General features: G+C 63.0%; 52 protein-coding genes and 1 riboswitch (1 of these 53 running past the window's edge). Of the genes, 25 read left to right on the top strand and 27 right to left on the bottom strand.

Annotation, left to right across the window (positions count from 1 at the left end):
- Positions 1–155: 155 nt before the first annotated feature.
- The 6 genes from QCL51_RS14265 to QCL51_RS14240 all read left to right on the top strand — a co-directional run bounded on the left by QCL51_RS14265 (position 156) and on the right by QCL51_RS14240 (position 8043).
- Positions 156–1562 carry an ATP-binding protein gene (locus tag QCL51_RS14265; RefSeq protein ID WP_101196269.1) on the top strand — a complete coding sequence of 469 codons (1407 nt, stop codon included), beginning with the start codon at positions 156–158 and terminating at the stop codon, positions 1560–1562.
- Positions 1563–1571: 9 nt separating this feature from the next.
- Positions 1572–2204: a response regulator gene (locus QCL51_RS14260; RefSeq protein ID WP_021781652.1), complete on the top strand. Its 633-nt coding sequence runs from the start codon at positions 1572–1574 to the stop codon at positions 2202–2204.
- A gap of 180 nt (positions 2205–2384) precedes the next feature.
- Positions 2385–2858 carry a MarR family transcriptional regulator gene (locus QCL51_RS14255; RefSeq protein WP_010954405.1) on the top strand — a complete coding sequence of 158 codons (474 nt, stop codon included), beginning with the start codon at positions 2385–2387 and terminating at the stop codon, positions 2856–2858.
- 30 nt (positions 2859–2888) lie between these two features.
- Positions 2889–4082 (top strand): HlyD family secretion protein, encoded by a 1194-nt coding sequence (locus QCL51_RS14250; protein WP_021781651.1) that lies wholly within the window; start codon positions 2889–2891, stop codon positions 4080–4082.
- The gene (locus tag QCL51_RS14245) at positions 4079–5614 is read left to right on the top strand and encodes a DHA2 family efflux MFS transporter permease subunit (protein ID WP_101196268.1); all 1536 of its coding nucleotides are present in this window, start codon (positions 4079–4081) and stop codon (positions 5612–5614) included. The genes QCL51_RS14250 and QCL51_RS14245 overlap by 4 nt, the downstream gene beginning before the upstream one ends.
- Before the next feature lie 1682 nt (positions 5615–7296).
- Positions 7297–8043 carry an SDR family oxidoreductase gene (locus tag QCL51_RS14240; protein ID WP_101196019.1) on the top strand — a complete coding sequence of 249 codons (747 nt, stop codon included), beginning with the start codon at positions 7297–7299 and terminating at the stop codon, positions 8041–8043.
- Between the two features lie 9 nt (positions 8044–8052).
- Here QCL51_RS14240 and QCL51_RS14235 read toward each other — a convergent pair whose 3' ends face one another.
- From QCL51_RS14235 to QCL51_RS14215, 5 genes are all read right to left on the bottom strand, one after another.
- Complete coding sequence (locus QCL51_RS14235) at positions 8053–10119, bottom strand: PAS domain-containing protein (RefSeq protein WP_021785650.1); 2067 nt, start codon at positions 10117–10119, stop codon at positions 8053–8055.
- A 62-nt stretch (positions 10120–10181) separates the two neighbouring features.
- Positions 10182–11837, bottom strand: a complete 1656-nt coding sequence (locus tag QCL51_RS14230; RefSeq protein WP_021785649.1) for a PAS domain-containing sensor histidine kinase — start codon at positions 11835–11837, stop codon at positions 10182–10184.
- A 57-nt stretch (positions 11838–11894) separates the two neighbouring features.
- Positions 11895–13304: a GntR family transcriptional regulator MpaR gene (gene mapR, locus QCL51_RS14225; RefSeq protein ID WP_028697280.1), complete on the bottom strand. Its 1410-nt coding sequence runs from the start codon at positions 13302–13304 to the stop codon at positions 11895–11897.
- A gap of 50 nt (positions 13305–13354) precedes the next feature.
- The gene (gene ccoG / locus QCL51_RS14220; RefSeq protein WP_021785647.1) at positions 13355–14758 is read right to left on the bottom strand and encodes a cytochrome c oxidase accessory protein CcoG; all 1404 of its coding nucleotides are present in this window, start codon (positions 14756–14758) and stop codon (positions 13355–13357) included.
- 121 nt (positions 14759–14879) lie between these two features.
- The gene (locus tag QCL51_RS14215; RefSeq protein WP_021785646.1) at positions 14880–15119 is read right to left on the bottom strand and encodes a DUF3203 family protein; all 240 of its coding nucleotides are present in this window, start codon (positions 15117–15119) and stop codon (positions 14880–14882) included.
- Between the two features lie 136 nt (positions 15120–15255).
- On the opposite strand from QCL51_RS14215, the gene QCL51_RS14210 reads away from it, so the two are divergent.
- Positions 15256–15774 carry an MgtC/SapB family protein gene (locus QCL51_RS14210; RefSeq protein WP_021785645.1) on the top strand — a complete coding sequence of 173 codons (519 nt, stop codon included), beginning with the start codon at positions 15256–15258 and terminating at the stop codon, positions 15772–15774.
- A 532-nt stretch (positions 15775–16306) separates the two neighbouring features.
- On the opposite strand, the gene QCL51_RS14205 is transcribed toward QCL51_RS14210, so the two are convergent.
- The 3 genes from QCL51_RS14205 to QCL51_RS14195 form a co-directional block, all read right to left on the bottom strand.
- Complete coding sequence (locus QCL51_RS14205) at positions 16307–17206, bottom strand: hydroxymethylglutaryl-CoA lyase (RefSeq protein WP_021785644.1); 900 nt, start codon at positions 17204–17206, stop codon at positions 16307–16309.
- Between the two features lie 19 nt (positions 17207–17225).
- Positions 17226–17624 (bottom strand): MerR family DNA-binding transcriptional regulator, encoded by a 399-nt coding sequence (locus tag QCL51_RS14200; protein WP_003247847.1) that lies wholly within the window; start codon positions 17622–17624, stop codon positions 17226–17228.
- 75 nt (positions 17625–17699) lie between these two features.
- On the bottom strand, positions 17700–18578 hold the full coding sequence (locus QCL51_RS14195; protein WP_021785643.1) for a helix-turn-helix domain-containing protein: 879 nt from the start codon (positions 18576–18578) through the stop codon (positions 17700–17702).
- 172 nt (positions 18579–18750) lie between these two features.
- On the opposite strand from QCL51_RS14195, the gene pobA reads away from it, so the two are divergent.
- From pobA to QCL51_RS14180, 3 genes are all read left to right on the top strand, one after another.
- On the top strand, positions 18751–19938 hold the full coding sequence (gene pobA / locus QCL51_RS14190) for a 4-hydroxybenzoate 3-monooxygenase (RefSeq protein ID WP_021785642.1): 1188 nt from the start codon (positions 18751–18753) through the stop codon (positions 19936–19938).
- A 150-nt stretch (positions 19939–20088) separates the two neighbouring features.
- Positions 20089–21879 carry a gamma-glutamyltransferase gene (gene ggt / locus QCL51_RS14185; RefSeq protein ID WP_338443527.1) on the top strand — a complete coding sequence of 597 codons (1791 nt, stop codon included), beginning with the start codon at positions 20089–20091 and terminating at the stop codon, positions 21877–21879.
- Between the two features lie 44 nt (positions 21880–21923).
- Positions 21924–22805, top strand: coding sequence for a LysR substrate-binding domain-containing protein (locus QCL51_RS14180; RefSeq protein WP_021785640.1), 882 nt, complete (start codon positions 21924–21926; stop codon positions 22803–22805).
- 273 nt (positions 22806–23078) lie between these two features.
- Here QCL51_RS14180 and QCL51_RS14175 read toward each other — a convergent pair whose 3' ends face one another.
- From QCL51_RS14175 to QCL51_RS14160, 4 genes are all read right to left on the bottom strand, one after another.
- Complete coding sequence (locus tag QCL51_RS14175) at positions 23079–23678, bottom strand: START domain-containing protein (RefSeq protein ID WP_021785639.1); 600 nt, start codon at positions 23676–23678, stop codon at positions 23079–23081.
- Between the two features lie 88 nt (positions 23679–23766).
- Positions 23767–24603, bottom strand: coding sequence for a bifunctional allantoicase/(S)-ureidoglycine aminohydrolase (locus QCL51_RS14170; RefSeq protein ID WP_003247865.1), 837 nt, complete (start codon positions 24601–24603; stop codon positions 23767–23769).
- Between the two features lie 106 nt (positions 24604–24709).
- Positions 24710–26101, bottom strand: coding sequence for an LLM class flavin-dependent oxidoreductase (locus tag QCL51_RS14165; RefSeq protein ID WP_021785638.1), 1392 nt, complete (start codon positions 26099–26101; stop codon positions 24710–24712).
- Positions 26102–26117: 16 nt separating this feature from the next.
- Positions 26118–27098: an aliphatic sulfonate ABC transporter substrate-binding protein gene (locus QCL51_RS14160; RefSeq protein WP_021785637.1), complete on the bottom strand. Its 981-nt coding sequence runs from the start codon at positions 27096–27098 to the stop codon at positions 26118–26120.
- Positions 27099–27357: 259 nt separating this feature from the next.
- Here QCL51_RS14160 and QCL51_RS14155 point away from each other — a divergent pair, with 259 nt between their 5' ends.
- Together QCL51_RS14155 and QCL51_RS14150 are read left to right on the top strand one after the other, a co-directional pair.
- Positions 27358–28242 carry a hypothetical protein gene (locus tag QCL51_RS14155; RefSeq protein ID WP_021785636.1) on the top strand — a complete coding sequence of 295 codons (885 nt, stop codon included), beginning with the start codon at positions 27358–27360 and terminating at the stop codon, positions 28240–28242.
- A gap of 148 nt (positions 28243–28390) precedes the next feature.
- Complete coding sequence (locus QCL51_RS14150; RefSeq protein ID WP_003247872.1) at positions 28391–29074, top strand: TetR/AcrR family transcriptional regulator; 684 nt, start codon at positions 28391–28393, stop codon at positions 29072–29074.
- A gap of 38 nt (positions 29075–29112) precedes the next feature.
- Here QCL51_RS14150 and QCL51_RS14145 read toward each other — a convergent pair whose 3' ends face one another.
- Positions 29113–30120 (bottom strand): GlxA family transcriptional regulator, encoded by a 1008-nt coding sequence (locus QCL51_RS14145; RefSeq protein WP_021785635.1) that lies wholly within the window; start codon positions 30118–30120, stop codon positions 29113–29115.
- 161 nt (positions 30121–30281) lie between these two features.
- Here QCL51_RS14145 and QCL51_RS14140 point away from each other — a divergent pair, with 161 nt between their 5' ends.
- Positions 30282–30752 (top strand): hypothetical protein, encoded by a 471-nt coding sequence (locus tag QCL51_RS14140; RefSeq protein ID WP_021785634.1) that lies wholly within the window; start codon positions 30282–30284, stop codon positions 30750–30752.
- 103 nt (positions 30753–30855) lie between these two features.
- Complete coding sequence (locus QCL51_RS14135; RefSeq protein WP_003247877.1) at positions 30856–31068, top strand: PLDc N-terminal domain-containing protein; 213 nt, start codon at positions 30856–30858, stop codon at positions 31066–31068.
- 43 nt (positions 31069–31111) lie between these two features.
- Here QCL51_RS14135 and QCL51_RS14130 read toward each other — a convergent pair whose 3' ends face one another.
- A complete protein-coding gene (locus QCL51_RS14130; RefSeq protein ID WP_021785633.1) occupies positions 31112–31438 on the bottom strand; it encodes a hypothetical protein in 327 nt (108 codons plus the stop codon).
- A gap of 345 nt (positions 31439–31783) precedes the next feature.
- On the opposite strand from QCL51_RS14130, the gene QCL51_RS14125 reads away from it, so the two are divergent.
- Positions 31784–32194, top strand: a complete 411-nt coding sequence (locus tag QCL51_RS14125; RefSeq protein ID WP_021785632.1) for a RidA family protein — start codon at positions 31784–31786, stop codon at positions 32192–32194.
- Between the two features lie 107 nt (positions 32195–32301).
- A complete protein-coding gene (locus tag QCL51_RS14120; RefSeq protein ID WP_101196026.1) occupies positions 32302–33174 on the top strand; it encodes a DMT family transporter in 873 nt (290 codons plus the stop codon).
- Here QCL51_RS14120 and QCL51_RS14115 read toward each other — a convergent pair.
- From QCL51_RS14115 to QCL51_RS14105, 3 genes are all read right to left on the bottom strand, one after another.
- Complete coding sequence (locus tag QCL51_RS14115; protein WP_275967224.1) at positions 33171–33890, bottom strand: TorF family putative porin; 720 nt, start codon at positions 33888–33890, stop codon at positions 33171–33173. The genes QCL51_RS14120 and QCL51_RS14115 overlap by 4 nt on opposite strands.
- 81 nt (positions 33891–33971) lie before the next feature.
- Positions 33972–34223 carry a hypothetical protein gene (locus QCL51_RS14110; protein WP_101196028.1) on the bottom strand — a complete coding sequence of 84 codons (252 nt, stop codon included), beginning with the start codon at positions 34221–34223 and terminating at the stop codon, positions 33972–33974.
- A 286-nt stretch (positions 34224–34509) separates the two neighbouring features.
- The gene (locus QCL51_RS14105; RefSeq protein ID WP_101196029.1) at positions 34510–35364 is read right to left on the bottom strand and encodes a LysR family transcriptional regulator; all 855 of its coding nucleotides are present in this window, start codon (positions 35362–35364) and stop codon (positions 34510–34512) included.
- A gap of 92 nt (positions 35365–35456) precedes the next feature.
- Here QCL51_RS14105 and QCL51_RS14100 point away from each other — a divergent pair, with 92 nt between their 5' ends.
- Positions 35457–35885: a multidrug/biocide efflux PACE transporter gene (locus QCL51_RS14100; RefSeq protein WP_021785627.1), complete on the top strand. Its 429-nt coding sequence runs from the start codon at positions 35457–35459 to the stop codon at positions 35883–35885.
- Positions 35886–36063: 178 nt separating this feature from the next.
- Here QCL51_RS14100 and QCL51_RS14095 read toward each other — a convergent pair whose 3' ends face one another.
- The 4 genes from QCL51_RS14095 to QCL51_RS14080 all read right to left on the bottom strand — a co-directional run bounded on the left by QCL51_RS14095 (position 36064) and on the right by QCL51_RS14080 (position 39480).
- On the bottom strand, positions 36064–37083 hold the full coding sequence (locus QCL51_RS14095; RefSeq protein ID WP_003247906.1) for a branched-chain amino acid aminotransferase: 1020 nt from the start codon (positions 37081–37083) through the stop codon (positions 36064–36066).
- A 136-nt stretch (positions 37084–37219) separates the two neighbouring features.
- Complete coding sequence (locus QCL51_RS14090; RefSeq protein WP_338443521.1) at positions 37220–38797, bottom strand: ATP-binding cassette domain-containing protein; 1578 nt, start codon at positions 38795–38797, stop codon at positions 37220–37222.
- A gap of 171 nt (positions 38798–38968) precedes the next feature.
- Positions 38969–39331, bottom strand: a complete 363-nt coding sequence (locus QCL51_RS14085) for a hypothetical protein (protein WP_274118893.1) — start codon at positions 39329–39331, stop codon at positions 38969–38971.
- Positions 39328–39480, bottom strand: coding sequence for a hypothetical protein (locus QCL51_RS14080; RefSeq protein ID WP_021785624.1), 153 nt, complete (start codon positions 39478–39480; stop codon positions 39328–39330). Before QCL51_RS14080 ends, QCL51_RS14085 begins: the two co-directional genes overlap by 4 nt.
- A gap of 100 nt (positions 39481–39580) precedes the next feature.
- Positions 39581–39798, top strand: a riboswitch (cobalamin riboswitch).
- A 99-nt stretch (positions 39799–39897) separates the two neighbouring features.
- Between QCL51_RS14080 and cobW the strand changes: the two genes are divergently transcribed.
- The 4 genes from cobW (at position 39898) to QCL51_RS14060 (ending at position 46422) form a co-directional block, all read left to right on the top strand.
- Positions 39898–40965, top strand: coding sequence for a cobalamin biosynthesis protein CobW (gene cobW, locus QCL51_RS14075; RefSeq protein ID WP_021785623.1), 1068 nt, complete (start codon positions 39898–39900; stop codon positions 40963–40965).
- Positions 40966–40968: 3 nt separating this feature from the next.
- A complete protein-coding gene (gene cobN / locus QCL51_RS14070; RefSeq protein WP_103444301.1) occupies positions 40969–44730 on the top strand; it encodes a cobaltochelatase subunit CobN in 3762 nt (1253 codons plus the stop codon).
- A gap of 1 nt (position 44731) precedes the next feature.
- Positions 44732–45754: an AAA family ATPase gene (locus QCL51_RS14065; RefSeq protein WP_325950804.1), complete on the top strand. Its 1023-nt coding sequence runs from the start codon at positions 44732–44734 to the stop codon at positions 45752–45754.
- A gap of 77 nt (positions 45755–45831) precedes the next feature.
- Positions 45832–46422, top strand: a complete 591-nt coding sequence (locus QCL51_RS14060) for a VWA domain-containing protein (RefSeq protein ID WP_103444303.1) — start codon at positions 45832–45834, stop codon at positions 46420–46422.
- A gap of 106 nt (positions 46423–46528) precedes the next feature.
- Here QCL51_RS14060 and QCL51_RS14055 read toward each other — a convergent pair whose 3' ends face one another.
- On the bottom strand, positions 46529–46795 hold the full coding sequence (locus QCL51_RS14055) for a hypothetical protein (protein WP_003247923.1): 267 nt from the start codon (positions 46793–46795) through the stop codon (positions 46529–46531).
- 340 nt (positions 46796–47135) lie between these two features.
- Here QCL51_RS14055 and QCL51_RS14050 point away from each other — a divergent pair, with 340 nt between their 5' ends.
- Positions 47136–48461 carry a sigma-54 dependent transcriptional regulator gene (locus QCL51_RS14050; protein WP_021785619.1) on the top strand — a complete coding sequence of 442 codons (1326 nt, stop codon included), beginning with the start codon at positions 47136–47138 and terminating at the stop codon, positions 48459–48461.
- Positions 48462–48797: 336 nt separating this feature from the next.
- Here the strand turns inward: QCL51_RS14050 and QCL51_RS14045 are convergent, their stop codons facing one another.
- Complete coding sequence (locus QCL51_RS14045; protein WP_021785618.1) at positions 48798–50798, bottom strand: U32 family peptidase; 2001 nt, start codon at positions 50796–50798, stop codon at positions 48798–48800.
- A gap of 212 nt (positions 50799–51010) precedes the next feature.
- Positions 51011–51391 (bottom strand): RidA family protein, encoded by a 381-nt coding sequence (locus QCL51_RS14040; protein ID WP_003247927.1) that lies wholly within the window; start codon positions 51389–51391, stop codon positions 51011–51013.
- Between the two features lie 136 nt (positions 51392–51527).
- On the opposite strand from QCL51_RS14040, the gene QCL51_RS14035 reads away from it, so the two are divergent.
- Entirely contained in the window at positions 51528–52220 is a 693-nt protein-coding gene (locus tag QCL51_RS14035; protein ID WP_021785617.1) for a tRNA (adenine(22)-N(1))-methyltransferase TrmK, read from the top strand.
- Position 52221: 1 nt separating this feature from the next.
- On the opposite strand, the gene QCL51_RS14030 is transcribed toward QCL51_RS14035, so the two are convergent.
- Positions 52222–52482 carry a DUF2790 domain-containing protein gene (locus QCL51_RS14030; RefSeq protein WP_021785616.1) on the bottom strand — a complete coding sequence of 87 codons (261 nt, stop codon included), beginning with the start codon at positions 52480–52482 and terminating at the stop codon, positions 52222–52224.
- A 114-nt stretch (positions 52483–52596) separates the two neighbouring features.
- Here QCL51_RS14030 and QCL51_RS14025 point away from each other — a divergent pair, with 114 nt between their 5' ends.
- A complete protein-coding gene (locus tag QCL51_RS14025; RefSeq protein WP_014590770.1) occupies positions 52597–53529 on the top strand; it encodes a LysR family transcriptional regulator in 933 nt (310 codons plus the stop codon).
- A gap of 116 nt (positions 53530–53645) precedes the next feature.
- On the opposite strand, the gene QCL51_RS14020 is transcribed toward QCL51_RS14025, so the two are convergent.
- Positions 53646–54797 (bottom strand): acyl-CoA dehydrogenase family protein, encoded by a 1152-nt coding sequence (locus QCL51_RS14020; protein WP_014590771.1) that lies wholly within the window; start codon positions 54795–54797, stop codon positions 53646–53648.
- Between the two features lie 16 nt (positions 54798–54813).
- A complete protein-coding gene (locus QCL51_RS14015; RefSeq protein WP_338443508.1) occupies positions 54814–55887 on the bottom strand; it encodes an enoyl-CoA hydratase/isomerase family protein in 1074 nt (357 codons plus the stop codon).
- Positions 55888–56215: 328 nt separating this feature from the next.
- Between QCL51_RS14015 and mnxG the strand changes: the two genes are divergently transcribed.
- On the top strand, positions 56216–56395 hold the beginning of the coding sequence (gene mnxG, locus QCL51_RS14010; RefSeq protein ID WP_338443507.1) for a manganese-oxidizing multicopper oxidase MnxG. Its footprint extends 5658 nt past the window's final position; only the first 180 of its 5838 coding nucleotides appear in the window; its start codon is at positions 56216–56218; the stop codon falls past the right edge of the window.

Genomic DNA, 56395 nt, shown 5'->3' with positions numbered 1-56395 from the left:
CCTGGCCCCCGATGGCTGATTGTTAGCTCTGTTCAGGGTGCAGGGGGCGGACGGTGGGCCGCCCCCTCTGTCGCAGTTTTACGCGAGTCGCTATGGTATTAGGAATATCGACTATAGCAATATAGTAAAACTACTATAACAACAGGCCGCCTACCGTGGATGACACTGCTTACCCCTTGCTTGCCAAAGACCCCCAACCCAGTCTGTTGCTGGCCAGTGATGCAAGCCCGCTGGCACTCAACCCGGCACTGCAGGCCTGGGTCGCCGAAGGGCCTGAGCTGGCTTGCTGGCTGCCGGCCAATTGCGCTGCCCTGGTGCGTGCCTGTCTGCGCCAGCACCGGGCGATCAGCGATGTCGAAGTGCAGGTCGGCGAACGTATCGTGCTGTGGACGTTCATGCCGGACAACCACGGCCAGCAGGTGCTGGGCCGCTGCCGTGATGCCAGCGAAGAGCGCCATGGCGCACGCGAAGCCAGCCGCGCCCGGCGCCTGTATCGGTTGATTATCGAAAACACCACCGACCTGATTTCCCGACACAGCCCCGATGGCCGCTTTCTCGATGCCTCACCGGCAGCCTACCGCCTGCTCGGCCTGTGGCCCGAACAACTGCGTGGCATGCCTGTACATACCCTGCTGCATCCGCGCGAACGGCGTCAGGTACTGCGCCAGGCCGCTGCCGCGCTGGACCAGGATGGCTACCACACCATGACCTGCCGGGTACGCCAGGCGACAGGCGACTACCGCTGGTTCGAAATCGCCAGCCGGGCGATCCGCGAGACCTACACGGGCGCGGTGGTGGAGGTGGTCAGCGTGTCCCGCGACATCACCTTGCGCATCGAAGCGCAGGAAAGCCTGGCACACAGTGCCCGCCTCGCGACCCTGGGCGAGCTGGCCTCGGGCATCGCCCATGAAATCAATCAGCCACTGGCCGCCGTGGTCAACTATGCCAACGCCAGTCAGCGTTACCTGCAGGGCCTGGAACGTGACCCCCAGGCTCGCGATCGGGTAGGCCAGGGCCTGCAGCGTATCAGCGAACAGGCCACCCATGCCGCCGAAGTGATCCGCCGCCTGCGTGCCTTCCTGCGCAAGGGGCCGCGCCGCCTGGAGGCGCTGGATGTGGCCGAGCTGGCTGGCGAAGCCATGCGCCTGTGCGCCTGGGAAGCCGCGCGGGACCAAGTGCAGGTGGAACTTCGCATGAGCGCTCAACTGCCCTTGGTGTATGCCGACCGAGTGCTGCTGGAGCAGGTGCTGCTCAACCTGCTGCGCAATGCCATCGATGCCAATCGCGAGCAGCAGGGGGAGCGGCCGTCACGTATCCTGCTCTGCGCTGCGCGCGATGGCGATGGGGTGCTGGTCGAGGTAGCCGACCAGGGCCCGGGCGTGGCACCGGAGCGGCTGGATGAAATCTTTACGCCGTTCACCACCAGCAAGGCCGACGGCCTGGGCTTGGGCTTGAGCATGAGCCGCAGCCTGATCGAAGGCTTCGGTGGCAGCCTGTGGGCGCGGGCGGGTGACAGCGGCGGTCTGGTACTGTGCTGCCGGCTGGCGGTCAGCAGGGAATAAGGGGAGGCAGTGTTGCAAGCAAAAGTGTATGTGGTCGATGACGACCAGGGGATGCGCGACTCTACGGTCTGGCTGCTGCAGTCGGTGGGCCTGCAAGCCTTGCCGTTCGCCAGCGGGCAGGCGTTTCTCGACGCCTGCGTCGATGATGGGCCCGCCTGTGTGCTGCTGGATGTGCGCATGCCGGGGTTGGGCGGGTTGGCTGTGCAGCAGGCGATGCGTGAGCGTGGCCTGATGGTGCCGGTGATCTTCGTCAGCGGTCATGCCGATGTACCGATCGTGGTGCGGGCATTCAAGGCCGGTGCCTGCGACTTCATCGAAAAACCCTACAACGACCAGTTGCTGCTCGACAGCGTTCAGGCTGCGCTGGAGCACGCCGGGCTGGCGCGACAAGGCGATCAGGCGCTGGCCTTGGTGCAGGCGCGTATCGATGGCCTGACGCCGCGTGAGCGGGACGTGTTCGTACCCTTGGCCCAAGGGTTGAGCAACCGCGAAATTGCCGAGCAGTTGGGCATCAGCGTCAAGACCGTGGACCTGTACCGGGGGCGGGTGATGAAGCGGTTGCAGGCGGGCAGCCTCGCAGAACTGGTGGGAATGGCGATTGCTTGCGGGGCGGTGGAGGCGTTGGGCCTGCGAGCGCGTTAGCCGCCTTTACGCACACCCTTGCAGGCGCGGCCTTGTGTGCAGCAATGGGCCGCAATACGCGCCTGCTGAGAGCGGTGAGACAGGCAGAAGTCATGAAATATTTCATAGCTTGCTAATGAAGGCTTTGACATTCACTGCCTAGGCAGTAATATTTCTACACACTTAACTGAGCAGTCAACGATGGCCCATTTTTCCCCCGAAAACTTCCAGACCTGCGCCATCGGCATGTTGCTTGGCCGTGCTGCGATTCTCAAAGACCGCATTCTTGACTGGCACCTGGAGTCAGAGGGCGTCACCGCCGCGCAGTTCAAAGTGCTGATCATCGTCACCCAGTACCAGGTGGATACCCCGGCCGAACTGTGCCGGTACCTGGGCCTGGACAGCGGTTCGATGACCCGCATGCTCGACCGCCTCGAGCAGAAGGAACTGATCGTGCGCAACCGCTGCGCCGACGACCGGCGCCAAGTGCGCCTGGCACTCACTGCGGACGGCCAGCGCCTGGCCAACCGCCTGCCGGAAATTGGCGCCGCCGCCATGAACGAGTTGTGCGGCGTGCTGGCACCAGAGGAGCTCAAGACCCTGGAAGGCCTGCTGGCCAAGGTGCTGCTCAGTGCTGGCGACCCGTTGACGATCCGCCGCTTCGGCGACCGTTGAACCCTGTAACGAATTATCCAAGGTATTGTCATGGCCACTCCCACAGACACCCCGACTCCCTCCGCCGCGCCCGAGTCGTCACGCAAGCGCAAGGCCTGGCTGCTTGGCCTGCTGTTGCTGCTGATCCTTGCCGGGGTCGGCACCTGGGCCTGGTACAGCATTGTCGGGCGTTGGCACGAAAGCACCGACGATGCCTACGTCAACGGCAACGTGGTGGAGATCACCCCGCTGGTCGCTGGCACCGTTACCAGCATCGGGGCCGATGACGGCGACCTGGTCCACGCCGGCCAGGTGTTGCTGCAATTCGACCCGGCCGACAGCGAAGTGGCCTTGCAGTCCGCCGAAGCCAAGCTGGCACGCACCGTGCGGCAGGTGCGCGGGCTGTACAGCAACGTCGACTCGCTGAAGGCTCAACTGGAAACGCGCCAAGCTGAACTGCGCAAGGCGCAGCAGGACTTCAACCGGCGCAAGGTGCTGGCTGACAGCGGTGCGATTGCCGCAGAAGAACTGTCCCATGCCCGCGACGACCTGACCGTTGCCCAGGCCGCCGTCAACAGTGCGCGCCAACAGCTCAGCACCAGCAGCGCGCTGGTCGACGACACCGTGGTGTCCTCGCACCCCGACGTCATGGCTGCTGCTGCCGACCTGCGCCAGGCCTACCTCGACCACGCCCGCACCACGTTGGTCGCGCCGGTCACCGGCTACGTTGCCAAGCGTACCGTCCAGTTGGGCCAGCGCCTGCAGCCGGGCACCGCGACCATGGCGGTAATCCCGCTGGATCAGGTGTGGATCGATGCCAACTTCAAGGAAACCCAGCTGCGTGAGATGCGCATTGGCCAGCCGGTGGAAGTCACCGCTGATTTGTACGGTAGCGAGGTCAAGTACAGTGGCACTGTAGACAGCCTTGGCGCGGGCACCGGCAGCGCCTTTGCCTTGCTGCCGGCGCAGAACGCAACTGGTAACTGGATCAAGATTGTCCAGCGCGTACCCGTGCGCATCCACCTCAGCCCCGACCAGCTCAAGGACCACCCCCTCCGTATCGGCCTGTCCACCGTGGTTGAAGTCGACCTGCATGACCAGAGCGGCCCGGCTTTGGCCCAGCAGCCACCGCAGAAGGCCAGCTACACCACCCAGGTGTATGACCACCAGCTGGTCGAAGCCGATAACCTGATCGCCCGGCTGATTCACGAGAACAGTGCAACCGGCAAGACGGCGCAACGATGAGCAACAACGCCGCTGCCCAGTTCACGCCGCCGAGTCTGCTGCTGACCACCATCGGCCTGTCGCTCGCGACGTTCATGCAGGTGCTGGACACCACCATCGCCAACGTGGCCTTGCCGACCATTTCCGGCAACCTGGGGGTGAGTTACGAGCAAGGTACCTGGGTCATCACCTCGTTCGCGGTGAGCAACGCTATCGCCTTGCCGCTGACCGGCTGGCTGAGCCGGCGCTTTGGTGAAGTGAAGCTGTTCATTTGGGCCACGCTGCTGTTCGTGCTGGCGTCGTTCCTGTGTGGTATTGCCCAGTCGATGCCCGAGCTGGTGGGGTTTCGTGTCTTGCAGGGCGTGGTCGCCGGGCCGCTTTACCCGATGACCCAAACCCTGCTGATTGCTGTCTACCCCCCGGCAAAACGGGGGATGGCACTGGCGCTGCTGGCGATGGTCACGGTGGTGGCGCCGATTGCCGGGCCGATTCTTGGGGGCTGGATTACCGATAGCTACAGCTGGCCATGGATCTTCTTCATCAATGTGCCCATCGGCCTGTTCGCTGCTGCCGTGGTGCGCCAGCAGATGCGCACGCGCCCGGTGGTCACCAGCCGCCAGCCGATGGATTACATTGGCCTGCTGACCCTGATTATCGGCGTCGGTGCCTTGCAGGTAGTGCTGGACAAAGGCAACGATCTGGACTGGTTCGAATCGTCGTTCATCATTGTCGGCAGCCTGATCTCGGTGGTGTTCCTGGCGGTGTTCGTGATCTGGGAGCTGACCGACCGGCACCCGGTGGTCAACTTGCGTCTGTTCGTGCACCGCAACTTCCGCATTGGCACCATTGTGCTGGTCGGGGGGTATGCCGGGTTCTTCGGTATCAACCTGATCCTGCCGCAGTGGTTGCAGACGCAGATGGGCTATACCGCGACTTGGGCAGGCCTGGCGGTTGCGCCGATCGGCTTGCTGCCGGTGATCATGTCGCCGTTCGTGGGCAAATATGCGCACCGGTTCGACTTGCGGGTGCTGGCTGGGTTGGCGTTCCTGGCGATCGGTACCAGTTGCTACATGCGTGCTGGTTTCACCAGCGAGGTGGACTTCCAGCACGTGGCTTTGGTGCAGTTGTTCATGGGGATTGGCGTGGCGTTGTTCTTCATGCCGACGTTGAGCATTCTTCTGTCTGATCTGCCGCCGCACCAGATTGCCGACGGTTCGGGGCTGGCGACTTTTCTGCGAACCTTGGGCGGGAGTTTTGCGGCTTCGTTGACCACCTGGATCTGGATTCGTCGGGCGGACCAGCACCATGCCTATCTGAGCGAGCACATCAGCCAGTTCGACCCGGCGACGCGGTATACCCTTGAGCAGTTGGGCGGCGCCAGCCCGCAGAGTTATGCGCAGTTGGAGCAGATACTCAACGGGCAGGCTTACATGATGTCGACGGTGGATTACTTCACGTTGATGAGCTGGGTGTTTGCCGGGTTGATTCTGCTGGTGTGGTTCGCCAAGCCGCCCTTTACCGCCAAGGCGGGCCCGGCATCGGCGGGGCATTGAGCTAAACAAGGCAAGATCCCGATGCTCTCGGTCTCGGTCTCGGTCTCGGTCTCGGTCTCGGTCTTGCTTCGGCTTTTGATCTTGCTTCTAAGCGCGCGATAGTCCAGGCGCCGCGGATTGCGACTTCAGGAGGCCGAGCGCAGGGCTTGCGAAGGGAGGTGACGGGCATGGATGCCCGTCAAGCGCTGGGCCCCAGGATGGGGCCTGCAGCGCGGTCCTCCCGGGAGCAAGGCCGGAGCGAGGGGACCCCGGAGCGTAGCGCAGGGGCCGGATGATGGGAGCACAGCGTTTTTTGGTTACTTTTTGTCGCGTTTGACAAAAAGTGACCCGCCGTAAGGGCGGAAAGGTGACTATGCGCCACCTTCGTGAATGAATACCTACTCGATGTGAATGCCCACATCCAAGAAGCAAGAAGCAAGAAGCAAGAAGCAAATTCGTCTGTTTTGACTCAGCGAACAGTCCATTCGCGATGGCGACGCTGACTCACCTTTTCGCCCTTACGGCGAGTCACTTTTTGTCAAACGCGACAAAAAGTAACCAAAAAACGCTGCGCTCCCATCATCCGGCCCCTGCGCTGCGCTCCGGGGTCCCCTCACTCCGGCCTTGCTCCCGGCAGGACCGCGCCGAAGGCCCCATCCTGGGGCCTCAGCGCTTGACGGGCATCCATGCCCGTCACCTGCCTCCGCAAGGCCTGCGTTCGGCCTCCTGAAGTCGCGAAGATCAAGATCAAGATCAAGATCAAGATCAAGATCAAGATCAAGATCAAGATCAAGATCAAGATCAACAGCAGAGTTGATCTAAACACAAGGCAAGATCTCGATGCTCTCGCTCTCGCTCTCGCTCTCGCTCTCGCTCTCGCTCTCGCTTCGGCTTTTGATTTTGCTTCTAAGCGCGCGATAGCCCAGGCGCCGCGGATTGCGACTTCAGGAGGCCGAGCGCAGGGCTTGCGAAGGGAGGTGACGGGCATGGATGCCCGTCAAGCGCTGGGCCCCAGGATGGGGCCTGCAGCGCGGTCCTCCCGGGAGCAAGGCCGGAGCGAGGGAACCCCGGAGCGTAGCGCAGGGGCCGGATGATAGGAGCGCAGCGTTTTTTGGTTACTTTTTGTCGCGTTTGACAAAAAGTGACCCGCCGTAAGGGCGGAAAGGTGATGATGCGCCACCTGCGCGAATGAATACCTACTCGATGTGGATGCCCACATCCAAGAAGCAAGAAGCAAGAAGCAAGAAGCAAGAAGCAAGAAGCAAGAAGCAAGAAGCAAGAAGCAAGAAGCAAATTCGTCTGTTTCGACTCAGCGAACAGTCCATTCGCGATGGCGACACGGACTCACCTTTTCGCCCTTACGGCGAGTCACTTTTTGTCAAACGCGACAAAAAGTAACCAAAAAACGCTGCGCTCCCATCATCCGGCCCCTGCGCTGCGCGCCGGGGTTCCCTCACTCCGGCCTTGCTCCCGGCAGGACCGCGCCGAAGGCCCCATCCTGGGGCCTCAGCGCTTGACGGGCATCCATGCCCGTCACCTGCCTCCGCAAGGCCTGCGTTCGGCCTCCTGAAGTCGCGAAGATCAAAAGCCAGATCAACAGCCACATCAACAGCAGAGGGTTGGCTGTGCTGATCTTCGTCATTCCAACGCAGCGCCATTTCGCCTATTGTCGATGCTCCCTTCCCCAAACCATTGGCAAACCCATGGAGAACGTCATCGTCATCACCGGCGGCAGCCGCGGCATCGGCGCCGCCACTGCGCTGTTGGCCGCCCACCAGGGCTACCGCATCTGCATCAACTATCACGCCGATGACCAAGCCGCCGAAGCCATCCTCAGCCAGGTCCGCGCCCTGGGCGCCGAGGCCATCGCGGTGCGCGCCGACGTCAGCGTCGAAGATGAAATCATCCAGCTGTTCCTGCGCGTCGACGACGAGCTCGGCCCGGTCACCGCACTGGTCAACAACGCCGGCACCATCGGCCAGCAAAGCAGGGTCGAGGACATGTCCGAGTTCCGGCTGCTGAACGTCATGAAAACCAACGTCGTCGGCCCCATGCTCTGCGCCAAGCACGCCCTGCTGCGCATGGCGCGCCGACATGGCGGGCAAGGCGGGGCCATCGTCAACGTATCATCGGTAGCCGCACGCCTGGGTTCGCCCAACGAATATGTCGACTATGCCGCCTCCAAGGGCGCGCTCGACACCTTCACCATCGGCCTGGCCAAAGAAGTGGCAGGCGAGGGCGTGCGCGTCAATGGCGTCCGGCCGGGCTATATCCATACCGGTTTCCATGCGCTTTCGGGTGACCCGGACCGCGTCAGCAAGCTCGAACCTGGCTTGCCCATGGGCCGAGGGGGGCGTCCCGAGGAAGTGGCCGAGGCCATCCTCTGGTTGCTTTCGGACAAAGCCTCCTATGCCACCGGCAGCTTCATCGACCTGGGCGGCGGGCGCTGAACGCGCCCGTCAAGTTTCCAGTAGCTCGCGAACCCGCTCCGCCAGTGCGTCCAGTTCGAACGGCTTGGTCAACACCAGCGTACCTTGCAGCGGTTGGCCGTCGCTGAACGCCGCGCTCTCATCGTACCCAGTCATCAACAGTACCTTGAGGTCCGGGTAACGCTCACGGCAGCGCTCGGCTACCTGGCGGCCATTCAGGCCGCCAGGCAGGCCGACATCGCTCAGCAGCAAGTCCGGCCGTTCGCCACTTTGCAGGTGGGTGAGGGCAGACGGACCGTTCTCGAAGGCGTCCACCCGATAGCCCAGCTCTTCCAGCACTTCACCTATCACCAGGCGCAAGGCGGTCTGGTCTTCAACCAACAGAATGCGTTTTGCAGTCTCGCTGCTTCTTCGCAAAGGCGCGCGCTGCGGTTTGCTGATTGGCGCCTGGGCTTGCGCGTGGTGGCGGGGTAACAGCAGCTCGATGCGGGTACCCTCGCCAGGCACCGACAGCACCCGTAATTGCCCACCCGACTGGCGCACGAAGCCATAGGTCATGGACAGACCCAGGCCGGTGCCCTGGCCCATCGGCTTGGTGGTGAAGAACGGCTCGACTGCGCGCTCAACGACTTCAGCCGACATGCCGCTACCGTTGTCGACGATGCTCAGCCGCACGTACTCGCTGGCCGGCAGTGCCAGTGCCAGGGCCTGCTTGTCGTCAAGCCGCAGGTTGTCGCCAATGATCTCGATCACACCACCGGCCGGCATGGCATCGCGCGCGTTGATGCACAAGTTGAGCAAGGCGCTTTCCAGTTGGGGAGGGTCGATGAAGGTTGGCCACAGCTGGTTGGCGAAGCGGCTGCTCAGGGTAATCGCCGGGCCGATGGTGCGGCGAAGCAGGTCTTCCATGCCAGCCACCAAAGTGGCCACCTGCGTGGAGCAGGGTTGCAGGGTCTGCTGGCGGGAGAACGCCAGCAGCCGGTGCACCAGCGACGAGGCCCGCTGCGCCGCGCTGCTGGACAGCTCCAGCAAGGGTGCCAGGGCGTCGAAGCGTGACTGGTCCAGGCGTTGACGCATCAGCTCCTGAGCACCAAGGATGCCGCCCAGCAAATTGTTGAAGTCATGGGCAATGCCGCCACTGAGCTGGCCTACGGCCTCCATTTTCTGTGCCTGGCGCAGCGCCGCTTCGGCCTTGGCCAAGCGTTCCTGCTCCTGCACCCGTTCACTGATGTCATAGGCGAACAGAAACGCGCCCTGTACCTCGCCTTTGGGGTCGCGCAAGGCGTTGAACCGCAACTCGTAATGGCGCAGCGCGGGGGGCTTGCCGAAGGTACCGATCTCGATGAACTGCTCGCCTGCCAGGGCGCGCTGCCACATCGGCAGAATAGGCGTCTGGCCGGCGGTGCCATCGTCGAACAACCCGGGCAGGTAGTCGCCGATTTCGGGTGTCCTCCCGTACAGCAGGTGGAAGTCATGCCTGGCCTGGCGATTGACAGCCAGCCAGCGCAGGTCCTTGTCGACCACATGCACATTGACCACACTGTGATCGACCAGCTCGGCAAACAAACGGCGCTCTGCCAATGCGGCACTCACCCGTTGTTCGAGCTCTTCGTTCAGACGCTGCAGGGCCTGCTCTGCACGCCGGCGTTCGGTCACATCCTTGAACAATACCGCTACCTGGCGTTTCTCGGCAGGCTCTATGCGAAAAGTGGTCACTGACAGCACACGGCCGGTAGCAACCAGTTCCTGCTCGAAGTGCAGCGGTTCACCGGTGCGAAGCACCGCGCCATAGCGGGCCACCCAGTCATCTGCCTCATCAGGCACCATCTCGCGCAGTTTTTGCCCGACCACGTTGGGGATGCCGGCGTGTTTGGTATAGGCTGCGTTGGCCAGCACATGCACGTAGTCACTCAGCGGGCCATGGGGGCCATCGAAGAATTCGATAATGCAGAAGCCTTCGTCCATGGTGTCGAACAGTGAGCGATAGAAGTCCTGGTCGTGCGCCTGGAGGCTTGCAAGCCGTTGCTCCAGCAGTGTGTTCTGTCGCTGGAGGTCTTCGACTTGTTGGCGCAGTGAGTTCAGATCACGAGAAGGCATGCCTGCGTCCGGCCAATGAAAAGTCCTGACTTTAACGTGTTCACCTGTAGGCGAATAGCCGCTCAGTGCGACTGGGCGGTGCTCCCCAGCAGCCGTTCAAGCGCCTGGGCAAGTGCCTGAAGATCGAATGGCTTGGGCAGCAGTTCGGTGCGCCGGTCGGGCCGCGCATTTGCCGTACTGTGCACAGGGTCATGCCCTGTGATCAGCAGCACCGCTGCATGTGGTGCAATACTTCGACAGGCGTCCGCAAGTTGGTGGCCATCGATACCCCCTGGCAGGCAGGCATCGGTAATCAGCAAGTCCGGCGCAGGGGCTTCCTGCAAGGCCTTGTATGCCTGGCGGCCATCTTCGAATGCCTGAACTTCATAGCCCTGGTCCAGCAATACCTCCAGCATGACCAGGCGCAGGGCCGGCTCGTCTTCCACCAGCATCACCTTGCATACGCGCTGCTGAAGCGAGGCCGCAGGCGCAGGCTCCTCGACGTGGGGGCTGGGTGAAGCGGCGGCGACGCTTTCATCGCGGGGCAGATACAGGTTGATGGCCGTACCCTGGCCAGGGGTGCTATCGATGACCAGCTGGCCCCCGGATTGCCGCACAAAGCCGTAGACCATGGACAGCCCAAGGCCAGTGCCCTGGCCGAGCGGCTTGGTGGTGAAGAAGGGCTCAGGGGCGCGCTGCATCACTGCTTTGGACATGCCCATGCCAGTGTCTTCAACGCGTATACGCAGAAACTGGCCAGCGGCCAGGCCCAGCTGTCTGGCTTCGGCGCCTTGCACTTCGACATTGGCGCAACCGATGCTCAAGGTGCCGCCAAGCGGCATGGCGTCACGGGCGTTGATGCACAGGTTGAGCAGCGCATTTTCCAGTTGCTGTGCGTCTATTCGGATGGGCCATAGTCCGGCATGTGTCTGGTCGTGGTAGTCGACATAGGGGCCGGTGGAGCTGCTGATCAGGTCGTGCATACCAGCCACCAGTTGCTGCACATCGACCCGTTGCGGGACCAGCGTCTGCTGCCGTGAGAATGCCAGCAAGCGCTGCACCAAGGCTGCGGCGCGTTGGGCATTGTGCCGGCTGAGTTCAAGCAGCTGCGCGGTGTCCGCCACGCGTTGCTGCACCAGACGCTGCCCAGCCAGTTCCAGGGCGCCAAGGATGCTGGCCAGCAGGTTGTTGAAATCATGGGCTATCCCGCCGGTCAACTGACCGACTGCCTCCATTTTCTGCGCCTGGCGCAGTGCTTCTTCGGCCTGCTGCAGGCGTTCCTGTTCGGTCACGCGCTGCGTGATGTCATAGGCGAACAGGTAGCCGCCCTGAATTCGCTGTTGAGTATCGAGTAACGGGTGGTAGCGAATTTCGTAATGGCGTGGTGCGTCGTCCGGCCCGAAGGTGACGGTGTCGATGAACGCTTCCCCTGCCAGTATGCGCGGCCATATCGGGGCCAGGCGGCCCATGATGTCGGGTTGACCGGTCAGGAACTGGGGTACGTAGTCACCAATCTGCGGCACGAAGCCTCGGTAACGCTCGAAGGTTTCGCGCGCCGTGCGGTTGATGGCCAACAGGCGCATCCTGCGGTCGGCAGCAAACACGTTGGCCGGGCTGTTGTCGAGCAGTTCTCCAAGCAGCCTGTCATGCGCCTGAGCGCTGTCTTCGCGTTCTGCCAGGCGTGCTTCCAGTTCTGCGACACGCGCTTGCAATCGGGCAAAGGACGTATCTGGCTGCATGACGAGGGCCTGATGGTCGGACCGAGCAACTATAGTCGTCCCTCTGGCCCCTCGCTATCAGAACGAGCGAATGATCCGCCCGAGGGTCTCCATGGCCTGTTCGGCGCCATCATGCCAGGGGCTGCCGTAGTTCAGGCGGATGCAATTGCCAAAGCGTCGGGTGGGCGAAAAGATCGGCCCAGGGGCGATGCTGATGCCTTGGGCCAGAGCCATGTGGAACAGCTTGAGGGCATCCATCTGCTCGGGCAGTTCCAGCCACAGGAAGTAACCGCCGGAGGGCTGGCTGACCCGTGTCTGCGCCGGGAAGTGGCGGGCGATGGCTGCCAGCATGTTGGCCTGCTGGCCCTCCAGCGCGTAGCGCAGCTTGCGCAGGTGGCGGTCGTAGCCGCCGTGTTGCAGGTAGTCGGCGATGGCCGCCTGGGCCGGCATGGAGGCACACAGGGAGGTCATCAGTTTCAACCGCTCGATCTTCTGCGCAAAGCGCCCGGCGGCCACCCAGCCAATGCGATAGCCCGGTGCCAGGCTTTTGGCGAACGAACCGCAGTGCATGACCAGGCCCTGGGTGTCGAAAGCCTTGGCGGGTTTGGGCGCCTGTTGCGAGTAGTACAGCTCGGCGTACACATCGTCTTCGATCAACGGCACCTGATGGTGCGCCAGCAGCTCCACCAGCGCCTGTTTCTTGGCCTCCGGCATGCTTGCACCTACCGGGTTCTGGAAGTTGGTCATGCACCACACAGCCTTTACCGGGTGCTTTTCCAGGGTCTGCGCCAGCACCCCCAGGTCCATGCCCTCGCGCGGGTGCACGGGGATTTCCACCGCCTTGAGCTTGAGCCGCTCCAGCACCTGCAGGCAGGCATAGAAGGCGGGGGCCTCGATGGCGACCAGGTCGCCCGGCTGGGTCACTGCCTGCAGGCACAGGTTCAGGGCCTCCAGTGCGCCGTTGGTGATCAGCAGCTCTTCCATCGGCAGCATCAGCCCACCGACCATGTAGCGCAAGGCTATCTGCCGGCGCAGTTGCGGGTTGCCGGGGGACAGATCGGTCACCACCATGCGCGGGTCCATGCTGCGGCTGGCGCTGGCCAGTGAGCGCGACAGGCGTTGCAGCGGGAACAGCTCAGGGCTGGGGAAGGCTGAGCCGAAGGCAATGGTGTTGGGGTCCTTGATCGAGTCGAGGATCGAAAATACCAAGGCGCTAACGTCGACATCGGTAGACTCGCTTACCGGCTGCAGCGCCTGCGGCTCGCTGAACTGGCGCGGAACGTGGGCGTTGACGAAATACCCGGAGCGCGGCCGGGCCCGGATCAGCCCACGCCGCTCAAGCAGGTAGTAGGCCTGGAACACGGTGGACGGGCTGACCCCGTGGGTCTGGCTGGCGTAGCGCACGGACGGCACGCGCTGGCCGGGGCCCAGCACCCCGGAGCGGATCAGTTCGGCAATGTCGTCGGCGAAGCGTTCGTAGCGTTTCATTCTGGCCTTCTGTCGAAGCCTGGCAGGCAAGGTGGCGTGAGTGTAAGGGATCAGCGGTTCATGGGGGCGACGAAGCGACTGTGCGCTACGCTGCGGATAGTGGGGTCGTCACGCTCGCGGATTTCAAAGCTCAGCGTCTGCGAACTGCTGGCCGGGCGCTCGGCCAGCATCGCCACCGACACCGGCAGTTCGCTCATTTCACCAGCAGGGATGACCAGTGCGCTATTGCCCTGCAGGGTGAAACCGTCAGCGTCCAGCAGGCGCAATTGATAGTGCTGGGTACGTTCGGTCTTGTTGATGACCTTGAGCAGGTAAATGTTCTCGATCTGGCCTTGGGCGTTTTCGCGGAACAGGCCGCGGTCCTTGATCACATCCAGCGATACCATCGGGCGCATCTGCAGGGCTACCACCAGTGCCCCGATCATGACCAGCAGTGCGGCAGCGTAGCCCAGCAGGCGCGGGCGCAGCCAGTGAGTGGTACCGCCTTGCAGGCTGTGCTCGGACTTGTAGCCAATCAGGCCGCGGGCGTAACCCATCTTGTCCATTACCCCGTCACAGGCATCGATGCACGCGGCACAGCCGATGCAAGCCATCTGCAAACCATCACGAATGTCGATGCCGGTGGGGCACACCTGCACGCACAGCGTGCAGTCGATGCAGTCGCCCAGTCCCTGGGCGCCGACATCACTGCCTTTCTTGCGCGGCCCACGGGCCTCGCCACGACGCGGGTCGTAAGCGACCGCCAGGGTGTCCTTGTCGAACATCACGCTCTGGAAGCGCGCATACGGGCACATGTGCAGGCACACCGCTTCACGCAGCAAGCCGGCATTGATGTAGGTAGCGGCCGTGAAGAACAGTACCCAGAACAGTGCCACACCGCCCAGTTGCAAGGTGAGCAATTCTGCGGCCAGTGGCCGGATCGGGGTGAAGTAGCCGACAAAGGTCAGCCCCGTGAGCACGCCAATGGCCAACCACAGGCTGTGCTTGAGCGTGCGACGGGCCAGTTTGTTCATGCTCCAGGGCGCCGCGGCCAGCTTGATGCGCTGGTTGCGGTCGCCCTCGGTAACCTTTTCGCACCACATGAACAGCCAGGTCCAGGTACTTTGCGGGCAACTGTAACCGCACCAGACACGCCCGGCGTAGACGGTGATGGCGAAGAGGCCAAAGGCACAGATGATCAGCAGCGCCGACAGCAGGATGAAGTCCTGTGGCCAGAAGGTGGCGCCGAAGATGTGGAACTTGCTGTTCCCCAGGTCCCACAGTACGGCCTGGCGGCCGTTCCAGTTCAGCCAGGCCGTGCCGAAGAACAGCACGAACAGGGCGCCGGCAAAGCCGATGCGCAGGTTACGGTAAAGACCGGTAAAGCTGCGGGTATGGATGCCGCTGTCGGTGCGTCGCGCTTGGATGCTGGCTGGGGCGGTGGCGATCTCTGTAAAAGGGATTCTATCGTTCATGGTTCGCTGCTCATCAGGCCTCGATCAGGCATGAGCACTATGGCGCTGAAGCTGTTATCAGCACAGGTTCAGATTTTACGATAAAAACCATATCAGATTTGCCGCATAGCCCCGCCAGGCCTCATATCACCGAGCCTGGCGCGCTGGCCTTCAGATGCCTGCGGCTATCCACCGCACCCGCCACGGTCAGTGTATCGGCTTCGGTTTCCGTGATCGGCACGCGTTGGCCGGCCAGAATGGCCACCGACATGCGCAACTGCTCGTCGGTGATGATCTCGATGTCCGGGCCTTCGCCCTCGATGCGCAAGCCTTCGCCAATCAGCGTGCAGCGGCGGGTGGTTTCGTCGATTTCAATGGGCATGGTGGGATCCTCCTGGGGTGGTTACAGGGTGGACCGCGGTCAGGGGCCAGTTGCTGCATCGGTAGGCTGAGCGGCACTTTGCACTGCGTGAAGAGGTCAACCCTGAAACCATATGCTCAGGCAGGGGAGCACCGCGATGGATGTCATCTGGCAAGCAATCCAGGCCGAATTCGCCGATGTCACCGATGAGCGCGAGGTCACGCAAATCCTTGTGCGCTTGCTGATGGCTGCTGTGCTTGGCGCAATACTGGGCTTCGAGCGTGAACACAGGGGCAAGTCTGCCGGGGTGCGTACCCACATGCTGGTCTCGCTGGGCGCTGCCCTGTTCATGCTGTCACCCAGCATGGCGGGGGCCGATGACCAGGCGCTAAGCCGGGTGATCCAAGGCATCGTTGCCGGTATCGGGTTTCTCGGTGCGGGTACCATTCTGAAGGGTAACGGCCAGAACACCAGCCATGTGAAGGGGCTGACGACCGCTGCCGGGCTATGGATGACGGCTGCCATCGGTATGGCGGCTGGCATGGGACGCGAAGCCACGGCGCTGATCAGCACGGTACTGGCCCTGCTGGTACTGGGCACGATGCCGTTGCTGGTGGAGAAGGTCGAAGGAAAGGATGAGGAGAAGCAGAAGGAGGAAGAGGGCAGGAAGCACTGAGGGGAGCCGAAGCTCCCCTCAAAGCGTTGTTGCCTGCTCTTTTTTTATTATTGGGACCGGCCTATTGTTGTTTTTGTCGGCTTGTCCTGGTGCTGCGGGCGACCCCCATGCGGGGTCAAGAGCAAACGTATTTTTTTGAGCGCTGACCTGCTGTCATCATCGCTGATCCGAACCTGGCTGCCGCTACCTTGAGGTAGTTTTATTGTTCTGTGCCAGACCGCGGGGCGAACCCCTGAAAAGCGTGTCGACTCCAAAAAAATCTGCTTGCTACGCCTCTGCCGTGTTGTTCTTGTTATGTCAGAGCCGTTACCTGTTGTTTTTATTGGGTATCGCGTTTTTTTTGTTGTTGTACCAGAGATATAGCAGGGTGCGTGCCAACTTTTGAAAACCCTTTAAAATCAATGAGTTAAGAATTTTTGTCGACACCGCCCAGCCTGAAATTCTGCCGATTTGTTTCCCTGTTACCCGATTTTTTGCTGTGAAATGTGCGGGAGGTAACACTTCACCCACACCAATGTGACACCCGTGTGACCTATTGAGCGCTGCAGGCCCGTGCTACCCGCGACCCGTTTTCGCGGCCCAGCACGCTGCTGATGCGCTGGCCGGCGGCTATCAGCCGGCCCAGGTCGATGCCGGTTTCAATGCCAAGCCCTTGCAGCAGGTACACGACGTCTTCACTGGCGATATTGCCGGTAGCACCCTTGGCGTAAGGGCAGCCGCCCAGCCCGGCTACCGAGCTGTCGAACACGCTGATGCCTTCAAGCAGGCTGGCATAGACGTTGGCCAGGGCCTGGCCGTAAGTGTCATGGAAGTGTCCGGCCAGCTGCTCGCGCGGTACCTGGGCCGACACCACCTCGAACAGGCGCCGGGTGTCGCCTGCGGTTCCGGTGCCGATGGTGTCACCCAGCGAGACCTCATAGCAGCCCATGTCGTGCAGGGCGCGGGCCACCGGGGCCACCTGCTCGGCGCTGACCTTGCCCTCATAAGGGCAGCCCAGCACGCAAGACACATACCCGCGCACGCGCACGCCGTGGCTGCGCGCAGCGTCCATGATGGGTTCGAAACGCTTGAGGCTTTCGCTGATCGAGCAATTGATGTTGCGCTGCGAAAACGCTTCGGAGGCGGCAGCGAAGACCGCCACTTCCTTCACCCCGGCAGCCAGGGCGTCCTCGAAACCACGCAGGTTCGGCGCCAGTGCGGCATACGTCACACCGGGGCGCTGCTGGATGCCGGCGAAAACCTCGGCAGAGCCGGCCATTTGTGGCACCCACTTGGGGGACACGAAACTGCCCACTTCTATATAGGCCAGGCCCGCTTCGGTGAGGTCGTTGACCAGGCGTACCTTGTCGGCGACGCTGATGGGCTGGGCTTCGTTCTGCAGGCCGTCGCGGGGGCCGACTTCGACCAGGCGGACGTGTTTGGGCAAGGACATGGCGGGTTTCCTGTGGCGTTCAGCGGTTGTCTTTGTTGTTCAGGGTGGCGGCCAGGGCTTGTTCGCAGCGCTCCTGGGCGGTGTCCAGTTCCAGTTGCATCTGGTGAATGTCCAGCATCTGCTGCTCCAGCTGGGCACGGCGCTCGGCGATTTTCGCCAGCATGCTGTTGAGCTGCTTGAGGTTGCCGCTGGTGGGGTCGTACAGTTCGATCAGCTCACGGCACTCGGCCAGGGAAAAGCCGATGCGCTTGCCGCGCAGGATGAGCTTCAGGCTGACCTTGTCGCGCGGTGAGTAGATACGTTCCAGGCCACGACGCTCAGGGCTGAGCAGTCCCTGTTCTTCATAGAAGCGTATTGCGCGGGTGGTGATGTCCAGCTCGCGGGACAGGTCGGAGATGCTGTAGGTCTGAGTGCTCATGCTCGGGCTCGACGTAGGGTATGCGGATATCCTGAGGGCAGGTTGACGTATACGTCAAGATGAGGCCGGCATGGATTATTCAGACAGCCCCGATCTGCGATACCCATTGGGTGTCTGCCCACTCAAGCGCTTGAACCACCGGGCGAAGTAGGTCGGGTCGGTAAACCCCAGGCTGTCCGACAACTGCCCGATGCTCATCCGCGTGTAGATCAGGTTGCGTCGCGCCTCCAGCAACAACCGCTGGTGCACCACCTGCAACGCAGTCTGGCCACTCAGCGTCCGGCACAGCTGGTTCAGCTGCAAGCTCGGAACATTCAGCCGCGCGGCATAATCTTCAACCGATAGATGCTCGCGGTAATGCGCTTCGACCAGGCGCAAGTACTGCCCCAGCAACAGCCGGTCACGTTCATCGCGGTTGCGCGGCGCCAGCCCTTGCTGCTGGCGGCGGCTGATCCACACCATCAGCGCGGTCACCAACGCTTCGAGCATCGCTGCGCGAGCCGGGGCATTGCCCTGGTACTCCTGCTGCAAGGTGTCGACCAGGCTGCGCAGGTGCACGCGGTCATGGCCCAGCGGGTAACACGCAGGTTGTGCCAGCACCGTCAGTGGCGCGCCCAGGCGCTGTTCCAGGTTCGCTACAAGGGCAGTACCAAAGGTCAGGACATAGCCCTGGATATCGGCGCTGAAGCGAAAACCATGCACGGTCATCGGCGGCACTACCTGGATCGCCGCTTCGCCGATGGCACTGCGCACCCCCTCGATCTCCACCTGAGCCTGGCCACGCTGTACATACAGCAGCTGGAACAGCTCGGCATGCTGGTGCGGCTTGATCTCCCAGTGATGCAGGCGGCTGCGCGCCGGGATTGATTCGCAGTGCAGCAGGTCGGTGCCGGGCCAGGCCTGATTTTCGCCGTACAGCTTGAACAACGGGACGCCGGGGAGGGTGGATTTCATCTGGGCTGACCTGTCCGTTAATCGAACGCTTTTCGTAAAAGTGCAGTTTTTTTATGGAATAGCACACTTAAGCGGCATTTTTTGCCATTAAAAATGCAATGGCAAACCCTAACAGCAGATGCCGCCCCGCTGCCAGTTCCGGGCCGGTATCGTCCGAACAGAGACAACAACAATGAAAACTCAGGTTGCAATTATTGGTGCAGGTCCGTCTGGCCTGCTGCTGGGCCAGCTGCTGCACAAGGCCGGTATCGATAACGTCATCGTCGAACGCCAGACCCCAGAATATGTACTGGGCCGCATTCGTGCCGGGGTGCTGGAGCAAGGTACGGTCGACCTGCTGCGTGAGGCCGGCGTGGCCGAGCGCATGGACCGTGAAGGCCTGGTGCACGAGGGTGTCGAACTGCTGGTTGGCGGGCGCCGTCAACGTCTGGATCTCAAGGCCCTGACCGGGGGCAAGACGGTGATGGTGTACGGCCAGACCGAAGTCACCCGTGACCTGATGCAGGCCCGTGAAGCCAGTGGTGCGCCGATCATTTATTCCGCCAGCAATGTCCAGCCGCATGAACTGAAAGGCCAGAAGCCCTACCTGACGTTCGAAAAGGATGGCCGGGTGCAGCGGGTTGACTGCGACTATATCGCCGGCTGCGACGGCTTCCACGGCATCTCGCGGCAGAGCATCCCGGAGGGCGTGCTGAAACAGTATGAGCGGGTTTACCCGTTTGGCTGGTTGGGCCTGCTGTCGGACACGCCACCGGTCAATCACGAGCTGATCTACGCCCACCATGAGCGCGGTTTTGCGTTGTGTAGCCAACGCTCGCAAACGCGCAGCCGCTACTACCTGCAGGTACCTTTGCAGGACCGGGTTGAGGAATGGTCTGACGAGCGTTTCTGGGACGAACTTAAAGCCCGTTTGCCCGCCGACGTGGCGGCTGACCTGGTTACCGGCCCAGCCCTGGAAAAAAGTATTGCGCCGCTGCGCAGCCTGGTGGTCGAACCCATGCAGTATGGTCACCTGTTCCTGGTGGGTGACGCTGCGCACATCGTCCCCCCTACCGGTGCCAAAGGCCTTAACCTGGCGGCCTCGGACGTCAACTACCTGTACCGTATTCTGGTCAAGGTGTACCACGAAGGGCGCGTCGACCTGCTGGCGCAATACTCGCCGCTGGCACTGCGCCGCGTGTGGAAGGGCGAGCGCTTCAGCTGGTTCATGACCCAACTGCTGCATGACTTCGGTAGCCACAAGGACGCCTGGGACCAGAAGATGCAGGAAGCTGACCGCGAGTACTTCCTGAGCTCGCCGGCGGGGCTGGTGAACATTGCCGAGAACTATGTGGGGCTGCCGTTCGAAGAAGTGACCTGATCTGTCATTGCGCAAACCTGGCACTCACGCAGAGAGCAAAGGCTGTATTGGTCAGCGAATGGCTTGCCGGTAATTGCACCAAGGCTTGAAGTCGAGACTGCCTATGACCGACAGTACTTCGCTGAATAGGTGAAGGCAGGACGCTTGACGATGAAATATCCCACCCCGCTGATCTGCGTTCTGTGCCTGCTGGCTGCCAGTGACTGGGCCGGGGCCGACCAGGTATTGCCCGCACCACCGGAACTGGCCTCTGGCTACCGTAGCGGTTTGCAGCCGGTGCACGCCAGCCGGCACATGGTCGCCGCAGCCAACCCGCTGGCCAGTGAAGCGGGGCGGGCGATGCTGCGTGCCGGCGGCAGTGCGATTGACGCCGCCATCGCCATGCAAATGGTGCTGACACTGGTCGAGCCGCAGTCCAGTGGGATCGGTGGCGGGGCGTTCATCCTGTACTGGGATGGCAAGCGCGTGCAGGCATTCGACGGGCGGGAGGCAGCACCTGCGGCGGTGACGGAAAACCTGTTCCTGCAAGCCGATGGCACACCCATGCCGTTCCGGGTGGCGCAGATCGGAGGGCGTTCGGTGGGCGTGCCCGGGGTGCTGCGTGCCCTGAAACAGGTCCACGAGCAGCATGGCAAGTTGCCCTGGCACGCCCTGTTCACCCCGGCCATCGCCCTGGCACGCAACGGCTTCGCGGTTTCCGAGCGCCTGCACACGCTACTGGCCGGGGACCCCTACATTGCCCGCTCGCCCGCCATGGCCCGTTACTTCCTCGATGAACAGGGCAAGCCGCTGGCGGTGGGAACGATCCTGCGCAACCCTGAGTTGGCTCATACCTTCGAGCAGATCGCCGCACAGGGGCCCGAGGTGTTCTACAGCGGTGAAATTGCCGAAGCCATCGTCGCCAAGGTGCGTAGCCACGCCAATGCCGGTTATCTGTCGTTGCAGGACTTGCAGCGGTACCAGGCCAAGGAGCGCGAGCCGTTGTGCGGTCCCTACAAGGCCTGGCAGATCTGCGGCATGCCGCCACCTTCATCGGGTGGGGTGACCGTCCTGCAAACCTTGGGCCTGCTCGAAGCCGTGCAGCGCACCGCGCCGCAACGCGACCTGGCAGCGCTGCGACCGCTGGCCACTTCGTCCCCGGCCCGCCTGGAAGCCCCGCCCTTGGCCGTGCACCTGATCGCCGAGGCCGAGCGCCTGGCCTACGCCGACCGCGCTCAGTACCTGGCCGACAGCGACTACGTGCCCGTCCCGGTCAAGGCCCTGACCGACTCTGCTTATCTGGCCAGCCGCGCGGCGCTGATCGGCGAGCACAGCATGAAGCGCGCCCGTCCGGGCCACCCGCAAGGAGCGGACCTGGCACTTGCGCCCGACCGCTCGCCACTGCGTATCTCCACCTCTCACCTCAGTGCGGTGGATGACAGCGGCCAGGCCCTGGCCATGACCACCTCGGTGGAGGCCGCATTTGGCTCGCACCTGATGGTCAAGGGCTTCCTGCTCAACAATCAGCTGACCGACTTCTCGTTCATCCCCCACGAGCACGGCAAGCCTGTGGCCAATCGGGTGCAGCCGGGCAAACGGCCGCTGTCGGCCATGGCGCCGACATTGGTGTTCTCGCGTGCCACGGGCGAGTTTGTCGCGAGCCTAGGTTCGCCGGGTGGTTCGCAGATCATCGGTTACGTGAACAAGGCACTGGTCGGCCTGCTGGATTGGCAGCTCGACCCGCAACAGGCCGCTGGCCTGCCCAACTTCGGCAGTCGCAATGCCGGCACCGAAGTGGAAGCAGGGCTGAGCAGCCCGGCGCTGATCCGCCAGTTGGCAGCCTGGGGCCATGAGGTGACGCCGATGACCATGACCAGCGGCATGCAGATCATCCAGCGCAGCGGCGAGGGTTGGTCAGGCGGTGCCGATCCTCGGCGGGAAGGAGTGGCCCTCGGTGACTAGCCGTGATAGAACGCAGACTTGCCATTCATTAGTTGAATATCCAGATGTCCATCAGCGTGAAATCGAATAGAGCCTTGTTCGACCTCGATCTGCTGCGCGCTATTGTCGTAGTAGCCGACTGCGGCAGCTTCACTACCGCTGCTGCGCGTTTGCATTCGACCCAGTCGACGATCAGCCAGAAGGTACGCCGCCTGGAAGACATGGTCGGCCACCGCCTGTTGGTGCGGGGCAACCGTGATGTGCTGCCGACCGACGCCGGGCAGACCTTGCTCGGCTATGCCCGACACATGCTTGCCCTGAACGATCAGATGCTTGAAGCCCTGGCCGGGGCGATGGTAGGCACCACGGTACGGCTTGGCGTGCCCGAGGACTTCGTTGGCGGGCGTACCACCAATGCGCTGTCGGCATTCAGCCGGCTGCACCCACAGGTGAAGCTCGAAGTGACCAGCGGCTTGTGCCGCGACCTGAGCCAGGCCTACGACAATGGCGAGCTTGACCTGGTGCTGCTCAAGCAACGACGCAACAGCCGTGAGGGCGTGGCCTGTTGGCCAGAGCGTCTGCAGTGGATCGACAGCGCGCGCACGCCTGCCTTCGAGTTGGACCCGATCCCGTTGGTCACCTTTCCGCCACGTGGCCTGTATCGCGAGGACATGATCAACGCCATCGAAGGCATGGGCCGGCGCTGGCGCATCAGCTTTACCAGTTCCAGCCTCAGTGGCATCCAGGCCGCGGTCGCCGATGGCATGGGTATCAGCCTGCTGCCGCCAAGGGCGGCCACCGGCGAGCACAGGGTGTTGGGGGCCGGGCAAGGGCTGCCGGAGGTCGACAGTTATGAGATCGTCATCGTGCACCGGCCGACCGCGGATGTGATGGTCAAGGCGTTGGCTGAGGTGATGGCGCAGTTGTTGGCGGGCGGTGGGATCTGATGATCTGTGGAAGATGCTCTTGCACAGCACTCAAAGCCAGCACGATCATTGTGAGGTTGTCCGGCGAATACAGGTGAAGCCCTTTGCCTTCCATCGCGCAGCCTGCATCGCGGGCAAGCCCGCTCCCACACCCGTCACGCTCCCTGTTCGCCGGACCTGATTCAAGGTCACGATCCTTGCGCACATCCCGCGTTTTTTATTTTCTGTAGTACGTACCGTGGTACGGCGTGATCTTCCAGAGCGAAGCCCGGCGGATGGCGGCGACCAGCATACTCAAGGTTGGCGCTCAGCCACCGCTCGCAAGGTACGCAGCGTCACCACCGCTATATCCACCATTAGCCGGTTGGCCAGCCAGCTCGGCACATCCCCGGCAGGGGCGGCCTGCAACTGGTAGGTCACCTCGGTCACCCGCTCACCCAGCGGCTTCATCCGCCACTTGCCACTCAGGTGCCGTACCCGGATCAGTCCGTCAACCTTGGGGATTCTGTCGGGCTCGGCGCTCAGGTGGCGCACCAGGGTACCGTCGGCCAGGCGTTCGCTGGTCACTTTCAGCACCATGTCTCGCGGCCTCGTCGGCCATGGTGGGTTGGTGGTCAGGTATACCCAGGTGCTATCACCTTCCACATCCAGCAGCCGCAGCTGGTCACAGGCGTACAGCCACTTGCAGGCTACGCGCAGGTTATCCTGCAGGTCAGTAAGCGTGCGCACGCTGGCTTTCATGGTGCTGACACCACGAAACTGCGGGTAGGGCGAGGCGCTTGGGTCTTTCAGGTACACGCGAATGCCTTCGCGGTCGTAGGCGAGTTTCCAGCCATCGGTGGCCAGGGCAGAGGTGCACAGCAGCAAGGTCACGATCAGCAGGTAGCGGTTCATGGCCGTACCCTGCAGGGGTGGGTGTTTCAGTATGCGCGGCAAACAGAAAGCCCGCCAGGTTGGCGGGCTTGCGGGCATCAGCCTGGGCTTAGCGTTTAGGGTTCAGCGTCAGGTGTACGTGACGGTTCACGTCCTTGTACAGCAGGTAGCTGAAGTTGCCTGGGCCGCCAGCGTAGCAGGCTTGCGGGCAGAAGGCGCGCAGCCACATGAAGTCGCCGGCTTCCACTTCGACCCAGTCCTGGTTCAGACGGTACACTGCCTTGCCTTCCAGCACGTACAGGCCGTGTTCCATCACGTGGGTTTCTGCGAACGGAATCACACCGCCTGGCTGGAAGGTGACGATGTTCACGTGCATGTCGTGGCGCATGTCGGCCATGTCGACAAAGCGGGTGGTTTTCCAGCGGCCTTCGGTGCCCGGCATTTCGATGACGGTGGCGTTGTCGCGGTGGGTGACGAAGGATTCCGGTACATCCAGGCCTTCAACCTTCTGGTAGTGCTTGCGCAGCCAGTGGAAGGTGACGTTGGACTTGCTGTTGTTACGCAGGCTCCACTCGGCGCCCGGGGCCAGGAAGGCGTAGCCGCCAGGTACCAGGGTGTGGTGCTTGCCTTCGACGGTGATGTCCAGTTCGCCTTCGACGATGAACACCACGGCTTCCGCATCAGCGTCCAGCTCAGGGCGCTCGCTGCCGCCTTCCGGGGCCAGTTCGACGATGTACTGGGAGAAGGTTTCGGCAAAACCGGTCAGCGGGCGGGCGATGACCCACATGCGCATCTTGTCCCAAAAGGGCAGGTGGCTGGTGACGATGTCACGCATCACGCCTTTAGGGATGACGGCATAGGCTTCGGTGAACATGGCACGGTCAGTCAGCAGCTCGGTTTGAGCCGGGTGCCCACCGTGTGGGGCGAAGTACGAATGGTTCGACATGGACGATCTCGACTTGTTGTTCTCTCCCCATGCCTTGAACCGCACCGGCCGGTGCGGCGCAGGGGATGTGGCCACAGAATAGGGTCGAGTGCGTGCCATCCACAAATTAAATGTTGGAATACCCGGTATTTGATCGCTGAATACTGACCTGACGCCCAACGTGCCGTTCGGGCAGCTGGCTACCGCGGCCGAACAGCTTGTGGCGCAGGGGACCCTCGATGTAGCTCAGCGGGTAGCGGCCACGCCGTTGCAGCTCGGGCACCAGCAGGTCGACTACATTGGCCAGGTCGTCCGGTTGCACGGCGTAGGTCAGGTTGAAACCGTCGATGCCGGTATGGTCCAGCCAGGTTTCCAGCTGGTCGGCCACTTCGCTGACAGTGCCGATCAGCACGGGGCCGCGGCCGCCCAGGCCAACGAATTCGGCGGCTTCGCGTACGGTCCAGCGGCGAGTTGGGTCGGCGGCGGTAAAGGCTGCGAGGGCGGCACGGCCAGCATCGTTCTCGACGTACTCGATCGGTGCATCGGGGTCGAGGCCGGCGAAGTCGATACCGGTCCAGCCTGACAGCAGCGCCAGGGCAGCGTCCAGGTCAACATAGCGGCGATAGTCGTTAAAGCGGGCCTCGGCCTCTTCCCGCGTGGGGGCGACGATCAACAGCGCCTGGGCGTAGATCAGCACTTCGTCACGGCCACGCCCGGCCGCTTCGCAGGCCTGGCGGATGCCGTCGGCGTAGCGGCGCAGCACCGGCGGCGTTGGCCCGCTGATGAACACGCATTCGGCATGCCGTGCGGCAAACTGCTGACCGCGTGCCGACGCACCGGCCTGGAACAACACCGGGGTGCGTTGCGGCGACGGCTGGCACAGGTGCATGCCGGGCACCTGGAAGTGCTCGCCCACATGGTTGATCGGGTGTACCCGCGAGGGTTCGATATAGCGCCCGCTTTCACGCTCCAGCAGCACGGCGTCGTCGTCCCAGCTTTTCTCCCACAGTTTGTACAGCACCTGCAGGTATTCCTCGGCCAGGTCGTAGCGTTGGTCGTGGCCCAGTTGATGCGCCAGGCCGAGGTTGCGCGCAGCGCTGTCCAGATACCCGGTGACGATGTTCCAGCCGACCCGGCCATTGCTCAGGTGGTCGAGCGTGGACATGCGCCGGGCGAAGGGGTAGGGGTGTTCGTAGGTCAGCGAAAAGGTGACACCAAAACCCAAGTGCTCGGTCACCCCGGCCATTGCCGGCACCAGCAGCAGCGGGTCATTGACCGGCACCTGCACGCCACCGCGCAGAGCGGCTTGCGGGCTGCCTTGATAGACGTCGTAGATACCCAGCACATCGGCGATGAACAGGGCGTCGAACAGGCCGCGTTCGAGCAGGCGGGCCAGGTCGGTCCAGTAGCTCAGGCGGTTGAACGCCATACTGGTGTTGCGCGGATGGCGCCACAGTCCAGGGGACTGGTGGCTGGCAGCGTTCATGCTGAAGGCGTTGAAGCGGATCGGGCGGGGCATGGTCAGCGCGCTCCGTTCAAGGCAACACGGAAGCCGGGTACACCGCTTCGGCCACCTGTAGCTTGCGTGGAATCAGGCCCAGGCCCTGGAAGGTGTCCGCCAGCTTCTGTTGTTCGGCAACGATCTGCGGGGTGATAGCGACGGCGTTGTAGTTGCGCCGTTCGCTGGCCACTTCCAGCACCTGGGTGCTGATCCCCAGCTGCGGTGCCAGCAGCGCGGCAACTTCGGCAGGCTTGGCGTTGGCCCACTGGCTGACCTTGCCTAGCTCGGCAAAGAAGGTTTTCAGCAGTGCACGGTGCTCGTCGGCATAGCGGGCTGTGGACAGGTAGAAGGTGCGGTTGTTGGACAGGCCGCTGCCGTCGCGCAGGTTTCTCAACCCTGGCTGGCTTTCTGCTGCGGCGAGGAACGGGTCCCAAAGGGTCACGGCCTGCACACTGCCCGATTGCAGGGCGGCCACGGCATCGGCGGCATTGTTGACGTAGGCGGGGGTAATGTCCTTGTAACTGAGGCCAGCCTGCTGCAGGGCTACGGCCAGCAGGTATTGGGCATTCCAGCCGCGGCCGGTGGCCACGCGCTTGCCTTTCAGGTCCTGCACACTGGCCAGGTGGTCTTGCTCGCGCACGACCAGGCCAATGCCGCGTGGGTAGGGTTGTTCGGCGGCCAGGTAGACCACAGGCTTGCCGGCGGCCTGGGCGAACACCGAGGGGGCATCGGCTGCGTGGCCGAGGTCGATGGCGCCGGTGCTCAGTGCCTCCAGTAGCTGGGGGCCGGCGGCGAACTCATGCCAGCTGACCTTCACACCTTGCGGTGCCAGGGCCTTCTCCAGGGCGCCGCTGCCTTTGAGGATGTTGATGCTGTTGAATTTCTGGTAGCCGATGCGCAGTGTCCTGGCGTCGTCGGCAATGGCTTCGGACCAGGGCAGCAGGGCGCTGGCGACGCTGGCCAGTAAACCGCCGATCAGCAGACGGCGTAGTGGGGAGAAGGCATGTTTGGGCATGGGCATTGCTCCTTGAATCGGGTGAGAGGCGATCTGCCCAGGCTAAGGAGGTGGCGTTTGGCTTTCAATTTATATATTCCAGTTTGTTAGATTTTTTAGTTATTTTTATATCCTTTTGTTTTTAGTAGCGGGGTGCCTATCGTTGTTGGAGGCGCCATCGGCTGAGATCGGCGGGTCCTGCAGCACCCGTTTGTGCAGCTTTCGACATTTTTTTCACATTCGCTTGCTAGGATCCGCAACGATTCCGAGGAGCCCCTTCATGCCGCACATCCTGCGCAAGCGCAGCGCCCGCATCGCCATGACTGCCACCTCCGGGCTGCTCGCGGCCACCTTGGGCTTCTTCGCGTGGCAGAGTTTCTACCCGGTCCAGGCCGCTACCGGCTGGGATGTTGAGGTGTTGCATCGCGGCGTAACCAAAGCCGCCTCGCTGTTACCGCAAGCGGATGGCAGCCTGCTGGTCAGCCGTGAACTGGATGACGGCCGGGGCAGCATCCTCAAGATCACGGCTACGGGCGAGCGCGTCGTGCTGATCGATAACCTGTCCAAGCCCGATGGTATGGTCGCGGCACAGGGCGGCTGGGTGTTCAGCCAGGAAGGTGGCCTGGCACCTGTCAGCCTGTCCCTCGATGGCCAGGTCACCCGGCTGTTCGACGGCGAGAGCGTGCAAGGCCTCTGGAACGAAGGCAACTATCTTTATGCCATCGAAGACCGCAAGGGCAATGGTCGCCTGATGCGCTATGACTGGAGCAGCGGTCAGCTGGATGTACTGCGGTCCGGCCTGACCGAAACCGAAGGCCTGACCCGCTGCAGCGACGGCCGCCTGCTGTACACCGAAAAGGCCAATGGCAGGGTCCGCTCCCTGTCCGACGATGGCAGCGACCCGGTGGTGATCGACGGTCTGCGTAACCCTACGTTCTTGTATTGTGATCAACGTGGCCTATGGATCAGCGAGGACAACACACACCGTGCGCGCCTGCTGCGCATCGATGCCGATGGTAGCCAGCAAACGGTGCTGACTTTCCTCAAGGCTCCCCAGGCGATCATCGCCGATGGTATCGGGGGTTATCTGCTCGCTGAAGGTGGGCGTAACCGCGTGCTGCGCCTGACGCCCGCGCCGGCGCCCGCGACTGCCCAGCGTAACTGACTGTGCGCCTGGCTGATGATCAGTGCCCGCAGGCTGACCGCGCTGCTCGAGCCCAAGGCATCATGGCTACCCGACCAACAGCGTGCTTCCCTGCATGGTCGCGCTAACGGATAATCCCGGCATTCCAATAAACAGCCTGTGAGTGGGTATGAGTGATTCCGTAGTCGGCCTCGGCCAGCCTGAAACCGAAGGGGTGCGCAAAACGCGCAAGAACAACCCTGAGAAAACACGCGAGGACATCCTCCAGGCCGCCATCAACGAGTTCGTTCAGCAAGGGCTGGCCGGCGCCCGCGTCGACGCCATTGCCGAACGCACCGCCACTTCCAAGCGCATGATCTACTACTACTTCGGCAGCAAAGAGCAGCTGTATTGCGAGTGCCTGGTGAAGTTGTACGGGGATATCCGCAAGACCGAGCAGAGCCTGGACCTGGAGTCGTTGCCGGCTGAGCAGGCGATTCGTCGGCTGGTGGAGTTCACCTTCGATCACCACGACCGCAACGTCGATTTCGTGCGCATCATCTGCACCGAAAACATCCACTATGGCGAGTACGTCAAGCAGTCACCGGCCATTCGCGAAATGAGCAGCCTGGTGTTGGAGGCCTTGGGCAACACCCTGCGTCGCGGCGTGCAGGAAGGCGTGTTCCGCGCCGGCATCGAGGTCATCGACCTGCACATGCTGATGAGCTCGTTCTGCTTCTACCGGGTGTCGAACCGCCATACCTTTGGCGAGATCTTCCAGATCGACCTGTCTGATGAGCAGGTAAAGCTGCGCCACAAAGCCATGATCTGTGATGCGGTGTTGCGGTATATCCAGCTCGAACCTCGTACGTGAGACTGCTCGAGCGCCTAGGCTGACTCAAAGAGCCTCGGTCACTCGCCCAGCCGTTGCTCGCGCGACGGCGGGTAGCCGAAATACGCCGCATAGCACTTGCTGAAGTGCGACACCGAGACAAACCCGCAGGCCACTGCCACTTCCATCACCGACAGGTCGGAATACTGCAGCAGCCGGCGGCTCTTGGTGATGCGCAGCTCCATGTAATAGCGCCGTGGCGACGTGCCCAGCTGGGCCTGGAACAGGCGGTCGATCTGCCGGCGCGAGCGCCCGCTGTAGGCGGCCAACTGGTCGAGGCTGAGGGTTTCCTCCAGGTTGTTTTCCATCAGCTCGACAATGGTGCGCAGGTGCAGGCTCATGGACTTCTTCGCCCCAGGACCCACCTGGCGGTAGCGCGCACCGGAAAATGACAGGATTTCCTCGACCCCTTCGGCCAGGCCATCACCATACAGCCGGCGCACCAGGCCCAGCATCAGCTCCATGGCGCCATTGGGGCTGGCGGCGCTGAGGCGGTCACGGTCGAGGGTAAAGCTGGCCGGGGTGATGCGGGTTTGCGGGCTGCGCTCGGACAGGCTGGCGCGTTGCTCGGGGTGGATGCTGCAACCGTAGTCGTCCAGTACCCCGGCGCGGCCAAGGAACCAGGCGCCGTTCCACAAGCCGCCCAAGGCCATGCCGTGGGCCGCGCAATCGTCCAGCAGGCGATCGAGTTCCGGGTACTTCAGTGGTGTGCGCAAGCCGCCACAGACCACCAACAGGTCCAGCTCCTTCAGCGCCGCGGCGGACAGCTCGGTGGCTACCAGTTCCAGCCCCAGGTCGCTGAGCACCCGGTCGCCGTCCAGCGACAGCGGAGTGAACTGGAAGCTGTCGGCACGCAGCAGGTTTGCCGTGACCAGCACGTCCATGGCCACGGTGAAACTGGCCATCGAGAAGTGTTCGAGCAGGATAAAGTCGACCCGATAGGGCGCCTGGATATTGGCGCTGCTTGTTTTCAGCCGTAGCATGTTGCTGGTGCTGGTTTTTTTGCTGAACTGGCGTGGCGTGGGCACTCTGGACTCCGCTTCCTGGCTGGCCCGCAGAGTGTGGACGGTGCCCGGGGGAAAGACAATCTCCCTGGTGGCGGTGTCGTATTACAGGTCGTGTTCAGGCAACCTGCCTGTCCTGGTGCTTTGTCGCTATGCTGACATTCCCGTCATTGAGGATGCCCCTGATGAAATATGCCGCTGTAGTGTTGCTCAGCCTGTTGCCGTTGCTGGCCAACGCCCTGGAGCAGGGCGACAAGCTCGCCCCGTTCACGCTGCTCGACCAGTACGACCAGGCCTACAGCCTGGATGCCGACACGCAGATTCTGCTGGTGGCACGCGATATGGACGGTGCCAAGCTGGTCAAGGCGGCACTGGCCGAGGAGCCCAAGGGCTACCTGGAAGCACGTAGCGCCGTATTTGTGGCCGACATCCAGCGCATGCCTGCACTGATCAGCAAACTGTTTGCTGTCCCGGCCATGCGCGAATACAGCTACCGGGTGCTGCTCGACCGAGAAGGGCGAGTGGCCAGCCGTTACCCCGGACAGGATGGCCAGGTGCAGTGGTTGCAACTGCAGCAGGGCGTGCTGGTCAGCCAGCGGGCGTTTACCGATGCAGCGGCGTTGAAGGCTGCACTGGAGAACGCACCACGGCAATGAGGCCCTATCGCCGCGCCTGCAAAGAGGTGTGGCGAGTTAAATCAATCTGAACCCTCAGCGCTTGCAGCAACCCAACCCATTACATGCCATTGGGAGAGCGCTCATGGAAATCGGTACAATCTGGATCATCATTGCGGCCCTGGTCATTCTGCTGGAGATCTGGGCCATCTGGCACATCATCGGCAGTGAACGGCGCGCCGAGCGCAAGATGCTGTGGATCGTCTTCGTGGTCTACGCACCATTCCCCGGTTTGCTGTTCTGGGCCTGGCGCGGGCCGCGGGCGGTGAAGGGCAGGGCGGTGCTGCAGGAGAAATGAGGTTTGCGGCCTCAGGCGCGGGGGCGCCTGAGGCCTTCGAGGTTTATTTAGGCAGGATGTCGAAACGTATGGCAGGGCCCAGCCCGTCCACCATCAGGCACCCGTAGAATTTCACGGTAGACAGTACGCGCAATTCCTTGAGCGCGTCATGGATGTAGTCGCGGACCAGCTTTTCAGCTTCACGCTTGCGGTCAGCGAGGCTGGTGCCATTGAGCGTGATCATGCCAAGCAACGTGGTTTCAATGTGCTCGACGGTGTCCAGGCCGAGCTTTTCCCGCAGGTGCAGACGTGCCTGTGCCGCATCGGTTTCATCGCGTGGAGCGTTGTGCGGCTTGATGGTATAGGCCAGCTGAAAATCAAATTTGCTCATCGGTTTTTCCTTGTTGGTTAAAGGCCTCCATGCCGGGCTTTGCACTCTAGGCTCTGTACGGAAAGCCTTGATACTTGTTGATGCTGCGTTGAAAACAGCCTCGGAATGCTCATGTACTCCAGTACAGTCGGGCGCGACCCCGGCCGTTCCTCGGCTGTATTCGCCTTGCCTGACCTGCGTCTCAAGACTTTTCGTACAGAGCCTACGGCCTTACAGCCACCGCGCAAACACACGCGTGGTTCTGACATGACGGTGTTTTGTACGAAATGTCCTACTTGGTGCTTGACCTCGAGTTAGCTTAAGGTCCGATACTCCGGCGCTCTTCCAACCGAGCGAGGGCTTGTCGTGACCCCATCAAACGCATTCCAGCTAAGCAACCCCGAAGGCCTCTACGACCCCAGTGGCAACGCCTACTCCCATGTCGCCGAAGTGCGCGCTGACAGCCGTCTACTGTTCATCGCCGGCCAGGGTGGGGAGGAGAGCAATGGCCGGTTGTCACCTGTGTTCGCCGAACAGGCTCGCCAGGCACTGGCTAACCTGGAACTGGCCCTGGCGTCGAAAGGTGCCAGCCTGGCCCAGGTGTTCAAGCTGACCCTGCTGATTGTCGAGCACTCCGAAGCGCGCCTGGGCCAATGGGTGGCCGAGGCCGACAGGGCCTGGGGAACGCGCATGAAACCGACCTGCACGTTGATACCGGTGCCACGGCTGGCGCTGGACGGCATGCTGGTGGAAATCGAGGCAGTCGCTGCGGTGTAGTGCAGTCAAATCAGTGGTGGCGCCAGGGAATTACTCTGTTGTATATCGATGCAGGCACCATCGGCACTGCTGCTATAACAACAATCCCACTCAGAGGTGACCACACCATGAGCACTGGCACGAGCACGCTTACTGACCGCAAGACCAGAGCCTGGCTTTGGCCTGCGCTGTTCAGCCTGGTGGCATTTGCTGCCAACTCGGTGTTCTGCCGGCTGGCGCTGAAAGACGGGGCCATCGACCCGGTATCCTTCACCATGGTACGCCTGGCCAGTGGTGCGCTCTTTCTGCTGTTGCTGATTCGCCTGCGTAAGCCGGTGCACACCATGGGCGGCAATTGGTGGGGCGGCCTGGCGCTGTTTCTGTACGCGTTCCTGTTTTCTGCGGCGTACCTGCAACTGGGGGCTGGGGTGGGGGCGTTGTTGCTGTTCGGTGCTGTACAAATCACCATGTTCGGCTTTGCCTGGTACCGGGGCGAACACATCACGGTACGCATGCTTCTGGGCATGCTGATCGCCTTTGCCGGCCTGCTGGTGCTGCTGTTGCCCGGTGCTTCGGCACCTTCGTTGGCCAGTGCCTTGCTGATGGCTCTGTCCGGGGTGGCCTGGGGGGTGTATACGCTACTGGGCAAAGGCTCGCCCAGGCCGCTGGCCGACACTGCCGGCAATTTTGCCCGCAGCCTGCCTTGCCTGGTGCTGCTGCTACCGATGCTGTTGCTGGGCGCCGGCCCGCACCTCACGCCGCTTGGCTTGGCGTATGCATTGGCTTCGGGTGTGCTGGCCTCAGGCGCCGGCTACGCCGTGTGGTATGGCGTGGTCAGGCAGGTCAGTGCGCAACAGGCGGCGACCCTGCAGCTCAGCGTGCCGGTGATTGCCGCACTGGGCGGGGTTGTCCTGATCGGCGAGCCGGTGTCGTTGCGCTTGTTGATCGCCTGTGTGGTGGTGTTGGGCGGCATTGCCCTGGCGCTGGCGTCGCGCCGTTAAAAAAAGTTGCGCTGGGCCTTGAGGGTGACCACGCTGTCGCAATAGGTGTTGATACCTGAGTACGCATCGCAGCCGTCGCCACTCAGGCTGGAGTTGCTGTAGATCAGGTTCAGGTCGATGCCCAGCCAAGGCCGCGACAATTCCAGTGACCAATCGGAAAAGGCATTCACCTGGCTACCATCACCAATGGTGAACGGTGTGCCCAGGCGGTGGTGGGCGAGCTTGACGGTGAAGTCGACGTCGAACACCGGCAGATGGCCGAAGTCGGCGAACAGCGTGCCGGTGCGGTTGTCGGGGTTGTCGCGCAGCGCCCCGCCGAAGCGGCTGCCCAGCACCGAAACACCCCCATACAGGGCGTAGCTGTCGGGGCCTGCGATATTTGGCTGACTGTAATGGATCAACCCTACCTCGTAGCCCAGGCTGCTGTCGAAATGGTGCTTGTAGCCCAGGTAACTGTCCAGGCGCAGGGTCGAGTTGTGGGCGACGCCCATGCTGGGGGCGTACTGGCCCAGATACCAGCCATTGGGGTGGCTAAGATCGAGCCCACCATGGAATGCGCCGACGGCGCTGGGTGAGATAAGCCCTTGCGCCATGCTGCGCGAGGGAGTGGTACCGAGTGTAAAGTCGAAATCGCCCAGTTGGCGTTTCATCTGCTGGGCTAGCGATACGGAGCTGAAAAGCAGCGCAGCACTCAGCAACAGAAGGGGCCTGATCATGGTCTCCGTCCTGGAAGGCTTGCGGTTGAGCGGTAGAGGATACCTGCGCAAGTGGAGGGAGGGAACCGCCGGCTAGCCCGTTCAGCCTTTGGTCGAAGGTTCATTGTCGGTGGTTTCGGTCACCACAGGCAGCTTGCCAGCACGCAGGATTACCCGCCGTTGCTGCTCGTAATTGTCCAGCGACAGGCCGCGGCGCTGCAAGGCTTCCAGTTGCAACTGGCGAGTTTCTTCAGCGGTGTACGGGCGCAGCTCAGGGTGGCTGGCACAGCCGCTGATCACGGCGATGGCGAAAACGACAAGGGTGGCGGAAAGCTGGCGGGCCAGGGCATTCATCGGTTAGCTCCAGGGCAGGCTAGTAGGCAGCGAGGGGATGGAGCTAGGTTATGCGGCCACAGCGTTCGGTAGAAATTGCCCTGCTCGATAGTGACTATCGACGGTTCCGAGGAAGCAGATCGGGGTCACCTAGGTACAGGTCTAACTGCTCGACGACGATGCGCCCCAGGCCCTGACGGGCATCGAAGCAATGCGGCGTGCTCGGTACGGGGCGGAAGGAAGGCTTGTCGCTGGGTGTACCGGTTGTTGTGTCTGGGCGCACTTCAAGTTCGGGCGGGCAACACAACTATTGCCCCAACATCTGTCGCACCAGCCATTGCCCGGCCGGCCCCAAGGCACGTCGGCTCGACCAGGCCACATCCATATCCACCCGCCGGGGGTAACCCGCTATCTGCAACTCCACCAGCTCGTGGCCAAACCGTCTTACCAGCGCCCTGGGCAGTTCGGCCCAGCCAAACCCGCGTACGGCGAACTCCAGCAGGGTAAGGTAATCCGGTGCCGACCACGCTTGGCCACGGCCGTGGTGCAGGCTGGGGGCATAGGTCTTGATATACAGCTGTCGTGCGTTCTCCAGATGCTGTGCCTTTACTTGCGGCAGGCTTGCCAGCGGATGCTCGCTGGCGACATATACGCCGAACTCTGCCTGCTCCGGCAAGCGCGCCACGGCCACGTCGGCGGGGTAGCCGGGCTGTGTGGCAAGGATGCCGACATGGGCCAGGCCCTGCTGGATCATCTCGATCACATCAGCGTCTTCCGCCGGGCCGCAGCGTAGCTCGGTATGGGGGTAGTGCTGGGCGAAACGAGTCATCACCGCCCCCTGGAACGTTACGCTGTAGCTGTCCGACATCACCACAGATACCAGCGCCTCGACATTTTGCGCCAGTCGCACTGCCAGCGCATCGAGCTGGGCGCTGGCATCGAGAATTGCTTCGACATGGCTCAGCACTTGCCTGCCCGCTTCATTGAGCGTGGGGTGGCGGCCATTGCGGTCAAACAGCGAGCAGCCGATATCGGCCTCGAAATTGGCGATGGCGATGCTGACGGTAGACTGGCTTTTGCGCAGCTTGCGCGCCGCCGCAGAAAACGAACCTAGTGATGCGGCTTCGGTAAAGGCGACCAGAGCTTCGGGAGAGTAACGCATGGTATTGATAAAACCGATGGTAGCTATGTCGCGAGTATCAGTTCTATCAAAGAGAATGGGAAGCACGACTCACGCAATGGATGGAATTTGCAATGAAAAACGTGTCTTTCACCGAACGCCTGGTCCACGCGGTTGGCTATGAAGTTTTCGCGGTACTGCTGTGTGCGCCGCTGCTGTCCTGGATCATGGGCAGGTCATTGGCAACGGCGGGCGCGCTGGCGGTGACCCTGTCGGTAATCGCCATGTTGTGGAACATGGCCTACAACGCACTGGTCGATCGCTGGGTGCAAACCGAACGCATCAACTGGAAGGCCAGTATGCGTTTCGTGCACGGTCTTGGCTTCGAAGCCGGTCTGGTGGTGTGGTGCCTGCCGGTGGCGGCTTGGATGCTGGAGATTTCGCTGCTGCAGGCGTTCATGGTGGAGCTGGGCTTCTTCGTGATCATCCTGCCCTACACCGTGGTGTACAACTGGGCGTTCGACAAAGCCCGGCACCTGCTGGTGCAGCGGCACCTGGCATGATTCTGCAACCCTGCGCGGTTCACTGATCGGGGGCACAGGTCGGTGGTTGGGCGCAGCCGGTGCCATGCCCCGCGCCGTCTGCTTTGCGGGTAAAAACCGCTCGAGGTGACCGTATAAACCCAAGAAAAACGGGGCATGCCATTACTGGCATGCCCCGTTTTCATACAGCTGATGCGCCTCAGGCGACCTTGACGATCCAGCCTGCCGGTGCCTCTACATCGCCGCTCTGGATACCGGTCAGCTCGTTGTAGAGCTTCTGGGTAACCGGGCCGACCTTTTCCAGGTCGTGGAACACGTGCAGCTTGCCGTTGTACTCGATGCCGCCGATTGGGGTGATCACGGCTGCGGTACCGCAGGCACCGGCTTCGACGAAGCGGTCCAGCTTGCTGATCTCGACATCGCCTTCGATCACGGTCAGGCCCAGGCGCGATTGCGCCAGTTCCATCAGCGAGAGGCGAGTGATGCCTGGCAGTACCGAGGCCGATTTCGGGGTAACGAACTCGTTGTTGGCGGTGATGCCGAAGAAGTTGGCCGAGCCGACTTCCTCGATCTTGGTGTGGGTCAGCGGGTCAAGGTAGATGGCATCGGCGAAGTTGGCCTTCTTCGCTTCAGCGCCCGGCTGCAGGCTGGCAGCGTAGTTGCCACCGACCTTGGCTGCGCCGGTGCCCTGCGGGGCAGCACGGTCGAAGCTGGAAATCTGGAAGTTGTGCGGCTTCATGCCGCCCTTGAAGTACGAACCAACCGGGATGGCGAACACCGAGAAGATGAACTCGGGGGCGGTGCGCACGCCAATGTTGTCGCCGGTGCCGATCACGAACGGGCGCAGGTACAGGGCGCCTTTGCCGTGCGGTGGCACGAACTTTTCGTTGGCCTTGACCACTTGCTTGCACGCTTCGATGAACACATCGGTCGGTACGTGCGGCATCAGCAGGCGTGCGCAGCTGCGCTGCATGCGGGCGGCGTTCTGGTCCGGGCGGAACAGGTTGATCGAGCCGTCCTTGCAACGGTAGGCCTTCAGGCCTTCGAAGCACTGCTGGCCGTAGTGCAGGGCCGTGGAGCCTTCACTGATGTGCAGTACGTTGTCTTCGGTCAGGGTGCCCTTGTCCCACTCGCCATTGCGCCATACGGACAGGTAGCGTTTGTCGGTCTTGATGTAGTCGAAACCCAGCTTGTCCCAATTAATGCTTTCGTTGCTCATGACACCCTCATTGTCTTGCAAGTGCCCGATCGCTCGGGCTGCTGTTATATGCGCACCATGCCACCTTAAACCATCCTTGGCGGATCGGGAACGGCCAGTCACGAATTGATAGGCTGCGATGCTTTTTTTTCGGTTTCTACAACCGCAAGTACTCATCCAGCGCCAGGTTTTCCAGCAATACCGCATCATGGGACGCCACTATCAGCGCCCCGCGAAACTGCCCAAGCATGTGTTCCAGGGCTGTCAGCGATGGCAGGTCCAGGTGGTTGCCGGGTTCGTCCAACAGCAACAGGTCGAGCGGCCGTTCGCGGTACAGCACGGCGGCCAGCGCCGCCTTCATACGCTCGCCGCCGCTAAGCAGGCCACTGGGCAGTTCGATACGGGGCGCATCCAGGCCCAGTTGCGCCAGGCGGCTGCGCAATTTTCCCTGGGCCAGCGTCGGGTTGGCTTGGCGTAGGTGTTCGAGCACGCTACGGTTGCCTGGCAGGGTGCTGCAGTGCTGGTCGAGCAGGGCGGTCTCACCACTTAGGCGCACGTTGTCGGGCGATGCCGGCAATTCCCCATTCAGCAGCCTGAGCAGGGTGGACTTGCCACTGCCATTGGCGCCGATCAGCCCTACGCGCTGGCCCAGGCACAAGCGCAGGTCAAGCGCTTCACGGGTGCCATGGGGCAAGCAAAGTGCCTGCACGGCCAACACTTCACGGCCCGGATGACGCTGAGGGGTGGGCGTGTGCAAGGTAATAGCGCTGTCTCGCTCCACCTCGCGGGCGGCGTCACGCACTTTGCCCAATAGCGTTTGCCGAGCATCGCGATGGTCGCGGCGCTGCTTGCCGGCAGTGGCCTGGCTGCGCTCCTGCTTGCGGTCGACCAGGATCTTGGCCTGGTTGGCGTGCTTGGCTTGGCGCCCGGCCCGGGCCTGATGGCGCTCCAGGTCTTCGCGTTGGCGCTGCAGTTCACGGGCCTGTCGTTGCTGCGCCTGCTTCAGCCGGGCAAGTTGCTGCTGTGCCTGCGCCGTCTGGTTGGTTTTTTGCGCACTATAGAGGCTGTAGTTGCCACCATAGGCCTGCAAGCCCAGGCTGGATAGTTCGACAATGCGTGCCATGTGCGCCAGCAGGCTGCGGTCATGGCTGATCACCAGCAAGCCACGGTCCCAGGCTTCGATCATGCTCAGCAACTGGGCGCGGGCGTTGCTGTCCAGGTGATTGCTTGGCTCGTCGAGGATCAGGTAATCAGCATCGCTGAGCCACGCGCCAATCAGTGCCACGCGCATGGCTTGGCCACCGCTCAGGGTCCGAGCGGGCTGGCGCCAGTCAAGTTGACCCAGGCCGTGGCCCTGAAGCTGCAGCTGCAATTGCTCGCGCATATCCCAGCGCTCGCCAACGGTGTCGAAATCCTGGGGCTCGATGCTGCCTTGCTCGATGCGCTCCAGCGCCGCAATCACCGGCCCCACTTGAGCCAGGTCGGCCAGCGTGGCGCTGCGCTCGATGACTTGCTGATCCAGCAAGTGGACAGGCCCGAGGCGCCGACAATGGCCGCTGCTCGGTTCACGCTGGCCGGCAAGAATCTGCCCTAGCAGGCTTTTGCCCACGCCATTGCGCCCGACCAGGCCGGTGCGGCGTTGGTCGAAGGTTTCGTTGAGGTTGCTAAACAGCGGCCTGCCATCAGGCAAGGCCAAGGAAACGCTGTCCAGCGTCAGAATCGACGTGTTCGTCATGTACAACTCCACAAATGCCGCGACATCTCCGGAACGAACCGGAGGCTGAAGACTGGCCGTCGAACGGACGGCGGCATCAATGGCGCATTGGACGAACACCTCGTAATTTAGGGAAAGCGTAGCCTAACGGACCGTTTGGGGCCGGGTAAAGCACCGGCTGCCGGTTGGGGCTCAGCGCTGCGTCTGCAAGCGCTTGGCCCAGTCTCCGCCGTGGCCGTGCGCGCAGGCTTCTTCACTGTCGAATCGCACATGCCAGGCCGGATGGTCCAGCTCAATGCCGGCTTGCTCCAGCGCCAGAGCGGTAAGTGCCAGCATGCGCGCCTTCGCATCACCGACCACGGCCGCTGCCTTGTCGGCCTCTTGCTCGAATACCCAGGTGATACGCAGGCTGCTCGGAAAATCCTCGGGGTCGAGGCGATGGGTAAGCCAACTGAAGCCGACAATCTCCGCCTTGGCGGCTTCGCAGGCATCGGTCAGGCACGCGACCAACTCCCGCTCCAGGCGACTTATCTCGCGTTTGCCCAATGCCTTCATGGGTTGGCCTCGTCATCGATCTGCTGGCAAAAGCGCAGGCGGTTGCCGAACGGGTCTTGCCCCTGCATCTGCAGAAAATCCAGGTAAAAAGCCTTGGCCTTGTCGGCGGAGAACATGCGCAATACCGGTAGGGCGGGGGCGAGGGGCATGGGGCGTCCTTGTCCGTTGAAAAAGTGCCACTGTAGCGCAGTTGCTGCCCTTATGGTCGACCAGCCGGCAGCAATGGTTGACCACCCGCCAGCCACTGCGTAGCCTTGCCCACTTCGAGGTTCTTCGGCATGGCCGGAGCTAAGACGGGAACGCGGTACAAGCCGCGGCTGCCCCCGCAACTGTAAGCACCGACAACGGATCGACACAGCCACTGCGTCAGCGCGCGGGAAGGCGTCATCCCGCCAGCCCGCTGTTCAACTGAACGGGGGCATGGAACGGTGCAAGCCAGGAGACCTGCCTCGTCACGTTTTCGACTTTCAACCGGGCGGGGTGATCCGGTGGCGAACAAGCCCGGCCGGTCTGGCCCGCGGCTGTCGTCCTGCATGCCCGCGCCACACTGCCAAGGGCAATGCGACATGAAAACACTGGCCAAGCTCCCCGTCACCATCGTCACCGGCTTCCTCGGCTCGGGCAAGACCACCTTGCTGCGCCACATGCTCGACAACGCCCAGGGCCGCCGCATTGCGGTCATCGTCAACGAGTTCGGCGAACTGGGCATCGATGGCGAAATCCTCAAGCAGTGCAGCATCGGTTGCACCGAGGAAGAAGCCAGCGGCCGCGTCTACGAACTGGCCAACGGTTGCCTGTGCTGCACCGTGCAGGAAGAATTCTTCCCGGTGATGCGCGAGCTGGTGGCACGCCGTGGCGACCTCGACCACATTCTCATCGAAACCAGCGGCCTGGCCCTGCCCAAACCCCTGGTACAAGCGTTCCAGTGGCCGGAAATCCGCAATGCCTGCACCGTCGATGCGGTCATCACCGTGGTCGACAGCCCGGCCGTGGCCGCTGGCACCTTTGCCGCCTACCCGGACCAGGTCGATGCCCAGCGCAAGCTCGACCCTAACCTGGATCATGAATCGCCCCTGCACGAGCTGTTCGCTGACCAGCTGGCCAGCGCCGACCTGGTGGTGTTGAACAAGGCCGACCTGATCGACGCCGAAGGCCTGGCCAAGGTGCGTGCCGAGGTTGCCGAAGAACTGCCGCCGGCGGTGAAAGTGATCGAGGCCAGCAGCGGCAAGCTGCCACTGGACGTGCTGCTGGGCGTGGGTGCCGAGTCCGAGTCACATATCGATGGCCGTCGAACTCACCACGATTCCCACCACGACGGCGACGATCATGACGATCATGACCACGACGCTTTCGATTCCATCTCCATCGACCTGCCTGAAGCCGACGAAAGCCTGCTGCTCGATGCGCTGACCCAGCTGGTGGTGGAGTTCGGTATCCTGCGCGCCAAAGGCTTCGCCGCCATCCCGGGCAAGCCGATGCGCCTGCTGGTACAAGGCGTGGGTACCCGTTTCGACAAGCACTTCGACCGCGCCTGGCGCGCCGACGAGCCGCGCATTACCCGCCTGGTGCTGATCGGCCAGGACCTCGATGCTGCCCAGCTGGAAGCGCGCCTGCGCCAGGCACTGGGCGCCTGACCCATGCACCTGCTGCGGACCCAGCCCGGTGGTTTCGTACCGGATGACAGCATTGCCGACCTCGGCCAGACACCCGCCGAGCTGGTGATTCTCTGCAGCGGCGATTCGCACCTGGCATTGCTCGCCGACACCGCCGAGCAATTGCCCGAAGACTTTCCCAGCCTGCGCCTGGCCAACCCGATGCAGGTGCAGAACCATGCATCGGTCGACCTGTATGTCGACCAGGTGCTGCGCCATGCCAAGGTCATCCTGGTGTCGCTGCACGGTGGCGTTGGTTACTGGCGCTATGGTGTCGAACAACTGGTCGAGCTGGCCGCCCGTGGCGTGCAGCTGATTCTGGTGCCGGGCGACGACCGCCCAGACCCGGAGCTGACCAGCCTGGGCAACGTCCGCGGTGAGCAGGCCGAGCGGCTTTGGCATTACCTGCGCCAGGGCGGCAAGGCCAACGCCATCAACCTGTTCAACTGCCTGGCCAGCCAGTGGCTGGGCCGCGACTATGCCTGGGACGAACCGCAGCCTTTGCCGCGCACGGCGGTCTATCACCCGGCCAACGGCAGCGCGACACTCGAGGACTGGTACCCGCACTGGCACCCCGAACAGCCGGTGGCGCCGTTACTGTTCTACCGCTCGCACCTGCAAGCGGCCAATACCGCCTTCATCGACGTGTTCTGCCAGCGCCTGCAGGCTGCCGGCCTGAACCCGTTGCCGATCGCCGTGGCCAGCCTCAAGGAAAGCGCCTGCCTGGAACAGGTCGAAGCCTGGCTGGACGAGGTCGGCGCCGAAGTGCTGATCAATACCACCGGTTTTGCCCTGTCCAGCCCCGAGCGCCCCAACCTGCGCCCGTTCCGTCGCGACATCCCGGTGCTGCAGGCCATCTGCGCGCAGGACAACCAGCCTGGCTGGGAAGCCAGCGAGCAGGGCCTGGGCGCGCGCGACCTGGCCATGCACATTGCGTTGCCGGAGCTGGACGGGCGCATCATCACGCGCCCGGTCAGTTTCAAGGACATGGCCTGGCGCAGCGAGCGCAGCCAGTCCGACGTTGTCTGCTACCGCGCCCACCCCGAGCGCATGGACTTTGTCGCCGAATTGGCCCGCCGCTGGGTCGAGCTGGCCCGCCTGCCCAATGCCCAGAAGCGTGTAGCCCTGGTGCTGGCCAACTACCCGACCCGGGATGGTCGCATTGGTAATGGTGTCGGTCTGGACACGCCCGCCGCCGCACTCAACATCCTCAAGGCGCTGCAGGCCGAAGGCTATCCGCTGGCCGAACTGCCGGGCAGCGGTACGCAACTGATCCACCAGTTGCTCGGTGGCGTGACCAACGACCTCGACCACCTCGACCAGCGCCCCTGTGCCCAGAGCCTGAGCCTGGCCGATTACCAGGTGGCCTTCGAGCGCCTGCCGCAGGCCAACCGCCAGGCAGTGCTGGAACGCTGGGGGCCGCCCGAACAGGACCCGATGTACCGCAGCGGCCGGTTGATGGTTGCCGGCCTGCGCTTTGGCTTGACCTTCGTTGGTATCCAGCCGGCGCGGGGCTACCAGGTGGACCCTAGCGCGGTGTATCACGACCCTGACCTGGTGCCACCGCACGGCTACCTGGCGTTTCACTTCTGGCTGCGTCACGCATTTGCCGCCGATGCGGTGATCCACGTCGGCAAGCACGGCAACCTCGAATGGTTGCCCGGCAAAGGCGTCGGGCTATCGGCGCAGTGCTGGCCGGACGCGCTGCTTGGCCCGCTGCCGAACATCTACCCGTTCATCGTCAACGACCCGGGCGAGGGCGCCCAGGCCAAGCGCCGTACCCAGGCGGTGATCATCGACCACCTGATGCCGCCGCTGACCCGTGCTGAAACCTATGGCCCGCTGCGCCACCTGGAACAACTGGCCGACGAATTCTACGAAGCGCAGTTGCTCGACCCTCGGCGTGCCCGCGAGTTGCAGCGTGACATCCTCGAGCTGGTCAAGGCCAACCACATTGACCGTGAGTTGCAACTGGAAGGGCAACTGGACGATGCGGCGCTTTGGCTGCCGCGCCTGGATACCTACCTGTGCGACCTGAAGGAGTCGCAAATTCGCGATGGCCTGCACGTGTTTGGTCAGTCACCAGAAGGGCGGCTGCGCCTGGATACGCTGCTGGCGTTGTTGCGGGTCGAGCGTGGCGACGGCCGTGGCGGTAATGCCAGCCTGCTGCGGGCTTTGGCCAAAGCACTGGTGCCGGGCTGGGACCCGCTCGATTGCGACCTTGGGCAGCCGTGGCAGGGCATACGCCCCGAACAGCTGCAGGCCATGAGCAATGAACCTTGGCGCACCTGTGGCGACACCCGCGAGCGCCTTGAGCTGCTGGCACTGCAGGTGATCGGGCAGGCGCTGGAAGGCACGGCACAGTTACCCGACCTGAGTGAGTGGCAACCGGTGCACGCTGTCGTGCAGGCCCTGTGTGAGGCGGTCGCACCCAGCCTGGACGCCTGCGGCACGGCTGAAATGCATGGCCTGCTGGCGGCACTGGCCGGGCGCTTCGTGCCCGCCGGCCCCAGTGGTGCGCCAAGCCGAGGGCGCCTTGATGTGCTGCCCACCGGCCGCAACTTCTATACCGTGGACGTGCGCAACCTGCCCACCACCACGGCCTGGCGCCTGGGCTTCGCCTCGGCCAGCCTGATCCTCGAACGCCATCTGCAGGACCACGGCGACCACTTGCGTCAGCTCGGTCTGTCGGTATGGGGCACGGCGACCATGCGCACCGGTGGCGACGACATCGCGCAAGCCATGGCGCTGATGGGCGTGCGGCCTGTCTGGGCCACCGGCAGCCAGCGCGTGGACGACTTCGAAATCTTGCCGTTGAGCCTGCTCGACCGCCCGCGGGTGGACGTGACCTTGCGCGTTTCTGGCTTCTTCCGTGATGCCTTCGGCAACCTGATCCGCCTGTTCGACGCCGCCGTGCAGGCAGTGGCCGCGCTGGACGAACCTGACGACCTCAACCCCTTGGCTGCCCGCGTGCGCAGCGAACGGGCAGCGCTGCAGGCTCGAGGCGTGGATGCCGAGCAGGCCGCGCGTCAGGCAGGCTGGCGGGTGTTCGGTGCCAAACCTGGCGCTTACGGTGCCGGGGTGCAGAACGCCATCGATGGGCGCTTGTGGCACAGTCGCGACGACCTGGCTGAGGTCTACCTCAACCACGGCGGCTATGCCTACGGTGGCAGCGACGACGGAACCCCGGCCCGCGCCCAGTTCGCCCAGCGCCTGGCCAAGGTGCAGGCGGTGCTGCAGAACCAGGATAACCACGAGCACGACCTGCTCGATTCCAACGATTACTACCAGTTCCAGGGCGGCATGCTGGCGGCCTCGGAAACCCTGTCCGGGGCGGTGGTGGCCAGCTACCATGGCGACCACAGCCAGGCCGACCGACCGCGCATCCGTACCCTCAAGGAAGAGCTGAACCGGGTGATCCGTGCCCGTGCGCTCAACCCCAAGTGGATCGACGGGGTCAAGCGTCACGGCTACAAGGGTGCCTTCGAGATGGCAGCGACAGTCGACAACCTGTTCGCCTTCGACGCCACCACGCACCTGATCGACGATCATCATTACCAGGGGCTGGCCGATGCCTACGTGCTCGACCCGGCGACCCGCGATTTCATGCGCGAGCACAACCCCGAGGCCTTGCGCGACCTCACCGAGCGCCTGCTGGAGGCCCAGCAGCGCGGCTTGTGGCAGGCGCCGGGCGACTACCGCGAAGCCCTTGAGGAACAATTGCTCGACGGCGAGGAACAGGCTTGAAATGAGTGAACCCGTACAATTTCCGCTGGCGGCCGTGGTCGGTGCAGACGACCTCAAGCTGGCGCTGTGCCTGACCGCCATCGACCCCAGGATCGGTGGTGTGCTGATCGAAGGGCCGCGTGGCATGGCCAAGAGCACCCTGGCCCGTGGCCTGGCCGACCTGCTTGGCGAAGGCCCGTTCGTCACCTTGCCATTGGGCGCCAGTGAAGAGCGGTTGGTCGGCACCCTCGACCTGGATGCCGCGCTGGGGCAGGGCAAGGCGCAGTTTTCTCCGGGCGTGCTGGCCCAGGCCGACGGCGGTGTGCTGTATGTCGATGAGGTCAACCTGCTGCCCGACACCTTGGTCGATCTGTTGCTTGACGTGGCTGCCAGCGGCACAAACCGCGTCGAGCGTGACGGTATCTCGCACCGGCACAGCGCCCGCTTTGTACTGATCGGCACCATGAACCCGGAAGAAGGCGAACTGCGCCCGCAGTTGCTCGACCGTTTCGGATTGAACGTGGCGCTGGAGGGCTTGCCGGAGCCCGAGGCCCGGCAGCAGATCATTCGCCGCCGTCTGGCCTTCGACAGTGACCCTCAGGCGTTCTGCGCACACTGGGCCCAGGCCCAGGCGCAACTGCGCGAGCGCTGCCAGGCGGCGCGCCAGACCTTGGCCGACATTGCCCTGGATGACCAGGCGCTGGCCTGGATTACCGAGCGCTGCTACGCCGCCGGCGTGGACGGCCTGCGCGCCGACCTGGTGTGGCTGCGCGCTGCGCGCGCCCACTGTGCGTGGCGTGGGGCTGCAGCTATCGAAGAAGTGGATGTCGAGGCGGTGGCCGAGTTCGCCTTGCGCCATCGCCGCCGTATGACGCCTCAGGCCAACCCGCCGTCGGCGCCACCGCCGCCTGAGCAGCAGCTCCGTCATCAGAGTGCCGACAACCCTGGCGAACAGGGCGGGCAGGGCGACTGGGGGGCATTGCCGGCACAGCCGGTGGCCAGCGGCGCCCGCCGCGAGGTGCCGAACTGGGCAAAAAAGCCCTGAGCATCCCCCAGCCACCAGCCAGGGGGGCGGATGCCAGAGCGGGCAAAGGCAAGCAGAACGGTACCCGCCGTGGCCCCGTGCGTCATGCGGCGGCTGGCCGGGTGGCCTGGCTGCCGACCTTGCTCAAAGGGCGGCCACGTCTGCGAGAGGACCTGTGCTGGCAGCAGCGCAAGGGCAGGCCTGCAGAGTTGTGGCTGGTGATCGTCGACGCCTCGGCTTCAACCCGGCGTCATCAGGCGTTGGCGCAGACCAAAGGGCTGCTGGCGGCATTGTTCGACCAGGCCTATCGCCAGCGCGCCCGCCTGGCCCTGCTGACTGCCAGCGGGCGCACGCCACAGTGGCAGCGCCACGGGCTGAAGGCATCCGCCGCCTTGCAACCCTGGCTGCAGGCCTTGGGGGCAGGTGGGGGCACGCCGCTGTTGGCCGCACTGGAGCAGGCGCGGCACTGGCTACAGGCGCGGCAGCGAGCGCATCCGCAAGAGGCCTTGCGTTGCCTGGTGTTCACCGACGGTCGCCTGCAGCACTGCAATGCCGTGCAACCGATGCCGTGCGCCACGTTGTTGGTCGATATGGAGCTGGCGCCAGTGCGCCTGGGGCGCGCGCAGCGTCTGGCAGAACAATTGCACGCCGATTACCAGCATTTGCAACAATTCAAGGTGGTGGATTGAAAGGGCGGTTTGCGACACTATGTCGCAATCAGAAAAGTTGTCGCAACAGCAACAGAGAAATTGTACAAGTGCGTGACAGTGCACGCACTTGCTGTGCCGGCCGATATTACTTTGGCATCGACCACGGTTGCAGGTCGTAACCCTTTTCACACAGTTCGGCGCGCACTTCTTCGATCAGGCTGGCCCATTGGGCCGGGTCGGAGTAGATGCGCGACGACACCTGCTTGGCGCCGATGCGGGTGCTGGTCCGGTCGATCACTGCCAAGCTCAGTTCACCAGTACCGTTGGGCGCATCCCAGGCTACGCACTGGAAAGGTTCGAAGGCGTGGTCGGCAATCAGCAGTGCTTCGTTGACACGGAGCGGGGCATTCATGGTTCGGTCTCTCTATGGTCCCAAACATCGAAGTGAAGTCCGCGTTGCTTTAAAGTCGCCTCATGTATCGCGAAGTGCAGCGCGGGGTTGTGTGTACTGATGCTCGTTGTTAGTGGGTAAGTCACACATTGGTTGTAAAATTTTTTCAGGGGTGACGCTGTTCTTGCCTGCGCCGCCATGTGATGTCGATAAAGTGCGAAAATTCCCGTGGTGGTTTGTAAGAAAATGATTCGGCAGACAAACGGTACTGGGAACCGTCAACTTCGTTGCTACTGTTAAACGAGCGCCACAACTTGCTGTTTTATTTCAAAAAACCAAAAACTGGCGCCAAGGACCGGTCATGCAGCAGCCTGCCGCTCAACGCCGTTTGCTTGTCGTCGACCCCTGCGACGATTGCCACCGTTTGTTACCTGGCCTGCGCAACGCAGGCTGGGATGTGGACAGCTGCATGCTCGGGACTGCGCTGGACCACACTTGCGATGTCGGGCTATTGCGCTTGCAGGCCTCACACCTGAGGCAGCCGGACGCGGTCAAGGACATGATCAAGCGCAGCAACACCGAATGGATTGCCGTGCTCAGTGCCGACCAGCTGCGCATGCCGGCGTTCGGCGATTTTGTATGTGAATGGTTTTTCGACTTCCATACCCTGCCGTTCGACGTTTCCCGTGTGCAGGTAACCCTGGGCCGGGCCTTCGGCATGGCACGCCTGCGCGGCAAGGGGGCCGTCAAGGTCGATGAGACAACCCATGAGTTGCTCGGCGAAAGCCGGCCTATCCGCGAGTTGCGCAAGTTGCTGGGCAAACTGGCACCCACCGAATCGCCTGTGCTGATCCGCGGTGAGAGCGGCACCGGCAAAGAGCTGGTGGCGCGCACCCTGCACCGCCAGTCGCTACGCAGCGAGCAGCCGTTCATCGCTATCAACTGCGGAGCGATCCCCGAGCACTTGATCCAGTCCGAACTGTTCGGCCATGAGAAGGGCGCCTTTACCGGTGCCCACCAGCGCAAGGCCGGGCGTATCGAAGCGGCCGATGGCGGCACGCTGTTCCTTGATGAAGTCGGCGATTTGCCGTTGGAGTTGCAGGCGAACCTGCTGCGGTTCCTGCAGGAGAAGCACATTGAGCGGGTGGGTGGCAGCCAGCCAATACCGGTGGATGTACGGGTGCTGGCGGCCACTCATGTGGACCTCGAGCGGGCCATCGAGCAAGGGCGTTTCCGCGAAGACCTGTATTACCGCCTGAACGTCTTGCAAGTGGTTACCGCGCCGTTGCGCGACCGCCATGGTGACCTGTCGATGCTGGCTAGCCATTTCGCCCATTTCTACAGCGTGGAAACCGGGCGTCGGCCGCGGTCGTTCAGCGACCATGCCCTGGCGGCGATGGGCCGGCATGACTGGCCGGGTAATGTGCGCGAGCTGGCCAACCGTGTGCGCCGCGGGTTGGTGCTGGCTGAAGGACGGCAGATCGAGGCGCAGGACCTTGGGTTGCAGTTGCTCGACCCGGAACAACAGCCGCTGGGCACGCTGGAAGAATACAAGCACCGCGCCGAGCGACAGGCGCTGTGCGATGTGCTCAACCGGCACAGCGACAACCTGAGCGTGGCGGCCAAGGTGCTGGGCGTCTCGCGGCCGACGTTCTATCGGTTGCTGCACAAACATCAGATACGGTGATTGCTGCTGAGGTACGCTTGCGCCGTTCTTTGAAGCCGCTCCTACAGGGAAACCACAACCCCCTGTAGGAGCGGGTTCACCCGCGAAAGGGCCGGGCCTGTTGGCCAATTTCCACCTGCCGCTCACCGTTGTCGCGGCTACCGTATTCGCGGCTAAAGCCGCTCCTACAGGGAACCACAAGCCCGTGTAGGAGCGGGTTTACCCGCGAAAGGGCCGTGCCTGCTGGCCAATTTCCACCTGCCGTTCACCGTTGTCTCGGCTACCGTAGTCGCGGCTAAAGCCGCTCCTACAGGGAAACCACAAGCCCGTGTAGCGAAGAGGCCCTGCCAGGCGAACTCAGTGCGGCCCGCGCGGGATGGTCTTGAGCAAGTCTTCCGGGCTGATATGCCCCACCACCTGGGCCACCGCGCTGCCCGGGGTCGGCAGGTCGATGATGTGGCTCTTCATCTTGCCGATCACATGCATCTCGCACGGCTTGCAGTCGAACTTCAGGGTCAGCACTTCGTCACCCTGAATCAGCTGCATCGGTGCCACCTTGGTGCGCACGCCGGTCACGCCCTTGGCCTGCTTGGGGCACAGGTTGAAGGAGAAGCGCAGGCAGTGCTTGGTGATCATCACCGGCACTTCGCCATGCTCTTCATGGGCTTCATAGGCCGCATCGATCAGTTGCACGCCGTGGCGGTGGTAGAAGTCGCGGGCCTTCTGGTTGTACACGTTGGCCAGGAACGACAGGTGCGACTCGGGGTATACCGGCGGTGGCGTGGTCTCGGCCTTGCGCCCGCCACGTGGATGCGCCTGCACGCGTGCTGCAGTCAGTGCCTCGATGGCTTCGCGGCGCAGGGCCTTGAGCTGCGAGTTGGGAATGAAGTACGCCTGCGGGGCATCCAGTTCGATGCGGTCGGCGTGGTACAGGGTGGTGCCCAATTGGCCGAGCAGGTCGTGCAGCTGCTCCAGTGCCTGCTGCGGCTTGTTGGCTACGCCGAACGGGCCATCCAGGGCCACTTGCACGCTCACGCCTTCTTCACTGCTCAGGGTAAGCATCAAGCGCTGCTCGCGCAGGACTGCGTGCCACTCCACGCCGACCCGGCGTTCGGAGGAGGTGCGTTGCAGGGCCTGCTGCCAGTTGTGGTCGAGGTTGCGCGACAGCGGGTGGTTGGGCCGCAGCTTGTGCAGGCCTTCGGGCATTTCGTTGGGCTCGACGCGATAGCGGTAGCGCTTGTGGCCGTCTTCTTCGAATTCGCCACGCGGTTCGGCGATGTTGGCGCGGAAGCCCACCACTTCGCGCTTGACCAGCACATTGAGGCCGTCGCCGTTGGTCAGCGGTACGTCGGTGACCACTTGCATGTCACGCTTGCCGACCTTTTCCACTACGCCCACCGGCAGGCCGGTAAAGGTTGGTGAGTCGAAGGCGCCGATATCGACCTTGCGGTCGGTCACGAAGTAGTCGGTGCTGCCGCGGTGGAAGGTTTTGTCCGGGTCGGGCAGGAAGAAGTGTTCGGTACGGCCGCTGGACGCGCGGGCGTACTGAGGGCGGTCTTCAAGGATGGCATCGAGCTCTTTGCGGTAATGGGCGGTGATGTTCTTCACATAGCCCATGTCCTTGTAGCGGCCCTCGATCTTGAACGAGCGCACGCCGGCATCGACCAGGTCAGCCAGGTTGGCGGTCTGGTTGTTGTCCTTCATCGACAGCAAGTGTTTCTCGAACGCAACCACGCGGCCCTGGTCATCTTTCAGCGTATAGGGCAGGCGGCAGGCTTGCGAGCAATCACCACGGTTGGCGCTGCGGCCGGTCTGCGCATGAGAAATGTTGCATTGGCCGGAGAACGCCACGCACAGCGCGCCGTGGATGAAGAACTCGATGGCAGCATCGGTTTCGGCGGCGATGGCACGGATTTGCTGCAGGTTCAGCTCACGCGCCAGTACCAGTTGCGAGAACCCGGCCTGGTCGAGGAACTTGGCCCGTTCCAGGGTGCGGATGTCGGTCTGGGTGCTGGCATGCAGCTCGATCGGCGGGATGTCCAGCTCCATCACCCCGAGGTCCTGCACGATCAGCGCGTCAACGCCGGCATCGTACAGCTGGTGAATCAGCTTGCGCGCCGGTTCCAGCTCGTTGTCGTGCAGGATGGTGTTGATGGTGGTGAACACGCGTGCATGGTAGCGATGGGCGAACTCGACCAGCTCGGCGATATCGCTGACTTCGTTGCAGGCGTTATGGCGCGCGCCAAAGCTCGGGCCGCCGATATAGATGGCGTCAGCGCCGTGCAGGATCGCTTCACGGGCGATGGCCACGTCACGGGCAGGGCTGAGCAGTTCCAGGTGATTCTTTGGAAGGGACATGTCGTTATATTTTCGGGCTGTCACGGTTTAGGCGGGCATTGTAGCGGTGAAACGGGCTGGCGGCATCATTGGGGTGCCGAGAGGTGGGATTGGCTGCGGGCACGCGCAACTGTGGGAGCGGCCTTGTGTCGCGAAAGGGCCGCAGAGCGGCCCCGGCGGTTTTGCGGTCAGTCAACGATGTCGGGGGCGCTGCGCACCCCAACAAGCGCAGCTCAGCGCTTGGCAGCCATTGCCGTCACTTCCACACGCATGCCTTCAAATGCCAGCGAAGCCACACCCACCGCCGCACGCACCGGCCAGGGCTTGCTGAAGAAGCGCTGGTACACTTCGTTGAACGCCGCGCGGTCGGCCATGTCGGTGAGGTAGATGGTCAGGTGCAGCACGCGGTCCATACCGCTGCCGGCCTTTTCCAGGGCCACTTTCAGCGCCTGCAGGGTGCATTCGCTCTGCTCGACGATGCCGCCCAGTTCCAGGCTGCCGTCGGCGTGGGTCGGGATTTGTGTGGTGACCAGCACGCCGTTGTACTCGGCAACGTCGGAGGAAATCGACTCGGCGTCCGGGTCCGGGGTGTAGATGATGTCTGCATTTGCCATGGTGTGTTCGCCTTGCAACGGAAGGAAAACGGCAAGCCTACGCGAGCGCATCCGCCCGGTCGAGGGTGCCTCGGTGTTTGAAATGCGCGGCGTTCGCCGTCAGAATCGCGGCCGATTGCAAAACCAGGGGTTTACGTTGAACGAACAGACTTTGTCCAGGCGCCTGGAGCGCGTGGCCGCCCATGTACCGCAGGGCGCGCGCTTGGCCGACATTGGCTCGGACCACGGCTACCTGCCGGTGGCCTTGATGCTGCGTGGCGTGCTCGAGGCCGCTGTGGCGGGTGAGGTGGCACAGACGCCGTTCGCCTCGGCCCAGCGCAATGTGCACAAGAACGGCCTGCAAGAGCGGGTCACCGTGCGCCTGGCCGATGGGCTGGCAGCGGTCGAGCCGCAAGACCGTATCTCGGTGGTGAGCATATGCGGCATGGGCGGCGACACCATGTGCGAGATACTCGAGGCCGGCAAGCAGCGCCTTGGCGGCGTCACGCGCCTGGTACTGCAGCCCAATGGTGGTGAGCGCGAGCTGCGCCAGTGGCTGGCTGGCAATGGTTACCAGATCGTCAGCGAAGAGCTGCTACGGGAAAACCGCTTCGATTACGAGATCATCGTCGCCGAGCCGGGCAGGGTGATGTATAGCGCTGAACAGCTGTACTTCGGCCCCGTGTTGATGCAGGAAAAAAGCGAGGCGTTTGTGGTCAAGTGGCGGCGCATGCTGCGGCAGAAGCAGCAGACCCTGGCCAATTTCCAGCGGGCCCGCGATGCGGTGCCTCAGGCGAAGATCGACGATTTCAATCAGCAGGTGGGCTGGATCACCCAGGTGCTGGCCTGACTCACTGCTGCGAGCAGTTGCCCATTTCCCGGTAGTCGATTTCGCGCTTCTGGCCCTGATGGTCGACGTACACCATGTGTGCGGTGCCCACCTGGCAGTCGGCGGCGTTACTGGCCGGGGTGATGGAAATGACCTTGGCCACGTCCAGCGGCATGCCGTATTCATAGTGGCTGCTGACGGGCTGGTTGTCGCCGGCATCGGCAAAAGCACCGAACGAGGCGAAGGCAGCGGCAATGGCAAGGACAGCGATCGAGCGTTTCATGACAGGCTCCTTTTTTAATGGATGGCTTATGATCTATTCATTGGCCATCCACAATAAATGGGCTAAAACGTGATAGATTCCTGCTTTTAACGCAACAATAAGGAGCGCACCTTCATGGACATGCTGCATGCCATGCGTACCTTCACCCGTGTGGTGGAATGTGGCAGCTTTGCTGCAGCTGCCAATGCTCTGGATATTTCTGCAGCGCAGGTTTCGCGCATCGTTGCCGAGCTGGAGAACCAGCTGCAGACCCGCCTGCTGCACCGCACCACCCGGCGCTTGCGCATGAGCGAGGCGGGTGAGCGGTTTCTGGAGCGTGCGCGGCAGATCATGCTGCTGACCGAAGAAGCTGTGGGCGAAGCGCGAGGGGCGCACCTCACGCCTCGCGGCCATCTGCGTTTGCACTGCCCACACGGCATGGGGCTGTTGCTGATGCCGCTGGTGGCCGGCTACAACACGCTATATCCGGAAGTGGTGATCGAGCTGACGCTGTCGCAGCGCAACCCCGACCCGCTGGCCGAAGGGCATGACGTGGTGATCACTGTGGACGGTGCGCTGCCGGATTCGCAGCTGATCGCTGTGCCGCTGGGCAACATTTTCAGCATCCCCTGCGCGGCCCCCGGTTACCTGGATACTCACGGTGTACCGGAGCGCCCCGAAGACTTGCACGGCCATCGCTGCCTGCGCATGGCTTACCCGATGTACGAAGGTGACTGGGTGTTCCCGCAAGGGGTTGACCAGTGCGTGATCGCCCCGAACGACAGTTTCTCTACCAACGTCGCCGACGCCATGCTGGTGGCCAGCGAGCTGGGCATGGGCATTGGCCTGCTGCCGTTCTACACCGCCAGCGAGGCGATCGGGCAGGGGCGCTTGTGCCGGTTGTTGGCACCGTATCGGCTGCGGGAGAGTGCGCTGTATGCGATGTATCCGTCACGCCACTACCTGGACGCCAAGGTGCGCACCTGGATCGACTACCTCAAGGAACAGTTGCCGGCGTTGTTCGAGGGGCATGCCAGGGTGGTGGATGATGCGCGGTATTGGCGCTGAGGCGAGAAGTTTGCCGCGGTGACATTACTGTGGGAGCGGGCGCGCCCGCGAACACCGGCAAAGCCGGTGCCATCCACCGCGTCGCCCACTCCCCCAAAAACCGCGTTGCCTTTGCGTTACAGCGGATAGTTTTTCAATTCCCGTGCAATCAGCATGCGCTGGATCTCGCTCGACCCTTCATAGATCTGGGTAATCCGCGCATCCCGGTAATAGCGCTCCACCGGGTAGTCTTCCAGATAACCGTACCCACCATGCACCTGGATAGCCATCGAGCACACCCGCTCGGCCATTTCCGAAGCGAACAGCTTGGCCTGTGACGCTTCCGACAGGCACGGCTTGCCGGCGCTGCGCAGGCGGGCGGCATGCAGGATCAGCAAACGTGCGGCGTTCACCTGCACCTGCATGTCGGCCAGCAGATTGGCGATGCTCTGGTGTTCGTTGATCGGCTTGCCAAACTGTATGCGGTCACGCGAGTAGACCAGCGCCGCTTCAAATGCGGCGCGGGCGATGCCCAAGGCCTGGGCGGCAATGCCGATACGGCCGCCTTCGAGGTTGGACAGGGCAATGGCCAGGCCCTTGCCACGCTCACCGAGGATATTGGCGGCAGGAATGCGGCAGTTGTCGAAGGTGACCGCGCAGGTGTCGGAGGCGCGGATGCCCATCTTGTGCTCGCTGCGGTCAACCTTGAACCCAGGGTTGTCGGTGGGCACCAGGAACGCCGACAGGCCTTTCTTGCCCAGCTCCGGGTCGGTCACTGCGAAGACGATCGCCAGGCCGGCACGGCGGGCATTGCTGACGAACTGCTTGGCTCCGTTGATGACCCACTGGCCATCCACCAACTCGGCGCGGGTGCGCAGGTTGTGCGCCTCGGAGCCGGCCTGTGGCTCGGTCAGGCAGAAGCAGCCAATCACCTCGCCGCTGGCCAGGCGTGGCAGCCACTGCTGTTGCTGTTCGGCGGTGCCGTAGGCCAGCAGCGGGCCGCAACCTACCGAGTTGTGGATGCTCATCATCGCCCCGGTGGCGCCGCAGCCGGCGGCGATCTCTTCCACTGCCAGGGCGTAGGCGACATAGTCGGTGTAGCTGCCGCCGAAGTCTTCGGGCACCACCATGCCCAACAGGCCCAGTTCGCCCATCTTGCGCACCACGCCATCATCGATCCAGCCGGCCTTTTCCCAGGCCTGGGCATGGGGTGCGATTTCGCCACGGGCAAAGTCCCGGGCCATGTCGCGGATCATGATCTGTTCTTCGCTCAGTTCGAGGTCTTGCATCTGTGTACTCCCGGGCTCACAGGCCTTCGAAGAATTGTTCGACCCGCTGGCGTTGCAGCGCGGCCAGGGTCGGCGGGTTCCAGCGGGGCTGCTTGTCCTTGTCGATGATCAGGGCACGCACGCCTTCGATGATGTCGCCGTGCTGGAACCACTGGCGGTCCAGGTGCAGTTCCATGGCAAAGCAGTCGTCAATGCCCAGCTCGCGCCCTCGGCGCAGCATCTCCAGCGTAACCGCCATGGCCAGAGGCGAGCGGGTTTCCAGCTGATCGGCGGTGGCCATCGCCCAGGCGTGGCTGTCGCCAAGGCTCACCGCACGCAGTTGCTCGACCATGGCTGGCAGGTCGGGCAGGGCGAAGAAGTGGTCGATGGCCGGGCGCAGCTTTTCCAGTGGCGCATCATCCAGCACCTGGCTACCGAGCCTGGCCAGCAGGTTTTGCAGGTCCTTCAGCGGGTGGTCGCTGAAGTCGAGCTGGTCGAGGCCCTGGTCGAGGGCGGCGAGCTGGTCGCTGGCCAGGTACCAGTCGGCCAGGCCGCAGTACAAGGCGTCGGCCGCCTGGATCTGGGCACCGCTGACACCCAGGTAGATGCCCAGCTCGCCGGGGATGCGTGAGAGGAAGTAGCTGCCGCCCACGTCCGGGAAGTAGCCGATGCCAACTTCGGGCATGCCCAGCCGGCTGCGCTCGGTGACCACGCGCAGGTCGCAGCCCTGGGCCAGGCCCATGCCGCCACCGAGGGTGAAACCGTCCATCACCACCAGTATTGGCTTGCGGTAGCGGTGAATGACCAGGTCGAGGGCGTACTCTTCGACGAAAAAGGTTTCATGCAGCGTGTCGCCGGCCTTGAAGCTGTCGTACAACGAGCGGATGTCGCCACCGGCACAGAACCCCTTGGGGCCTTCGCCGCGCAGGACCACGGCGCGCACGTGCGGGTTGTCGGCCCACTGATCCAGGTGCTGACGCAGGCTGCGCACCATGTCCAGGGTCAGGGCATTGAGACCGGCAGGGCGGTTCAGGGTCAGGTGGCCGACCTGGTTGCGGACCTCGGCCAGTACGTGGTCGGTTGCTGCCGCGGTATGAGCGTGCGCAGTCATTGCGTTCTCCCTGCTTTGTTATTGATTTTCCAAGTGAAGTCTGGAGTTCGCTGGAGGATCGCAGGATCCTGGCATGCGAATTTGCCTTGCACAATCGACAATTGTGCAAGGGTATCGTGCGTTTTTACCTTGTGCGAGCCCAGCGCGCGCCTTGTGGAGTAGCCATTACCCCACGGGACGACGTCCCCCGATTCGGGGGAACCCGCTGGGGGATCCTCCCCAATCCGTTGCGGTTGACCGCACAAGTTACTGACAAATATGGAAGTTTTCTTCTGGCACACACCTTGCTCCAGCTCCTCGCAGAGATCCTGTGTCCCGGAGGTGCAGCATGTCGACGCCGCTCAAAGGCCCCATCCTGTCATCACTTGTACTGGCCTTGCTTGGCTGGGAAGCAACCAGCGAGGCGGCTGTGCAGTGCCAGCGCACCCTGGTCGCCAACGTGGTGGCACTGGATCAGCCACTGATGTTCAACCGCCTTGGCGCGCAAAACGCCAACGGCATGATGTTT

The sequence above is a fragment of the Pseudomonas sp. LTR0 genome (assembly GCF_036630035.1).
GTDB lineage: Bacteria > Pseudomonadota > Gammaproteobacteria > Pseudomonadales > Pseudomonadaceae > Aquipseudomonas > Aquipseudomonas putida_Y.
Note: the sequence above shows the minus strand (reverse complement) of the source record. Positions and strands in the feature narration are given on the sequence as shown.

Coding starts and splice junctions, on each gene's coding strand:
- QCL51_RS14040 (WP_003247927.1), bottom strand. CDS start 51,391: ATGGCAAATGCAGACATCATCTACACCCCGGACCCGGACGCCGAGTCG.
- QCL51_RS14175 (WP_021785639.1), bottom strand. CDS start 23,678: ATGAACCGCTACCTGCTGATCGTGACCTTGCTGCTGTGCACCTCTGCC.
- QCL51_RS14095 (WP_003247906.1), bottom strand. CDS start 37,083: ATGAGCAACGAAAGCATTAATTGGGACAAGCTGGGTTTCGACTACATC.
- QCL51_RS14165 (WP_021785638.1), bottom strand. CDS start 26,101: ATGCCCCGCCCGATCCGCTTCAACGCCTTCAGCATGAACGCTGCCAGC.
- QCL51_RS14085 (WP_274118893.1), bottom strand. CDS start 39,331: ATGAAGGCATTGGGCAAACGCGAGATAAGTCGCCTGGAGCGGGAGTTG.
- QCL51_RS14160 (WP_021785637.1), bottom strand. CDS start 27,098: ATGCCCAAACATGCCTTCTCCCCACTACGCCGTCTGCTGATCGGCGGT.
- QCL51_RS14120 (WP_101196026.1), top strand. CDS start 32,302: ATGAGCACTGGCACGAGCACGCTTACTGACCGCAAGACCAGAGCCTGG.
- cobW (WP_021785623.1), top strand. CDS start 39,898: ATGAAAACACTGGCCAAGCTCCCCGTCACCATCGTCACCGGCTTCCTC.
- pobA (WP_021785642.1), top strand. CDS start 18,751: ATGAAAACTCAGGTTGCAATTATTGGTGCAGGTCCGTCTGGCCTGCTG.
- ccoG (WP_021785647.1), bottom strand. CDS start 14,758: ATGAACGATAGAATCCCTTTTACAGAGATCGCCACCGCCCCAGCCAGC.
- QCL51_RS14250 (WP_021781651.1), top strand. CDS start 2,889: ATGGCCACTCCCACAGACACCCCGACTCCCTCCGCCGCGCCCGAGTCG.
- QCL51_RS14115 (WP_275967224.1), bottom strand. CDS start 33,890: ATGATCAGGCCCCTTCTGTTGCTGAGTGCTGCGCTGCTTTTCAGCTCC.
- QCL51_RS14230 (WP_021785649.1), bottom strand. CDS start 11,837: ATGCAGCCAGATACGTCCTTTGCCCGATTGCAAGCGCGTGTCGCAGAA.
- QCL51_RS14025 (WP_014590770.1), top strand. CDS start 52,597: ATGGACATGCTGCATGCCATGCGTACCTTCACCCGTGTGGTGGAATGT.
- QCL51_RS14255 (WP_010954405.1), top strand. CDS start 2,385: ATGGCCCATTTTTCCCCCGAAAACTTCCAGACCTGCGCCATCGGCATG.
- QCL51_RS14205 (WP_021785644.1), bottom strand. CDS start 17,206: ATGTCCTTGCCCAAACACGTCCGCCTGGTCGAAGTCGGCCCCCGCGAC.
- QCL51_RS14200 (WP_003247847.1), bottom strand. CDS start 17,624: ATGAGCACTCAGACCTACAGCATCTCCGACCTGTCCCGCGAGCTGGAC.
- ggt (WP_338443527.1), top strand. CDS start 20,089: ATGAAATATCCCACCCCGCTGATCTGCGTTCTGTGCCTGCTGGCTGCC.
- QCL51_RS14050 (WP_021785619.1), top strand. CDS start 47,136: ATGCAGCAGCCTGCCGCTCAACGCCGTTTGCTTGTCGTCGACCCCTGC.
- mapR (WP_028697280.1), bottom strand. CDS start 13,304: ATGAAACGCTACGAACGCTTCGCCGACGACATTGCCGAACTGATCCGC.
- QCL51_RS14245 (WP_101196268.1), top strand. CDS start 4,079: ATGAGCAACAACGCCGCTGCCCAGTTCACGCCGCCGAGTCTGCTGCTG.
- QCL51_RS14105 (WP_101196029.1), bottom strand. CDS start 35,364: ATGCGTTACTCTCCCGAAGCTCTGGTCGCCTTTACCGAAGCCGCATCA.
- QCL51_RS14215 (WP_021785646.1), bottom strand. CDS start 15,119: ATGCCCATTGAAATCGACGAAACCACCCGCCGCTGCACGCTGATTGGC.
- QCL51_RS14235 (WP_021785650.1), bottom strand. CDS start 10,119: ATGCCTTCTCGTGATCTGAACTCACTGCGCCAACAAGTCGAAGACCTC.
- QCL51_RS14140 (WP_021785634.1), top strand. CDS start 30,282: ATGAAATATGCCGCTGTAGTGTTGCTCAGCCTGTTGCCGTTGCTGGCC.
- QCL51_RS14015 (WP_338443508.1), bottom strand. CDS start 55,887: ATGACTGCGCACGCTCATACCGCGGCAGCAACCGACCACGTACTGGCC.
- QCL51_RS14210 (WP_021785645.1), top strand. CDS start 15,256: ATGGATGTCATCTGGCAAGCAATCCAGGCCGAATTCGCCGATGTCACC.
- QCL51_RS14150 (WP_003247872.1), top strand. CDS start 28,391: ATGAGTGATTCCGTAGTCGGCCTCGGCCAGCCTGAAACCGAAGGGGTG.
- QCL51_RS14130 (WP_021785633.1), bottom strand. CDS start 31,438: ATGAGCAAATTTGATTTTCAGCTGGCCTATACCATCAAGCCGCACAAC.
- QCL51_RS14135 (WP_003247877.1), top strand. CDS start 30,856: ATGGAAATCGGTACAATCTGGATCATCATTGCGGCCCTGGTCATTCTG.
- QCL51_RS14065 (WP_325950804.1), top strand. CDS start 44,732: ATGAGTGAACCCGTACAATTTCCGCTGGCGGCCGTGGTCGGTGCAGAC.
- QCL51_RS14090 (WP_338443521.1), bottom strand. CDS start 38,797: ATGACGAACACGTCGATTCTGACGCTGGACAGCGTTTCCTTGGCCTTG.
- QCL51_RS14170 (WP_003247865.1), bottom strand. CDS start 24,603: ATGTCGAACCATTCGTACTTCGCCCCACACGGTGGGCACCCGGCTCAA.
- QCL51_RS14020 (WP_014590771.1), bottom strand. CDS start 54,797: ATGCAAGACCTCGAACTGAGCGAAGAACAGATCATGATCCGCGACATG.
- QCL51_RS14180 (WP_021785640.1), top strand. CDS start 21,924: ATGTCCATCAGCGTGAAATCGAATAGAGCCTTGTTCGACCTCGATCTG.
- QCL51_RS14240 (WP_101196019.1), top strand. CDS start 7,297: ATGGAGAACGTCATCGTCATCACCGGCGGCAGCCGCGGCATCGGCGCC.
- QCL51_RS14195 (WP_021785643.1), bottom strand. CDS start 18,578: ATGAAATCCACCCTCCCCGGCGTCCCGTTGTTCAAGCTGTACGGCGAA.
- QCL51_RS14080 (WP_021785624.1), bottom strand. CDS start 39,480: ATGCCCCTCGCCCCCGCCCTACCGGTATTGCGCATGTTCTCCGCCGAC.
- QCL51_RS14030 (WP_021785616.1), bottom strand. CDS start 52,482: ATGAAACGCTCGATCGCTGTCCTTGCCATTGCCGCTGCCTTCGCCTCG.
- QCL51_RS14055 (WP_003247923.1), bottom strand. CDS start 46,795: ATGAATGCCCCGCTCCGTGTCAACGAAGCACTGCTGATTGCCGACCAC.
- QCL51_RS14100 (WP_021785627.1), top strand. CDS start 35,457: ATGAAAAACGTGTCTTTCACCGAACGCCTGGTCCACGCGGTTGGCTAT.
- QCL51_RS14110 (WP_101196028.1), bottom strand. CDS start 34,223: ATGAATGCCCTGGCCCGCCAGCTTTCCGCCACCCTTGTCGTTTTCGCC.
- QCL51_RS14045 (WP_021785618.1), bottom strand. CDS start 50,798: ATGTCCCTTCCAAAGAATCACCTGGAACTGCTCAGCCCTGCCCGTGAC.
- QCL51_RS14155 (WP_021785636.1), top strand. CDS start 27,358: ATGCCGCACATCCTGCGCAAGCGCAGCGCCCGCATCGCCATGACTGCC.
- cobN (WP_103444301.1), top strand. CDS start 40,969: ATGCACCTGCTGCGGACCCAGCCCGGTGGTTTCGTACCGGATGACAGC.